Raw genomic sequence first — 56752 nt, forward strand, 5'->3', positions numbered from 1 at the left:
CGCCCGGGCCTGTGGGGCGTCTGGATCCCGGCGCTGGTGACGATGCTCGCCGCCGCGCTGCGCGTGCCCGGGCTGGCACGTCCGCATGAGCTGATCTTCGACGAGACCTACTACGCCAAGGATGCCTACGCCCTGCTGCAGGCCGGCTACGAGCTCTCCTGGCCGGAGGAGGCCGACGAGGCCTTCCTCGCCGGAGCCCCGGCCCCGGAGGACGAAGCCTCCTTCGTGGTCCACCCGCCGCTGGGCAAGTGGCTCATCGCCCTGGGCATCCGCGCCGTGGGGGCGGATTCCGCCGTGGGATGGCGGATCGCCTCAGTGGTCGCCGGGGTGCTGACCGTGCTGCTGGTCGCCCTGATCGCGCAGCGGATGTTCCGCTCGGTCTTCCTGGGCGGGGTCGCCGGCGTGCTGCTGGCGGTGGAGGGCCACCACCTGGTGATGAGCCGGGCGGCGCTGCTCGACATCTTCCTCTCGCTGTTCGTGCTCGCGGCCTTCGGCGCGCTGCTGGCCGACCGCTGGCAGGGACGACGACGGCTGGCCGAGCTGCTGGCCCGCGCCCCGGAGGCCGGGGGCGGGGACGGCGGCCGTGCCGGAAGCCGGCGCGGTCCGCTGCTGCTCTGGCGCCCGTGGCGGCTGGCCGCCGCCGTGCTGCTGGGCTGCGCGACGTCGGTGAAGCTCTCGGCGCTGGCCTTCGTGGCCGTCTTCGGCGTGCTGGTCGTGCTCTGGGATCTGCAGGCCCGCCGCGCGGCCGGGCTGCGCGGCTGGTCGAGCGCCGGGCTGCGCGACGGGCTGCTGGCCGTGGTCACCGTGCTGCCGCTGGCCGCGGTCACCTATGTGATCACCTGGACCGGATGGCTGGTCACCTCCGGCGGCTGGGGGAGGACCTGGCATCTGACGCATCCGGCCGAGGGCCTCGGGCAGCTGGTGCCCGGGCCGCTGCGGTCGCTGTGGCATTACCACGTCTCCATCCTCGAGTTCCACGAAGGGCTCAGCGACGGGCACGATTACGCCTCCTCGCCCTGGACGTGGCCGTTCATGGGGCGTCCGGTGTCGATGCACTACGAGTCGATCGAGGCGGGGTCGTCGGGCTGCGGGGAGGCGGCGTGCTCGCAGGCGGTGCTCGACCTGGCGAACCCGGTGATCTGGTGGGGCGGGCTGGTCGCCCTGCTGGTCGTCGTCGCCCTGTGGCTGGGGCGTCGGGACTGGCGCCACGGGGCGATCCTCTCCGGGGTCCTCGCCGGATGGGCGGTCTGGCTGTTCTTCCCCGCCCGGACGATGTTCTTCTTCTACACCGTCGCCTACGAGCCCTTCCTGATCCTGGCGCTCGTCGCCGTCGCGGCCCTGGTGATGCGCCGTGGAGCCTCCCGCGCCGGCGGGCGTCGACCGGGGCGCGCGGGGTCGTCTCAGCGTGCGGCGGCGCTCGTGCTGGCCTTCGTGCTGCTGGCGACGGCGGCCTCGATCTTCTTCCATCCGCTCTGGACCGCGGAGCTGATCCCGACGGACCAGTGGCAGTGGCGCATGTGGCTGGAGTCCTGGGTGTGAGTCGCTCGGCCGGTAGAGTGGCGACTGTGACTGCTGACGCCCCGATCACCGAGGCCGCCACCGAACAGGTGGCGCATCCTGACCCGGCGACCAACGTGACCGACGGGGTCCTCGCCCTGTGCGAGAGCGACCCCCGATGCCCCGTCTACGCGGTGCCCAACGGCGTCGGCGGCTGGGTGGACGTGACCATCGACAGCTTCGTGGGACAGGTGCGTCGCACTGCTCGAGGGCTGATCGGCCTCGGCGTGGGCGTCGGCGACCGTGTGGTGGTCATGGCCCCGACCAGCTACTGGTGGGCGGTGATCGATCAGGCGATCTGGTTCGCCGGCGGCGTCTCGGTCCCGATCTACGAGACCAGCTCCCCGCAGCAGGTGGCCGACGTCGTCCGCCATGCGGCGCCGCGGCTGGCGCTGGTCGGCGGCGCGGAGATCGCCGAGACGGTCCGTCGCGGCGTCGAGGCCGCCGCGGAGGGGGTGCGGGTGCTGGCCGTCGACGGCGACGCGGCGCTGCGCGCGATCGCCGCCCACGGCGACGGCGTCGACGAGGCGACGCTGGAGGCGGCCCGCTCGGCGGCGCGCCTGGACGACGTCGCCACGCTGGTCTACACTTCCGGGACCACCGGCCGGCCCAAGGGGGTGCGCATCACCCACCGCAACCTGGCCGAGGGGGCGGCGAACATCGTGCCCTTCGCCCGCGACATCCTCGGCGAGGGGCCCTCGCGCACGCTGATCTTCCTGCCGCTGGCCCATGTGCTGGCCCGGGCGGTGCAGCTGATCTGCCTGCACCACGGCATCCAGGTCGCCCACAGTCCCGGCGCCGCCCGGCTCACCGAGGACCTGGCCAGCTTCCGCCCGGAGTGGATGCTCGCGGTGCCGCGGGTCTATGAGAAGGTCCACCAGTCGCTGCAGGACGCCGCCCGCGACGCCGGCCGCAGGCAGATCGCCGAGTCGGCGCGGCGCACGGCGGTGGAGTACTCGCAGGCCCGGCAGCGGCAGGCCGACGGCGGGGACGGCCCCTCGGCGGCGCTGCGGGCGAAGCGCGCGCTCTACGATCGGCTGGTCTACCGCCGGCTGCGCGACCGGCTCGGCGGGCAGATCCGCTATATGGTCTGCGGCGCCTCCGCACTCAGCCCGGAGATCGCCCACTTCTTCACCGGAGCCGGTCTGCCGGTCCAGGAGGGCTACGGACTGACCGAGTCCACCGCCCCGATCACGTTGAACATCCCCGGGGCCACGCGGCTGGGAACTGTGGGGCTGCCCGTGCCGGGCAGCACTGTGCGCGTGGCCGACGACGGGGAGGTCCTGCTGCGCGGATCGGTGGTCTTCGACGGCTATCACCGCGACGAGCGGGCCACTGCGGAGGCCTTCGACGACGCCGGCTTCTTCCGCACCGGCGACCTGGGCGCCCTGGACGAGGACGGATACCTGGCGATCACCGGCCGGAAGAAGGAGCTGCTGGTCACCGCCGGGGGCAAGAACATCCACCCGGCGCCGTTGGAGGAGCGGATCCGGCTGTGCCCGCTGGTGGCGCATGCGGTCGTCGTCGGCGACGATCGGCCGTTCGTGGCCGCGCTGATCACCCTCGACGCCGAGGCGGTGGCCTCCTGGAGCGCCGCGGCCGGCCACGAGGAGATGAGTCTGGGCGAGGCCGCCGAGCATCCCGCAGTGCGCGAGCAGGTGCAGCAGGCCGTGGACGCGGCCAACGAAGCGGTCTCTCGGGCGGAGTCGGTGCGGACCTTCCGGATCCTGCCGCTGGAGTTCAGCGAGGAGACCGGGCACGTGACGCCCTCGCAGAAGCTGCAGCGGCACCGGGTGATCGCCGACTGCGCCGAGGAGATCGAGGGGATCTACTCCCGCTGAGCTCGCCGGGCGCCGACTGTGCGGCGGGCAGATCCCGTCTGTCCCCGTCCAGTTGGGCGGGGCCACCATCCGTCCCCGTCGTGTTCCGATGTCCTGGTCCACCTGGACGAGGTCCGGCGAACAGCACGGGGCGGATCGGTCGGGAGGAACAGCACGGGCGGATCGGCCAGAACCGAGCGGTGGTCCGGGGCCAGTCGCTCGGCGCCCCGGGGAACCGGATCCGACGTCGTTGGCCGGGCCGGCGGCGACGGCGGCTAAGCTGGGGTGCTGTGAGTGATGAAGCTGCGAGCGAGCCCGCTGTCCGCGAACCGCATCCCGTCGTGCCCGGCGAGACCCCGCCGGTCTACCGGCCCCAGGAAGCCTCGGCCCCCGAGGACGAGTCGCCCCGGCGCGATCCGGCCGAGGAGAACTCCGGCCGCCGTCGGCGTCTGGAGTACCCGCCGGCGCCCGAGCCGCTGGCAGTGCCGGTGATCGACAACCACGCTCATCTGGACTTCCGCGACGGTCAGGCGGCGGTGAGCGTCTCCGAGGCGCTGGACGCCGCCGCGTCGGTCGGCGTCGCCGGGGCGATCAACGTCGGCTACGACGTCGGCTCCAGCGAGTTCTCCGTCCGCGCCGCCCGCCAGGACCGTCGGCTCAAGGCCGCCGTCGCGCTGCACCCCAACGACGCCCCGGAGCTGGCGGCCGCCGGGACGTACGACGACGCACTGGCCCGCATCGCCGAGCTGGCCGGCGACGAGGAGGTCGTCGCAGTCGGCGAGACCGGCCTGGACTACTTCCGCACCGGCGAGGAGGGGCGTGCCGCCCAGCGCCGGAGCTTCGCCGATCATCTGCAGCTGGCCGCCGAACGGGGCCTGCCGGTGCAGATCCACGATCGCGACGCCCACGGCGACGTCGTCGCAGTGCTGCGGGACGCCCCGCGGCTGCCCGAGGTGGTCGTCTTCCACTGCTTCTCCGGCGACGCCGAGCTCGCCCGCATCTGCACGGAGAACGGCTGGTACATGTCCTTCGCCGGCACGGTGACCTTCAAGAATGCCGAGTCGCTGCGCGAAGGGCTCGACGTCGCCGATCCCGAGCTGATCCTCGTCGAGACGGACACCCCGTTCCTCACCCCGCACCCGCACCGCGGCCGGCCCAACGCTCCGTATCTCATCCCGCAGACGATGCGGCTGATGGCCGAGCGGCGCGGCGTCGAGCTGGATGCGCTGTGCCGGCAGGTCATGGACAACACCGTCCGGGCCTACGGAGCCTGGCTGTGAGCGGCCCGGGCGACGGCGCCGCGGGCGGCGAGCTGCTCAGCGCGCCGCGGATCCGCGCCCTCGCCGAGGAGCTGGGGGTGCATCCCACCAAGCAGTGGGGACAGAACTTCGTCGTGGACCCGAACACGATCCGGCGGATCGTCAGCCTGGCCGAGCTCGACGGCTCCGAGCATGTGCTCGAGGTCGGCCCCGGGCTGGGGTCGCTGACGCTGGGGCTGCTGGACGAGGCCGCGCAGGTCACCGCCGTGGAGATCGATCCCCGGCTCGCCGCGCGGCTGCCGGAGACGATGGAGCAGATGCGTCCCGCCGGCGCGGGGCGGCTGCGTGTGATCCGCCAGGATGCGATGACGCTGGGGACCGACCGCGCCGACGGGCGGAGGGTCGGCGGGTCCGGCTCCGGCGGGGAGACGCTCGCCGGCGGCGACGACGCCGAGGTGGGCGCCCCGGACGTGCTGGTGGCCAACCTGCCCTACAACGTCGCGGTGCCGGTGGTGCTGCATCTGCTCCAGGTCCTGCCCAGCCTCACCAAGGGGCTGGTCATGGTCCAGGACGAAGTCGCCGACAGGCTCTGCGCGGGGCCGGGGTCGAAGATCTACGGGGTGCCCTCGGTGAAGGCCGCCTGGGACACCTCGATGCGCAAGGCGGGAGTCGTCGGCACGCGGGTCTTCTGGCCCGAGCCGCGGATCTCCTCGGGACTGGTGCGCTTCGACCGGCGCGATCCGGCCTCGGAGACGGTGAGCCGCCAGGAGGTCTTCGCCGTCGTCGACGCCGCCTTCGCCCAGCGCCGCAAGACGCTGCGGGCGGCGCTGTCCTCGCTCGCCGGCTCGGGAGTCGACGCCGAGGAGGTGCTGCGCGCCGCCGGTGTGGATCCTCGGGCGCGCGGCGAGACGCTGGAGGTCGGCGCCTACACGCGGATCGCCGAGGCGCTGCGGGACCGGGGCGACGCCGAGGACGGGTACGGCGCCGATGCCGACGCCGAGCCCGGCCCGGAGACGGGCGCTCCCTGAGATGACCCCGCCGGCGCCGTCGACGCCGCCCCGGCGGGGCCGTGTGTGGTTTCTGCTGGCCGCGGTCTGCGGCACGCTCCACGCCGCGACCAGCCTGGTGTGGGCCGCCGGCGGCGACTGGCTGCTGGCGACCGCCGGCGGGTCGGCGGCCGCACTCGTGGAGGACGCCCCGGGGTCGGCGGCGGCCGCGCTGGGCGCCGTCGGAGCGGCGAAGCTCGCCGCCGCCTGGGCGCCGCTGCTCGTCGAGCGGGCGCCCGGACGACTCCGACGCCTGCTGCGCGCCGCCGAGTGGTGCGCAGCCGTCGTGCTGCTGGCCTACGGCCTCGTCTGGCACATGCTGTTCAGCGGCGCCGGGCTGCTCGGGCTGTTCGGCGCACCGGAGGACCCCGGGGCGCTGACCGGCCACCTGCTGATCTGGGGGCCGCTGTTCTCGCTGTGGGCCGCGGCGCTGCTGGCAGGCCTGGCGCGCTCGAGACTCCCCGGCGGCGATTCCCGGCCCAGTCGGTGACCTGGAACGATTCCTCGAGAGCGGCTGGTGGTGAGCTGGACGTCGGCGCGGACGCCGTCCAGTCGCGCGCGATAGAGTGCCGGATCAGGCATATCGATCTCCCAGGAGGAACTCCCCAGGATGAGGGACAGTGAATTCTTCGGCCATGTCACCGCGGTCGCCCCCGGCAAGGTGAACATGAGTCTGCGCGTGGGGCCGCTCCGCGAGGACGGCTACCACGAGGTCGCGACCCTCTACCTGGCGGTCTCGCTGCAGGAGGAGGTCAGCGTCGTCCCGCGCGACGACGAGGCCATCACGCTGAGCCTCTCCGAACGGTCTGCGTTCACTGCCGCCCCGATCGACGACCCTGACGTGGACGACGCGTCCGCTTCCGGAGTGCCGCTGGACGAGCGGAATCTGGCCCATCGGGCGGCGTCGACGCTGCGCGGTCGTCTGGGGCTTCGCCGCGGAGTGGACATCACCCTGACTAAGAACGTCCCTGTCGCCGGAGGGATGGGCGGCGGCTCGGCGGACGCGGCGGCCACGCTGGTCGCCTGCTCGGCGCTCTGGGAGGCCGGGCTGACCAAGGAGCAGCTGGCCGAGACCGGCGCCGAGCTGGGGGCGGACGTGCCCTTCGCCATCCTCGGCGGAGCCGCCGTCGGACAGGGCGTCGGCGACGAGCTCTCCCCGCTGCTGACCCGCGGCGAGCTGCATCTGGTCATCGTCCCGGCCGCCGCGGGACTGTCGACGCCGCAGGTCTACCGGCGGCTGGACACGATGCGCGCCGAGTCCGCGGTGGAGGCGGAGGCGCCGCGGTTGGACCCCGACCTGGTGCGCGCGCTCTGCACCACCGATGCGGAGCTGATCGCCACGCTGATGGCCAACGATCTGCAGGCTCCGGCGGTCAGCCTGATCCCCTCGCTGGAGGACATGCTCGACGCGGGGCTCGTCGACGGCGCGCTGCAGGGGATCGTCTCCGGGTCGGGGCCGACGCTGGTCTTCCTGGCGCGCGACGCCGAGTCGGCCGGGCAGGTCGCCACGCGGCTGCAGGAGCGCACGTCGGTCTGGGCGATCCCGGTGACCGCTCCGGCGCCGGGGGCGCGGCTGCTGACGACCTGATCCGGCGGAGCGGGCGCGGCGAGTCGCCGTCGCCCCGTCCAGGGCCGCTGATTCTCCCTGAGCCCGCGCGGTTCAATACCCTGGAGCCCATGGCGCATCTCCTCGGAGCCGAAGGGCTCACCCTGACGTTCGGCACCCGCACCATCCTCGACGGACTGACCATCGGCATCGACGCCGGCGACCGCATCGGCATCGTCGGACGCAACGGCGACGGCAAATCGACGCTGATGCGTCTGCTGGCCGGCCGAGCCCAGGCCGACGACGGCCGGGTCACCTGGCGCGGCGGCGTCGACGTGGGCTTTCTGGACCAGTCCGACGTCCTCGACGGCGACGACTCCATCCGGCGGGCGGTGGTCGGCGAGATGGCCGACTACGAGTGGGCTTCCAGCCCGATGCTGCGCGACGTGGCCGACGGTCTGCTCGGCGGCCTCGACTGGGATCAGCCGGTCGGCGCGCTCTCCGGCGGCCAGCGGCGTCGCGTGGCGCTGGCGAAGCTGCTGATGGGCGAGCACGACGTGCTGATGCTCGACGAGCCGACCAACCACCTCGACGTCGAGGGCGTGGCCTGGCTGGCCGACCACCTGAAGAAGCGTTGGAAGGCCGACGAGGGCGCGTTCCTGGTGGTCACCCACGATCGCTGGTTCCTCGACGAGATCTGCACCACCACCTGGGAGGTCCACGATGCGACGGTGGACACCTACGAGGGCGGCTACGCGGCCTACACGCTGGCCCGCGCCGAGCGGGATCGGGCCGCGGCGGTCGAGGAGCAGAAGCGCCAGCAGCTGGTGAAGAAGGAGCTCGCCTGGCTGCGCCGGGGCGCTCCGGCGCGCACCTCGAAGCCCAAGTTCCGCGTGGACGCGGCGACTGCGCTGATCAACGACGTCCCCGAGCCGCGCGACACCGTCTCGCTGCGGCGGATGGCCACCGCCCGGCTGGGCAAGGACGTCCTCGACCTGGAGCACGTCACCCTGCGGCTGCGCGGCGAGGGCGACGAGCCGGCCGTCGCGGACGGTCGGACGCTCTTCGACGACGTCACCTTCCGGCTCGGCCCCGGCGAGCGGGTCGGCGTCGTCGGCGTGAACGGCGCCGGCAAGTCGACGCTGCTGCGCCTGCTGGACGGGCAGGTCACTCCCGACGACGGCCGGATCAAGCGCGGCCGGACCGTCCAGACCGCGATCCTCTCCCAGGAGGTCGAGGAGCTGCGGAAGAAGGCGCATATGCGCGTCCACGAGGTGATGACCGAGGAGAAGAACGTCTTCGTCGTCGGCGGCAAGGAGCTCTCCGGCGCGCAGCTGCTCGAGCAGATCGGATTCAACCGCAAGCGCCAGTGGACCCCGGTGAGCGACCTCTCCGGCGGCGAGCGGCGGAGGCTGCAGCTGCTGAAGCTGATGACCGGCGAGCCGAACGTGCTGATGCTCGACGAGCCGACCAACGATCTCGATACCGACACGCTGGCCTCGATGGAGGATCTGCTCGACGACTGGCCCGGCACGCTGGTGGTCGTCAGCCACGACCGCTATCTGCTCGAGCGCGTCACCGATCACCAGGTCGCGCTGCTCGGCGACGGCTCGGTCCGCCTGCTGCCCGGCGGCGTCGAGCAGTACCTGCGCATCCGGTCGGGCAGGGAGGCGGCCCCCGGCGAGGCGGCCCGCACGTACCGCGGGCAGACCAGCGCCGAGGCCGGCGCGACGGCCTCAGGGCGTGGGTCCGCCGCCGCACCGGCAGGTTCGGGGGAGTCGGCGAGCTCGGCGGCGCCCTCCGACTCCGCGTCCGCGGGCGGAGCCGAGGCCGCCGACGGCGCCTCCGCGGCCGAGAAGCGGCAGGCCCGCAAGCAGATGCAGCGGGTGGAGAAGCAGATGGAGAAGCTCTCCTCCCGGCAGCGCCGGCTGCACGAGGAGATGGCCACCGCCTCCGAGGCCGGCGACGTCGACCGGCTGCGCACGCTGCAGGCCGAGCTCGACGACGTCGACGCCCAGCTCGGCGAGCTCGAGGAGACCTGGCTGGAGGCCGGCGAACTGGCGGAGTGATCTCGCCGCCGCACATTCTGCGGATGATCATGACGCCATGATCCGGCGATTTGTCGACGCTGACCGGAAGGATCCGTCCGCGGCACCCTTCACGCCGATGTATTTCCTCCTGACCTGCGGTTGGTCGGGAATTCACGCCGATGCGACAGCCTCGTGCGGGTCCGATGATCACCCATCGGACCACCGCACACGAAGGGACGCATCCGTGAATCCAACGCGCACTCGAGCACTGCGCACGAGCCTCGGCGCCGCCCTGGCCGGCGTCACGCTCCTCGCCGCACCGGCCGCCGTCGCCGATCCCGGCGGACAGCCGGGCGGCCCCCATCGCGGCGGGGACTGGAACCAGGAGGCCTTCCGCGGCGACGTGGAGGTCGTCCCCGGCGACGACGCTTCGGCCACGACGTTGAGCGGCGTCGTCTTCGACGATGCAGACCGCGACTCCACGCAGGACGCGGGCGAGCGCGGCATCGAGGGAGTGTCGGTCTCGAACGGCCGCGACGTCGTGACGACGGACTCCGAGGGCCGGTACGAGCTGACTGTCGAGCCGGGGATGGACGTCTTCGTCACCCAGCCGCGCGGCTATCAGGTGCCGGTCGACGAGGACAACGTCGCCCAGTTCTCCTACACGCACCTGCCCGAGGGGTCTCCGGACCTGAAGTACGGCGGGATCGAGCCCACCGGCGCGCTGCCGGAGGCGGTGAACTTCCCGCTGGCCTCCAGCAAGGCTGCCAAGCACCCGCTGCAGAACTGCATCATCGGCGGCGACATCCAGCCCTACACTGCCTCCGAGGTCGGCTACGCGGCCGCCGGGGCCTTCACGGATCTGGCCGCCCGTGAGGACTACACCTCCTGCGGGGCGCTGTTCATCGGCGACGTCGTCGGCGACGACTTGTCGCTGTACTCGGGGGTCCGCGAGCAGACCGCCCGGCTCAACGGGCCGGCGCGGTTCCTGCCGGGCAACCACGATCTGGACTTCGACGCCGCGACCCGCGAGCACTCGGTGGACACCTACCGCTCGGAGTTCGGTGCGCAGTACTACTCCTATGACGTCGGGAAGCTGCACGTGGTGGCGCTGAACTCGATCGAGTACCCCGTCGGCGACAGCTACAACGGCTCGTTGGGCGACGAGCAGCTGGAGTGGCTGCGCCGGGACATCGCGCAGACGCCCCAGGACCGCACTGTGGTCGTCGCCTCGCACATCCCGCTGCTCGACTACGCAGACCAGGACAGCACGAAGCACCAGGTCGACGAGGTCGCCGAGATCCACGAGATCCTCTCCGGCCGGGAGGCGATCGCCCTGGGCGGCCACACCCACAGCATCGAGAATCTCCGTGCCGGCGACAGCCTCGCCGGCTGGCGGGAGAACTTCGGAATCGAGGAGCTGCCCTTCACCCACCTGACCGCCGGAGCGATCTCCGGCGACTGGTACTCCGGCGAGCTGCTCGACGCCGGCTACCCGGCGGCCATCCAGCGCGACGGCGGCGTGCCCGGCGTCGTGACGCTCGAGGCGCGCGGGGGACAGATCGCCGAACACTTCACCCAGCGTGGCGACGACGGGTCGAACCAGATGAACATCGGGCTGAACACTCCGTCCTATCGCGACTGGTTCGACACCTACCGCGACAGCGCCGGCGAGGCGCCCGCTCTGGAGACCGCCGGGACGGTGGCTCAGTCCGGCCTCGGCGAGACCTGGCTGAGCACGAACTTCTGGATGGGCGGCTCCGGCTCCGAGGTGCAGGTGAGCATCGACGGCGGCCCGGTCCGCAGCGCCGAGCGCACTCAGGCGATGGACGGCGAGGGCCAGCACGTCGGCGCCGAGTGGTCCGACCCGGAGGCGGTCCAGCAGCAGCTGGTCGACGGCGGCAACGTCGCCGACCGGTCCATGCACCTCTGGCGGCTGCCGATGCCGGAGGGCCTCGCCGCCGGCGCCCACACCGCCGAGGTGACCGCCGTCGGCGTCGACGGACAGGCGACGACCGAGACCTTCGAGTTCGAGGTCACCGAGTGATGCGACGCTCGTGATCCTCCGCGCACGTCCTGCACCCCGGGGGTCCGCGCGACTCTCGGGGTGCAGGACCGCCGCGCCCGACGCCCCGGAATCCCCGAGGTGCCCGGCCGCTGCGCGGATGTGAACTCCCCGCGCCTCTCATGCGAAGATGGACTGCATGCGTGCCCGCGCGTGTGGTCCGCCCTGGTGTAATGGCAGCACGCCAGCCTTTGGAGCTGTGCAGTCTAGGTTCGAGTCCTAGGGGCGGAACGGCCCCGGCCTCGGCCCCGGGCTCCCGGATCGCCGGGTTCCCGATAGGATCGAGGGGTCCTCCGCCCCCGTGTCAAGGAGCATCAGCACGTGCCCACGCTCGAGACTCGCCCCGCCGCCGTGATCGTCCTGGCCGCCGGCGCCGGAACCCGCATGAAGTCGCGGACGCCGAAGATCCTGCATCGCCTCGGGGGAGTGTCCATGATCGGGCACGCGCTCACCGCCGCCGCCGGCCTGCGGCCCGAGCACCTGGTCGCCGTCGTGCGCCACCAGCGCGAGACCGTCGCCGAGCACATCAGCTCCTTCGACCCCTCCGTGGTCCTCGCCGACCAGGACGAGGTCCCCGGCACCGGCCGCGCCGTCGAATGCGGCCTGGAGCAGCTCGCCGCCGACGACGTCGCCGCCGAGTCCGGCACCGTGGTGGTCACCTACGGCGACGTGCCGCTGCTGAGCACCGAGATGCTGACCGAGCTGGTCGCCGCCCATGAGGCCGAGGACAACGCCGTCACCGTGCTGACCACGGTGCTGGACGACGCCGGCGCCTACGGCCGGGTGCTGCGCGCCGAGGACGGCTCGGTCACCGGCATCGTCGAGTACAAGGACGCCACCGAGGAGCAGCGTGCCGTCCGCGAGATCAACTCCGGGATCTACGCCTTCGACGCCGCCGTGCTGGCCCGCGCGCTGGCGCAGGTCTCCACCGACAACGTCCAGGGCGAGAAGTACCTGACCGATGTGCTCTCGCTGGCCCGGGCCGAGGGCGGCCGCGTCGCCGCCGTCGTCACCGAGGACCGCTGGCAGGTCGAGGGCGCCAACGACCGCGTCCAGCTGCAGGCCCTGGGCGCGGAGCTGAACCGCCGCACCGTCGAGGCGCATATGCGCGGCGGCACCACTGTCGTCGACCCGGCGACCACCTGGATCGACGCCACCGTCACCCTGGACGAGGACACCACAGTGCTGCCGGGCACCCAGCTGCACGGCACGACGCACATCGGCCGCGACGCCGTCGTCGGACCGGACACCACGCTGACCGACGTCACCGTCGGCGAGGGCGCGGCGGTCACCCGCACGCACGGCGAGGGCGCGGAGATCGGCGACGGCGCGCGCGTCGGCCCCTTCACCTACCTCCGCCGGGGCACCCGGCTCGGCGAGACCGGCACGATCGGTGCGTTCTACGAGACGAAGAACGTCGAGATCGGCCGCGGCGCGAAGCTCTCCCACCTCGGCTACGCCGGCGACGCGGTCATCGGCGAGCACACCAACATCGGCTGCGGCAACATCACCGCCAACTACGACGGCGAGGCCAAGCACCGCACGGTGATCGGCTCGCATGTGCGCACCAGCTCGAACACGGTGTTCGTCGCGCCGGTCGACGTCGGCGACGGCGCCTACACCGGCGCCGGTGCGGTGGTCCGCAAGGATGTGCCCGCCGGGGCGCTGGCGCTGTCGGTGGCCCCGCAGCGCAACGCCGACGGCTGGGTGGAGCGCAGGCGTCCGGACAGCGGATCGGCCGAGGCGGCCCGTCGTGCGGCGGCGTCCTCGGACGAGCCGACGGATGCGGCGGAGTAGAGTCGAGACAGCAGCCAGGGAAGCGACCGGAGAGAAGGAAGAACAGGCATGGACGAGATCAGGCTGAGCGGGGAGAAGACCCTCGTCGTGGCATCCGGACGGGCGCACCCCGAGCTGGCGGACGAGATCGCCGCCGAGCTGGGGACCGAGCTGCTTCCGATGAGCGCCTACGAGTTCGCCAACGGCGAGCTCTACGTGCGCTCCGCGGAGTCGGTGCGCGGCAAGGACGTGTTCCTGCTGCAGTCGCACCCGTACCCGCTCAACAACTGGCTCATGGAGCAGCTCATCATGATCGACTCCATGAAGCGCGCCTCGGCCAAGCGCATCACCGTGGTCTCGCCGTTCTACCCGTATGCGCGCCAGGACAAGAAGGGGCGCGGGCGTGAGCCGATCTCGGCGCGTCTGGTCTCCGACCTGTACAAGACCTCCGGCGCCGACCGGATCATGTCGGTCGACCTGCACACCGCACAGATCCAGGGCTTCTTCGACGGACCGGTCGACCACCTCTTCGCCGTCCCGCTGCTGGCCGACCACATCAAGGCCCAGGTCGCCGGCGACGCGGTCACCGTGGTCTCGCCGGACACCGGCCGGGTGCGCGTCGCCGAGCAGTGGGCCGAGCGGCTCGGCGGGGCGCCGCTGGCCTTCGTGCACAAGACCCGCGATCTGACCCAGCCGAACATGGCCGAGTCCAAGCAAGTCGTCGGCGAGATCGAGGGCCGGACCTGCGTGCTCATCGACGACATGATCGACACCGGCGGCACGATCTCCGGCGCGGTGAAGGTGCTCAAGGACGCCGGGGCCAAGGACGTCATCATCGCCGCCACCCACGCGGTGCTCTCCGATCCGGCGCCCGAGCGTCTCGAGCAGTCCGGGGCCCGGGAGGTCGTGGTCACCAACACGCTGCCGATCCCGGACGAGAAGCGCTTCAGCAACCTCACGGTGCTCTCCATCGCCCCGATCCTCGCGCGGGCGATCCGCGAAGTCTTCGAGGACGGCTCGGTGACCTCGCTCTTCGAGGGCAACGCCTGAGCTGAGGCTGCAGGCGGCGGCTTCGCACCACCCGAGCCGCGGACATGAGCCGGTGCACAGTGCGGGTCGCCGACTACCTGGTCGGCGGCCCGCCCGGCGTCTGCGACCGGACGGCGCGCTAGCTCGGTAGGAAGCCGCGCAGCAGCTCCGCCGTCTCCGTCGGCTTCTGCGTCGGAATCTGATGGGCGACGCCGGACACCGTCGTCGCTGAGCCGCGAGGAACCCCGGCGGCGATGATCTCGGCCTGCTCCGGCGGGGCCACCGGGTCGTGCTCTCCGGCGACGGCCAGCACCGGCACGCCCACCTCGGAGAGCCGCTCGCGCAGATCGAAGCGACTCTGCACGCTGCACAGCGCGGCGTAGCTGGCATCGTCGGCCGCGCGCAGCGAGTCCAGCACCGCCTCCACCACGTGAGGATCCTCGCGGCGGAAGTCCTCGGTGAACCACTTGTCCGCGCTGCCCTCGGCCAGCGAGGCGGTGCCCGAGGCGCGGATCGTCTCGGCCCGGTCGATCCAGGTCTGCGGGTCGCCGAAGCGCGGCGCCCCGCCGACGACGACCAGGTGGGCGAAGCGGTCGGCGTGGTCGATGCCCAGCTGCAGCATCAGGCCGCCGGCCAGCGACGTGCCGGCGGCCGTCACGGGGACCTCGGCCATCCCCGAATGGCGCGCCTGATGCTCGACCACCGCCTCGACCAGCAGATCGCCCAGATCGGCCATGGTCGGCTCCGCCGGCGCATCCGTCCAGGGGGCGGAGAGGCCGTGGCCGGGCAGATCGACGCCGATCACCTGCGGGCCGGCCGCGGCGCCGCCGTCGACCAGATGCGCGGCGGTGCGCGCCCAGGTGCTCGCCACGTCGGTGCCGAGCCCCGGCACCAGGACGATCAGCGCGGTCGGTTCGGTCGGGGCGTGCAGCGTGGTGGCGCTCAGCGTGGTGTGCTCCATGGGGCCGAGTATCGTCGTCCGCGCCGTCGGCGGGCAAGGTCGGAGCCCGTCGTCGCCGGCCGGGGCGGCCGCCGGGACGTCGTGGGCGCGGCCTGGGCCGTGATAGCATGAGCGACTGTGCCCAGGCGAGGGAGCGCGGACGGCGAGGCCGCCGCGACTCCGTGATCGACGAGGCGAGGCTCGACAGCCCTCCGCATGCCGTGCAGCGTGCGATGGTCCGACGTCTTCCCCCGTCGACCCCTGGACGTCAGGACCGTCGACCAACGAAGGACACAGCATGTCGGACAAGATCATCATTCAGGCCCACCTGCGCGACGACTTCGGCAAGGGCGCCGCCCGCCGGGCCCGCCGCGAGGGGTACATCCCCGCCGTCGTCTACGGCCACGGCGAGGACCCGCAGCACCTGCTGCTGCCGAAGCACGAGACCACCCTGGCGGTCCGCAATCCCAACGCCCTGATCACTCTGGACGTCGAGGGCAAGCAGCAGATGGTGCTGCCGAAGGACATCCAGCGCGACGCCATCTACCGCAGCGTCGACCACCTCGACCTCCTCGTGGTCCGCCGCGGCGAGAAGGTCGTCGTCGACGTCCACGTCGAGGTCATCGGCGAGCCGGCCGTGGGCCTGGCCCACCTGCTGGACCAGCCGACCGTCGCCGTCGAGGCCGAGGCGACCCACCTGCCGGAGTCGGTCAGCATCGACATCACCGAGCGCACCGAGCACGCGCTGCCGGAGCTGCTGCAGCTGCCGAAGGGCACCACGCTGGCGATGTCGGACCTCGAGTCCCCGATCGTGACCATCTACGAGCCCGCCGCGCAGGACCTGGGCGAGGACGAGGAGTCCGACGAGGACGAGGCCGAGGCCGGCGGGGACTCCTCCGCCGAGGAGTCCGGCGAGGGCGAGGGCTCCTCCGAGGAGTGAGCGCTCCGGAGTCGATGCGACCCGCGGCGAGCGGGTCGATAGACTCGACTCCATGAGTTCAGAGAACTGGCTGGTGGCGGGGCTCGGGAATCCCGGGCCCCGCTACTCGCGCACCCGGCACAACGTGGGGCAGATGGTCGTCGACGAGCTCGTCGGCCGCATGGGGGCCGGCCTGGCCCGCACCAAAGTCGGTGCGCGGATGGTCGGCGCCCGGCTGCAGCCCGGCGGGCCCAAGATGCTCTTCGCCGTCTCCGAGGGCTATATGAACACCTCGGGCCAGCCGATCCGCCGGCTGATGGACTACTACGACGTCGACCCGGCGCGACTGATCGTCATCCACGACGAGGTCGACCTGGACTTCGAGCGCATCAAGCTCAAGCGCGGCGGCTCCGAGGGCGGGCACAACGGACTGAAGTCCATCACCCAGCACCTCGGCGGCGACCGCGACTACATCCGCGTGCGGGTGGGGGTCTCGCGTCCGCCGGGGCGCATGGACACCGCCGACTATGTGCTGCAGAACTTCTCCGCCGACGAGCGCAAGGCGCTGCCGCAGGTGCTGCAGCGCGCCGGCGACGCCGTCGAGCACGTCATCGCCGACGGTCTGACCGCCGCGCAGAACCGCGTGCACCAGCTCTGAGGCCGCGGCTCCGCGGAGCCGCTCCATACAGGCGACGCCGGCCCGGGTCCGCGAGGAGCGGAGCCCGGGCCGGCGTCGTCGTGTCGGGGCGGATCAGCCGTTCCGGCTGATCCAGGCGGATACCTCCCGGGCCTGCACCGCCACGAACTTCTTCATGTAGGGCTCGGCCGCCGACGCCAGCTTCTTGCCGATCAGCGGCACCGAGGTGGTCACCTCGCCGCGCACCGTCGCCAGCGTCTCGGAGTCGCCGCGGGCGTGCAGCACCTGCGAGGCCGTGGCCTTCACCGGGGCGGAGTGGATCGCGACGTCCATGTCCGAACGGCGGGAGCCGTCGGCGTCGGGGGCGGACCAGGTCTCGGTCACGGTGACCTGGACCTGACCCTTGATGACCTTCTTGGCGATGTCCGGCAGCTGGTCCACCGGCATCCGCTGCTCGGAGGTGACGGTGACGGCTCCGGCCGGATCGCCGTCGACGCCGAAGCTGATGAGCTCCGAGCCGACGCGCCCGGCCAGGTGCTCGTGGAAGTCGCGGGAGGTGTAGGCCTGCAGGATCTGCTCGGCGCCGTGGGAGATCACGGTCTCGGTCTCGAGGGCCACGGAGGGGTCTCCTTCGCTGGGGGACGTGTCCCGATCATCATAGGCGCCCGGCGGGCCGATCTGCTCTCGGCGGATCCGCCCCGAGCAGGATTCGTCGGCGTCGCGGCGGCCCCGGTCGCAGGGTGGAGTCATGAGCGACGAGACCACAGCCCCCAGATTCTCCGAGTCCGCCCGCGCCGAGATGCTCCACCGCCGCACGCTGGTGCTCGACGGCATCCTCGACGATGACAACGGCACGCTGCTGATGACGCAGCTGGCGCAGCTGGCCGCCGACGACCCCGACAGCGACGTCAGCCTCTGGATCCACTCGCCGGGCGGCTCCGTCCCGGCGATGCTGGCGCTGCGGGACCTCATGCGGACAGTGCCCTGCCCCGTCTCCACGCTCGTGCTGGGGATGGCCTGCAGCGCGGGCCAGTTCCTGCTGTCGGCGGGGACGCCCGGGCGCCGTCGGGCGCTGCCGCACGCCAAAGTGCTGATGCACCAGGGGTCTTCGGGGATCGGCGGCACGGCCGCCGACGTCGAGCTGCAGGCCGAGGACCTCCGGGCCACCCGGGACACCGTCCTCGAGGCGATCGCCCGGGACACCGGCCAGAGCGTGGAGACGGTGCGCGCCGACTCGCAGCGCGACACCTGGTTCACCGCCGAGCAGGCCCGGGCCTACGGGTTCGTCGACGAGGTCGCCGCCGACTTCGCCGTGCTGGCGCCGCAGGCTCGTCGTCGTCCGATCGGCCTGACCTCGACGGTCCTCGACGCTGCGGACCATGGGACAGGCAGTGCAGGAGGCGCGCGATGAGCAGCTACCCGATCCCGAACGTGATCACCCGCGACTCCCGCGGCGAGCGGGTCATGGACGTCTACTCCCAGCTGCTGGCCGAGCGGATCATCTATCTGGGCACCCCGATCGACTCCGGGGTGGCCAACACGATCATCGCCCAGCTGCTCCACCTGGAGTCCAGCGATCCCGAGGCGCCGATCGATCTCTACATCTCCTGCGAGGGCGGAGACCCGTCGGCGACGCTGGCCGTCTACGACACGATGCAGCACGTCCGCGCCGACGTCACCACCACCTGCGTCGGTCAGGCCTTCGCGGCCGGGGCCGTGCTGCTGGCCGGCGGGGCGGCGGGACGCCGTGCGATGCTGCCGCACACTCGGATCGTGCTGCATCAGCCGGCCATCAGCACCGGTCGCCAGGCGATTCCGGACCTCATCCTGCACGCCGACGAGCTGGTCCGCATCCGGGCCGAGATCGAGCAGGTCCTCTCGACGCACACCGGGCGCAGTCCGGAGGAGCTGCGGCGGGACACTGATCGCGACCGCGTCTTCACAGCAGGTGATGCGCTGCGCTACGGGCTGGTCGACGAGATCCTCGACGCCCGGGCCGCACCGGTGGCCGACGTCGCGGCGGAGCGTTCCGGCTGACCCGTCGGCCGGGGCCGTCTCCGGTGCCCGTCAGGCGGCGACGCCGAGCGGCGGCTCGATCAGCACGGCCTCGGCGGGAGAGCGCGGAGCCGCCGGATCGAGCGGGCGGACCGAGTCCGCGCCAGAGTCCGCGGGCGCGTGCACCGCGGAGTCGTCCTCGGCGAGCCGGGCCTCGCGCGCCGCGGAGCTCGGAAGGAAGCCCAGCACGCCCCGGCGGCCCCGCCGCAGCTCGTCGGCGACTTCCGTCGTCAGCTCGAGGAGCCCCAGCCCGAGGGCGCCGGCGACGGCGGCGATCATCTCCGAGGACGGTTCCTTGCGTCCGCGCTCGATCTCCGAGAGGTACTGCGGCGACAGTCCGGCACGGGCGGCGAGCTCGTCCAGGGTCAGCTCCTGCTCACGACGCATGCGGCGCAGCCGGGCTCCGAGAGCTTCCCGCCACAGCGGCTCCGGAGCGGCCGTCCTCGCGACGCCGCGGGCACGCGCCGAGGCCGGCGCTGCCGTGGTTCCGGTGATCGAGTCGCCCATGCGTTCACCGTAGGTCGCCGGGCGCACGGCGGGCCAGAGTCTCTGCCCAGAGCAGACGGGCCTGCCGGGCGTGCCTCAGCACCGTCGGCGAGCCTCACCGCAGACCGAGGCCGTGCGCCCCGCGAGCGAGGGACTCGGAGTCGACGTCGCCGACGACGAGGCGCTGGATGATGAAGCCGGGCATGGTCGCCAGCATCACCTGGGCGGCGGCGTCGACGTCTACGTCTGCCTCGAGCTCGCCCAGATCCCGCCGACGGCGCAGGAACTCCGCGTACTTCTCCCGCAGGCCGGTGATGCGCTCGGCCACCAGGGCACGGACGGTCTCGTCGCGCGCGGCCTCCGCCCAGGCGGCCGTGGCGACCCGGGTGACGTCGACGTCGGCCGCGGCGGCCAGCTCCTCGATCGCGGCGGCGGCCCGGCGCAGGACCTCCGGGATGCTCGGCGGCGGATCGGCGGCGATGGCCTCGTCCAAGGCGGGGGAGACCATCCCGATGCTCCGGTCGGCGAGTGCGGCGATGAGCTCGGCCTTGCCGCGGAAGTAGCCGTAGACCGCGCCCGCCGAGAGGCCGGAGGCGGAGATGACCTCGGCCATCGACGTCTTGTGGAAGCCTTGTCGGGCGACGCAATGCAGCGCGGCGGTGAGGATCTGTTCGCGGCGAGCTTCGCGCTGCTGATCGCTGAGTCGAGGCATGGGGACAACCTATAGCGAACGTTCGTTCTTGACAACGCCGGATCGGTGGATCCACTGTTAAAGAGAATGAACGTTCGATTTATATAGGAGCGAGTGTCATGACCAGCGAGGAGACTGACCGTCAGCGTGGAGGAGCAGGGTCGATCGGCCGGTCCTGGCTCGAGGCGGTCGGGTGCGTCGTGCTGATCGCCGTCGTCGGCGCGGCGGCGCTGCTGGCCTTCGCCGGGCCGGGATTGTCGGGCGGGCCGTGCGACGTCCCGCTGGCCGTCGTCGGTCCCGAGTCCGCCGTCGAGCAGGTCGATGACGAGCTCGCCGACGCGCTCGGGGCGGAGGCGATCGCCGTCGACCGCACCGAGGACGCACAGGCGGCGCGCAGCGCGGTCGAGGACCAGGAGGCTCGCGCGGCGCTGATCCTGGGGCGCGACGGCAATCGCATGCTGGTCGCCTCGGGCGCCGGACCGGCGGTGGCGCAGATCTTCGAGCGCGTCGCCGGCGATCTGCCGGAGCAGGCCGGCGGCCCCGCCGCCGTCGAGGACCTCGCGCCGCTTCCCGACGGCGACGTCCGCGGCGTGATCCCCGGAGCGCTGCTGCTGCCGACGGCGCTGGCCGGCATCGGCGCCGGGATGCTCGCTGCACGGCGGCTGGGCGGACGGGGCCGTGGGGCGGCGGTCGTGCTGGGTGCGGCCGGCGTCGCCGGTGCGACGTATGCCGGCATCCTGCAGGCCGGATTCGACGCGCTGCCGGGACCGGGCTGGGGCGCGGCGGCCGTGCTCGGTCTGGGCATGGCCGCGATCGGCCTGAGCGTGGCCGGCGCCCATCGACTCGGCGGACTGCCGGGCGCGGCGCTGATGATCGCGCTGACGATGCTGCTGGGCAATCCGCTCTCCGGGGCGCAGGCGGCCCCGGAGATGCTTCCCGGCGGCTGGGCCGAGCTCGGCCAGGCTCTGCCGTCCGGATCGATGGTCGCCGCGCTGCGAGCGGTCGCCTTCTTCGACGGGGCCGGCGCCGGCGCGGCGCTGACCGTGCTCGGCGCCTGGGCGACGGCCGGGCTGCTGGCGATGCTGCTGCCGACCCGGCGGCGGATCCGGGACCGGGTGCGTGCCGAATCCTCGACCCGGGACGCCCGGCGCCCCTAAGCTCCGGGGCATGACATCGGCGACGGCGAGCGAGGTGCTCTTCCTGCACGGGATGGGGGACGGTCCGCAGCTCTGGGACGAGCAGCGTGATCTGCTGCCGGCGGGATGGAGCTCGGCCGCTCCGGATCTGATGGCGGGCCCGCGGGCCGACGGCGCGCCGCTGCGCCTGGAGCGGGCAGTCGACGACGTCGTCGACGCTCTGGGGGAGCGGAGTGCTCCTCCCGTCCACCTCTGCGGCCACTCGATGGGTGCGATGATCGCCCTGGCCGCGGCGCTCCGGGCGCCTGAGAGGGTGGCGGGGCTGGTGCTCTGCGGCGGCCAGGTCCGCCCGCCGCCGGCGGCGATGGCGGCGCAGACCTGGCTGCTGCGCGTGCTGCCCGCGTCGACGATCGCCCCGGCCGGGTGGTCGCGCCGCGAGGTGCTCGACGCCCACCGCGAGGTCGCCGCCTTCGACGCCAGGGGCCGGCTCGGCGAGATCGGCAGTCCCGCCCTGGTGCTCTGCGGAGCCGGGGACCGAGCCAACCGCCCCGCCGCCTCGGCGCTGGCCGCCGGGATCCCGGGTGCCCGCCTGCAGATCATCCGCGGCGCGGGCCATCGTGTGCCGGCCGACCGTCCGACGGCCTTCGCTCGCGCGCTGCAGGAGCATCTCGGCGCGGCGTCGGGCTGAGCCGCGGCGTCGCCGGCCGGGACCAGGACGAAGATCAGCAGCGCCCAGCCCAGCACCGGCGTCGGCGCGGATCCAGGCCTGCTGGCTGCAGTCCCGACGTTCCCGCTGAGCGGACATATGTGCCCGCGGCCGGGCGGGGCAGTATCCTGTGGAGGTCCTCCCGACCGGGGCGCGGGATCCGTCCGCCGGCCCGGACGGCACCTGCGAAGGCACCCCCGACGACGGTCCTGTCACGAAGCGAGGCGAGCATCTCCATGGCATTGTCCGGTCTGCGCACGGCCCTGGCGGCGGATTCCTCCTATGCGCGGGTCGCCGCGGCGGCGTCGAAGCCGGCGTCCGAGCGGACCGAGGAGCTGCAGGTCGCCGCGACGTCCGGCATGCGCCCGGCGCTGGTCGCCGAGATCGCCGGGCAGCTGCGCACCGCCTCAGGCTCCGGCGTGCTGCTCACCGTCACCGCCACCGACCGCGAGGCCGAGGAGCTGGCCTCCTCGCTGCAGGCCTACCGGCCCGAGACCCGGGTCGCCCACTTCCCCTCCTGGGAGACGCTGCCGCATGAGCGGCTCTCGCCGCGCTCGGACACCGTCGGCCGCCGGCTGGCGGTGCTGCGCCGACTGGCGCACCCGGAGGAGGCCGGCGCGCTAGACGTCGTCGTCGCCCCGGTGCGTGCGGTGGTCCAGCCGATCGTCGCCGGACTGGGGGAGCTGGCTCCGGTGCGCCTGGCCGTCGGCGAGGAGCACGACTTCGACGCGATCGTCTCCGCGCTGGCCGACGCCGCCTACTCCCGGGTGGACATGGTCACCCGGCGCGGCGAGTTCGCCGTCCGCGGCGGCATCCTGGACGTCTTCCCGCCCACTGAGCCGCATCCGCTGCGCGTGGAGTTCTTCGGCGACGAGGTCGAGCAGATGCGCTGGTTCTCGGTGGCCGACCAGCGCTCCCTCGACGACGAGGCGCCCGCGGTCCTCGACGCCGCTCCCTGCCGCGAGCTGCTGATCACCGACGACGTCGCCGCCCGGGCGAAGGCGCTGCTGCCGCAGATGCCCCACGCCCAGGATCTGCTGGCCAAGATCGCCGAGGGCATGGCCGTCGAGGGCATGGAGTCGCTGGCTCCGGTGCTGGTCGAGCAGATGGTCCCGTTCGTCGCCGAGCTGCCGGAGGGCTCGCTGACGCTGGTCGTCGAGCCGGAGAAGACCCGCACCCGCGCCCACGACCTGAACACCACCAATGAGGAGTTCCTCGCCGCGGCCTGGCAGGCCAGCAGCGACGGCGGCTCCGCCCCGCTGGACCTGACCAGCGCCGAGCGCGACGACCTCGCGGCCGGCTCCTTCGCCAGCCTCGCCGAGACGCGCGAGGCCTCGCTGGAGCACGGCGCCGGCTGGTGGTCGATCACCTCGCTGGGTCTGGACGAGGAGCTCGAGCAGGACGCCGACGTGGCCTCCATCGACTCCCGCGAGCCCTTCGGCTATCGGGGCAGCGTCGACGAGGTGATGAGCTTCCTCGCCGAGCGTGCCCGCGACCGCTGGTCGGTGGTCGTCACCACCGCCGGCGCCGGGTCCGCCCAGCGCGTGGCCGAGCTGCTCACCGAGAACCGGGTGCCGGTCGAGCGGGTGGAGGGACTGACCGAGGCGCCGACGCCGGGCCGGATCACCGTGACCACCGCCGAGGTCTCGGAGGGATTCGGGATCGACGCGCTGCACCTGGCGCTGCTGACCGAGTCGGAGATGCTGGGCCGCTCGATGCGTTCCAGCTCCGGCGAAGGGCGGAAGGTGCCCGCACGGCGCCGGCGGCACGCCGTCGACCCGCTGGCGCTGAGTCCGGGCGACTACGTCGTCCACGAGCAGCACGGCATCGGCCAGTTCGTCGAGCTCGTCCAGCGCAAGGTCGGCTCCGCCCAGGCGGTGAAGTCCGGCACCGCCGGCATCCGCGAATACCTGGTGCTGGAGTACGCGCCCTCGAAGCGCGGCGGGCCCAAGGACCGGCTGATGGTGCCCACCGACCAGCTCGACCAGGTCAGCCAGTACGTCGGCGGGGACGCGCCGAGCCTGTCGAAGATGGGCGGCAGCGACTGGGCGCAGACGAAGAAGAAGGCCCGCAAAGCCGTCCGCGAGATCGCCGGGGAACTGATCCGGCTCTACGCCGCCCGGATGGCCTCCCGCGGCCACGCCTTCGCCCCGGACACTCCCTGGCAGGCCGAGCTGGAGGACGCCTTCCCGCATCCGGAGACCCCGGACCAGCTGACCACCATCGACGACGTCAAGCGCGACATGGAGCGCGAGATCCCGATGGACCGGCTGATCTCCGGCGACGTCGGCTACGGCAAGACCGAGATCGCCGTCCGTGCGGCGTTCAAGGCCGTCCAGGACGGCAAGCAGGTCTCGCTGCTGGTGCCGACGACGCTGCTGGCCTCCCAGCACTATGAGACCTTCACCGAACGCTTCGCCGGCTTCCCGGTCACCGTGCGCGCGCTCTCGCGCTTCCAGACGGCCAAGGAGTCCCGAGAGGTCCTCGAGGGCGTGCACAGCGGCGAGATCGACGTCGTCATCGGCACCCATCGGCTGCTCAGCGGCGAGGTGAAGTTCAAGGACCTCGGGCTGGTGATCATCGACGAGGAGCAGCGCTTCGGCGTCGAGCACAAGGAGGCGCTGAAGAAGCTGCGCACCAACGTCGACGTGCTGGCGATGTCGGCGACGCCGATCCCGCGGACGCTGGAGATGTCGATGGCCGGCATCCGCGAGACCTCCACGCTGGCCACGCCGCCGGAGGAGCGCCACCCGGTGCTGACCTACGTCGGGCCCTTCACCGACAAGCAGGTCTCGGCGGCGATCCGCCGCGAACTGATGCGCGAGGGCCAGGTGTTCTTCGTGCACAACCGGGTCTCGACCATCGACGAGACCGCCGCGAAGGTGCGTGAGCTGGTGCCCGAGGCCCGGGTGGAGGTCGCCCACGGGCAGATGAGCGAGTCCCGGCTGGAGCAGATCATCCAGGACTTCTGGGAGAAGCGCTTCGACGTGCTGGTCTCGACCACGATCATCGAGACCGGCCTGGACATCTCCAACGCCAACACGCTCATCGTCGACCGCGCCTCGACCTACGGGCTCTCGCAGCTGCACCAGCTGCGCGGCCGCGTCGGGCGCTCGCGGGAGCGGGCCTACGCCTACTTCCTCTATCCGGCCGAGAAGCCGCTGGGCGAGGTCGCCCTGGAGCGGCTCAAGGCGGTGGCGGCGAACAACGAGCTCGGCGCCGGGCTGCAGCTGGCGATGAAGGACCTGGAGATCCGCGGCGCCGGCAACCTGCTCGGCGGCGAGCAGTCCGGCCACATCGCCGGCGTGGGCTTCGACCTGTACCTGCGGCTGGTCGGCGAGGCGGTGGCCGACTATCGCGGCGAGGCCGAGGAGCGGACGACCGAGGTCAAGATCGAGCTGCCCATCGACGCGCATCTGCCCGAGGACTACGCTCCCGGCGAGCGGCTGCGCCTGGAGGGCTACCGGAAGCTGGCCGCCGCGGACACCGACGAGGCGATCGAGGAGGTCGTGACCGAATGGCGCGACCGCTACGGCGAGCCGCCGCAGGCGGTGGCGAATCTGGTCGAGGTCGCCCGGCTGCGCAATCGGGCGCGGGCCGTCGGCATCGACGACATCGGCACCCAGGGGAAGTTCATCCGCTTCGCCCCGGTCGCGGAGCTGCCCGAGTCGCGGCAGATGCGGCTGGAGCGGATGTACCCGGGCAGCCAGATCAAATCCTCGCTCAAGGCCGTGCTCATCCCGAAGCCGACCACCGGCGGGATCAGTGGTCGCGAGCTGGCGGATGCGGAGCTGCTGTCCTGGCTGGACCAGGTGCTCACCGCGATCTTCGAGCCCGCGGCGCCGTCGACGAGCTGAGCCGGGGCCGTCAGGCTCGGGCGGGCGACGGCGTCCGCGCCGGCAGCCCGGTCAGGTGCGGCGCGAGCCGGGTCCGGTTGACCAGCACGCCGAGGGCCCAGCACACCAGCAGGGCGATCACGATGCGCAGCGCCTGGCTGTCCACCCCCAGAGCGTGCTGGGCCAGATGCAGGATCACCGGGTGCAGGAAGACCACCAGCGTGGCGACTCGGACCAGCTCGGAGACCACCGTGACCGCCGGTCGCGACCGGCTCAGCAGGTCGTCGACCGGATGGGCGAAGATCAGCACCATCCCGCAGCAGATCAGCACCGCCAGCGCGGGGGAGAGCAGGAAGGTGCCGAAGCCCGACCATTTCATGTTCATCGGCTCGGCCCCCAGGGCGACGGCGCCCAGCCCGACGGCGACGGCGAGCGGCCCGGTCAGCCGCGGCAGCGGCACCCGGTGCCGGATCCGGCGGAACCAGAAGCCGGCGAGCATGAAGCCCAGGCAGGCCGGCACCAGCCCGATGCCCAGCGGGGTGTAGGCCGCCGCGGAGTCGGGCAGCTCGACGAGGACCAGTCCGGCCGCCGAGATCGCCGCTCCGACCCACCAGGGCAGGCCGACCACGGCCCGCATCAGCACCGCGGTGAAGAACAGCACCGAGATGAACCAGATCGCCAGATACGGCATGTCGGTGAAGGCCCCGCCGATCAGCGCGCGGGAGACGACGCCGTCGTCGAAGGGCCAGGGGGTGGCGGCCATCGCCGCCACCGCCGCCGAGACCAGGACGAACCAGACGACGTAGGGCACGCCCAGCGTCCGCCAGCGGGTGCGGATCTCGCCGCCGAGGGTGCGGGCGTCGGAGAAGAAGAAGCCCGCCAGGACGAAGAACAGCGGCATCCGCCAGATCTGCAGGAAGTCGGCGCCGGGCATGCCCGGGGCGGCATGGCCGACGACGACGGCGCTGACCGAGACCACGCGCAGCGCATCGATGCCGACGTTGCGGCGCGTCGTCCCCTGCATGCGCGAAGAGCGCGGTGACCGACGTCCCCGCCGGTCACCGCGCTCTCGGTCCATGCTGTCCAGGCTCAGTGCGCCTTCGGCTCGACGGGCTCCCCGTGCTCGCCGTGGATGTCCTGCTGGGTCAGCGTGTCGCCGCGGCCGAGGAGCTCCTTGGCCACCAGGAAGGCCAGAGTCCACAGCACCATGAAGGCCAGTCCGGGGATCCAGGCGTTCTCCAGCGTCCAGAACGACAGGGCGTAGATCGAGCCGAGCAGCAGCCCGAAGACGAAGATGAAGGCGACGACGTTCCCGACGACGTTGCCCTGGCCGGAGTAGGAAGTGACCTTGCCGTTGCTGATCATGGAGTCGGATCCCCTTGTGAGTGCTGCGTGCGGGTGGTGTCGTCGGTCGCCGTCGTCGTCTCGACGCCGGCCCGGCCGCGGATCAGTAGGAGCCGGCCGCGGAGGAGGCGGACGACGTGTCGTCGCCTGCCAGGATATCAAGCGAGGAGCTGGCCCCGAGCCGGGTCGCCCCGGCGGCGACCATCGCCGCGGCGTCGGCGTAGCTGCGCACGCCGCCGGAGGCCTTGATGCCCAGCCGTCCGCCGACGATGCCGTGCATCAGCGCGATGTCGGCCTCGGTCGCCCCGCCGCCGGCGAAGCCGGTGGAGGTCTTGACGAAGTCGGCCCCGGCCTCGGCCGCGGCGCGGCAGACGAGCCCCTTGGCCTCCTCGGTCAGCAGCGCGGTCTCCAGGATGACCTTCAGGATGGCCCCGCCCTCGTGCGCGGCGGTGGCCACAGTGCGGATCTGCGAGACGACCTCGAACTCCTCGCCGGCGTTCGCCGCGGCGATGTCGACGACCATGTCGACCTCCGTGGCGCCCCCGGCCGCCGCGTCGTCGGTCTCGGCGACCTTGGTCGCGGTGGTGTTCGCGCCCAGCGGGAAGCCGATCACCGTGCAGGTCGCCGTCGACGAGCCCTGCAGCTCGGCGTGGACCTGCCGGACCCAGCGCGGATTCACGCAGACGGAGGCGAAGCCGTGCTCGCGGGCCTCGGCGGCCACGCGCAGCACAGTGGCCTCATCGGCGTCGGGCTTGAGCATCGTGTGATCGATGAGCCCGGCCATCTGGGCCGGGGCGGGGACGGGGGAGCCGTCGGGGGCGGTGGCGGAGGCGGTGGCCATGGGGCGTCCTCTCCGGATCCCGGTGGGGATCCGCGTCGGGGTGATCGTGGCCCGGGATCTCCGGGCGAGGGTCTGCGGCGGCGAGCGCCTGCGGCGCCCGGCGCGGGGGTCAGCCCAGCAGCCGGCCCATGTCCTCGCGCAGGGCCTCGAGCCGCTCGGCGGCCCGGGCGCGGGCGGCGGCGACCTGCTGGGTCGAGGCGTCGGCGCCGGGGGTGTCGGCGACGGCCTCCAGATAGCACTTGACCTTCGGCTCCGTGCCGGAGGGGCGGACGATGACGCGGTCGCCGGCCTCGGTGAGGTGGATCAGCGCGTCGGTGGTCTTGGCCTCGTCGAAGGTCGCGCCCGGCAGCGGGGCCCGGGCGAGGTCCAGCGACTCGACCACCGGCGAGCCGGCGATCGCCGTCGGCGGCGTCGCCCGCAGGCCCGCGGTGATCTCGCCGAGCTGGGCGAGGTCCTCGACCCGGACGGTCACCTGGCCGGTGACGAAGATGCCGGCCTCGGCGGCGATCGCGTCGAGGGCGTCGAAGACGGTGCGGCCCTGGGCCTTCAGCGTCGCGACCAGCTCGGCGAAGATCAGCGCGGCCGAGACGCCGTCCTTGTCCTTCACGCTCGTCGGGTCGACGTTGAAGCCGATGGCCTCCTCGTAGCCGAAGCTCATCCCCGCCACGCGTGCCAGCCACTTGAATCCGGTCAGGGTGGACTCGTGGCCGACCCCGCGGGCCCGGCACAGCGCGGAGAGCTGGCGGGAGGAGACGACCGAGCTGGCCATCACCGGCTCGGGGTCCTCTTCGCCGCCGGCGCGCAGCGGCCCGCGGTCGAGCAGATGCGCGCCCAGCAGCGCGCCCATCTCGTCGCCGGTGAGCTGGCGCCAGGCCTGCTGGGCGGGGTCGAAGAGCGCCGCCGAGAGCCGGTCGGCGTCGGGGTCGTTGGCCAGCAGCAGATCGGCCTCGTGCTCGGCGGCGGCCTGCAGGCCCAGGTCCAGCGCGCCGGGCTCCTCCGGGTTGGGGAAGTCGGCGGTGGGGAAGTCCGGGTCCGGGTCGAACTGCGCGGACACCGGGACCACGCGCTCGAAGCCGGCCGCGGAGAGCAGGTCGGTGACCAGCTCGCCGCCGACGCCGTGCATCGCGGTGTAGATGATCGTCAGGTCCCGGTGCGGATGCTCGGTCGGGTCGAGCAGCTCGAGGGCGCGCTCGCGGTAGGCGGTGCGCGCGTCGTCGCCGATCATCTCGGCCGTCGCGGGGAACGCCGGGCTCGGGGCCGGCTCCACCGCCGGCGCGGGGGAGCCCGCGGCGAAGTCCTCGGCGACGACCTCGTCGATCGTCGCGGCGATGGCCCGGTCGATCGGCGCGGTGATCTGGGCGCCGGCCCCGCGGCCGTGCGGCTCCAGGTGCTGCGAGAGCCGCCCGCCCAGGTAGACCTTGTAGCCGTTGTCCTGCGGCGGGTTGTGGCTGGCGGTGACCATCACGCCGACGTCGGCCGAGCGCACCAGCACCTGACGGGCCAGCAGCGGCGTCGGACCCGGACGGTCGAAGAGATGGACCTCCCAGCCGGCGTCGGCGAAGAGCCGGGCCGTCTCGGCGGCGAACGCGTCGGACTGGTGGCGGGCGTCGTAGCCGATCACGATCCGGCCGGAGCCGTCGCCGCCGGCGGCGACCAGCTCGCGGGAGGCGTGCCGGAGCAGTCCGGCGGCGGTCTGCCGGACGACCAGGCGGTTCATCCGCAGGGGGCCCGGACCCAGCTCGGCGCGCAACCCGGCGGTGCCGAAGGCCAGCCGTCCGGCGAAGAGCTGCTCGAGGCTCTGCCGGGCGTCGTCGGCGCCGGCCGCGGCGGATTCGGCGCGGGCCAGCAGCTCGGTCAGCTGCTCACGCGTGGTGGGGTCGGGGTCGAGCTCGATCCACCGGTGGACGGTGGTCAGCAGCTGATCGGCGGAGGCGGTCTCCGGCACGTCGCTCATCTCCTCTGCGGCGGCTGTGTCAGGGGTCTGGGGTCTCGGAAGGGGCTCGCGGCGTCCCGACGGGCTCGTCGCGGGCGCGGTGGTCGGGTCCGTTCAGTCCTGCAGCGAGCGGGTGATCACCCGGGCCAGCAGATCGGAGATCCGCGGGGCGGCCTCGCGCCCGGCGTCGACGACCTCCTGGTGGCTCAGCGGCTCCGGCGAGATGCCGGCGGCCTGGTTGGTCACCAGCGAGATGCCGAAGACCTCCATGCCCGCCGCGCGGGCGGCGATCGCCTCCAGCGCAGTGGACATCCCGACCAGATCGGCGCCGATGATGCCGGCGTGGCGGACCTCGGCCGGCGTCTCGTAGTGCGGGCCGGGCATCTGCGCGTAGACGCCCTCGGGCAGCGCCGGATCGATCTGCCGGGCGATGTCCCGCATCCGCAGCGAGTACAGGTCGGTCAGGTCGACGAAGTGCGCTCCGCGCAGCGGCGAGACCCCGGTGAGGTTGATGTGGTCGCGGATCAGCACCGCCGTGCCGGGCGCCCAGTCGGCGTTCAGTCCGCCGCAGCCGTTGGTCAGCACCATCGTCCGCGCGCCGGCGGCCGCGGCAGTGCGCACCCCGTGGGCGACGGCGTCGACGCCGCGGCCCTCGTAGTAATGGGTGCGGGCGCCGACGACGAGCACATGCGCGCCGGACTCGGTGCGGATGACCGTCAGTCGCCCGGAGTGGCCGGCGACGCCGGAGACGTGGAAGCCGGGCACCTCATCGGCGTCGACGACGGTGACGACCTCGCCGAGCTGGCCGGCGGCCTCGCCCCATCCGGAGCCGAGCGTGCAGGCCAGATCCACGGCGTCGATGCCCGCGCGGTCCAGCAGGACGGCGGCGGCCTCCTCGGCCAGCCGGTTGGCGGGCGCGGCGGGGTCGTCGGTCGGGGTCAGATCCTGGGGCGCGGCCGTCTGCGGCGCGCCGTCGGCGTCGGTGCGGACTGTGTTCTCACTCATCGCTCTCCAATCTACCGGCTGTCGGCCCCCGATGCTCCCTCCGCAGGCCGGGGCGGCGTCGGCGGCCCGTCATCGGCCGGCCGGACGCGGCGCCGTGCCCGGGCGGACCTGACAAGACGCGCCCGACTGGGCAGAATGGCCCCTGTGACTTCTGAGACTCCGAACAGCCTTTTCGCCCCTGCACGCGTCGCGATCCTCGGAGGCGGCCCCGGCGGCTACGAGGCCGCGCTGGTCGCCGCCCACGCCGGGGCGGAGGTCACCATCGTGGAGGAGAAGGGCGTCGGCGGCTCGGCGGTGCTCACCGACGTCGTCCCGTCGAAGACGCTCATCGCCACCGCCGACGCGATGCGCCGGGTCAACGCCTCCACGGCGTTCGGCGTCCGCTTCGGCCAGGATGACGACGACTCGCACACCACCGACGCCTGGGCGGACTTCTCGACCGTCAACGAGCGGCTGCTCGAGCTGGCCCATACGCAGTCGGAGGACATCCGGGAGTCGCTGGAGGCCGCCGGGGTCACCGTCATCGACGGCCGCGGGCGGCTGAAGCCGCCGCACAGCATCGAGGCGACCCGCGCCGACGGCTCGGTGGAGCTGGTCGAGGCCGACGCGGTCATCGTCGCCACCGGCGCCCACCCGCGCGAGCTGCCCACGGCGGTGCCCGACGGCGAGCGCATCCTCAACTGGACGCAGGCCTACTCGCTGACCGAGCCTCCCGAGCACATGATCGTCGTCGGCTCGGGCGTCACCGGGGCGGAGTTCGCCTCGGCGTACTGCCGGCTGGGCACCGAGGTCACCCTGGTCTCCTCGCGCGAGCGGGTGCTGCCCGGCGAGGACCCCGACGCCGCCCGCGTGCTGGAGAACTCCTTCGCCCGGGTCGGGGTCAACGTCGCCTCGAAGACCCGCGCGGAGAAGGTCGAGCGCACTGCCGACGGCGTCGCCGTCACGCTCTCCGACGGCCGCGTCATCGAGGGCTCGCACTGCCTGATGGCCGTCGGCGGCGTGCCGAACACCACCGACGTCGGGCTGGAGGAGTGCGGCGTGCAGACGACCGACTCCGGCCACATCATGGTCGACACCGTCTCGCGGACCACGGCGACGAACATCTACGCCGCCGGCGACTGCACCGGTCAGATGCCGCTGGCCTCGGTGGCGGCGATGCAGGGCCGCGTGGCGGTCTCGCACATGCAGGGCGACGCGGTGAAGCCGCTGAAGCTGCACCAGGTCGCCTCGAACGTCTTCACCTCCCCGGAGATCGCCACCGTCGGCGTCAGCCAGGCGCAGGTGGACTCCGGCGCCTATCAGGCCGACGTGGTCAAGCTGGACCTGTCGACGAACCCGCGGGCGAAGATGACCAACATCCACGACGGCTTCGTCAAGATCTTCGCCCGCAAGGGCTCGGGGACGACGATCGGCGCGGTCGTCGTCGCCCCGCGCGCCTCCGAGCTGATCTTCCCGCTGGCGCTGGCGGTGACCCAGAAGATCCACGTCGACGACGTCGCCTCCACCTTCACCGTCTACCCGTCGCTGACCGGCTCGCTCTCCGAGGCCGCCCGCCGACTCCACGTCCACCAGTGAACGGCGCGACGCCGCCCCGGCGGCAGGAGCAGGCGCCGGAGGCGTCCGCGGCCTCGGCGGCGGAGCGGACCCCCACCGCCGTCGACGCCTGCGCCGAGGAGCACTTCGAGCGCTGGCTGGCGCTGCACCCGGACGAGGCGACGATCCTCGGCCGCTCCGGCGTCGAGACCGAGTACGCCGACTATTCGCCCGCCGGCCGGGAGGCCGTCGCGGCGCTGAACCGCGAGACGCTGGCGGCCCTGGAGGAGCTCGAGCCGGCCGACGCCGTCGACGAGGTCACCGTCCATGCGCTGCGCGAGCGGCTGGGCCTGGAGCTCGAGCTGCACGCGACCGGCCGCACCGAGCTGAACAATCTGGCCTCCGTGCCCCAGGAGGTGCGGATGGTCCCGGAGCTGATGCCGCAGTCCAGCCCGCAGGACTTCGCGCACCTCGCCGGCCGGCTGCAGAATCTGCCCGCTGCGCTGGAGGGCTGGTGGGAGTCGCTGCTGGCCTCGCGGGCGGCCGGGCACGTGCCGGCGGCCCGGCAGATCCGTGCGGTCATCGAGCAGTCGCGCAGCTATGCGGCCGCCGACGGCGCGCTGTCCACCTTCGTCGACGCCGCCCGGCAGGCCGGGGTCGACGACGCCGCCGTGACGGCGGTGCGCGCGGGCGCGGCCGCGGCGGCCGCCGGCTATGAGCGGCTCGCCGACCGACTGGCCGAGGACCTGCTGCCGACGGCGCCGCAGGCCGACGCCGTCGGCGTCGAGCACTACCGGCTGGCCTCGCGGGTGTTCACCGGCACCGAGCTCGACCTCGAGGAGACCTACCGATGGGGGCTGGAGGAGCTCGAGTCGATCGTCGCCCGACAGCGGAAGGTCGCCGAGCGGATCCGCCCCGGCGCCGACGTCGCCGAGGCCCGGCGGATCCTCGACGCCGACCCGGCGCGCCGGCTGGAGGGCACCGAGGCGCTGCAGGACTGGATGCAGCGGCGCTCCGACGAGGCCGTCGCCGCGCTGTCCGGCGCCCACTTCGACATCCCCGCCCCGATGGACGTGCTGGAGTGCCGGATCGCCCCGACCCAGGACGGCGGGGTGTACTACACCGGCCCCAGCGACGACTTCTCCCGCCCGGGCCGGATGTGGTGGTCGGTGCCGCCGGAGGACACCAGCTTCACCACCTGGGCGGAGACCACCACGGTCTACCACGAGGGCGTGCCCGGCCATCATCTGCAGATCGGCACCGCCACGCTGGTGAAGGACCGGCTGAACAGCTGGCGGCGGCACGGCTGCCACGTCTCCGGATTCGCCGAGGGCTGGGCGCTCTATGCCGAGCAGCTCATGGACGAGCTGGGCTTCCTCGCCGACGCCGGCGATGAGCTCGGCATGCTGGACATGCAGCGGATGCGTGCGGCCCGCGTGGTCTTCGACATCGGCGTGCACTGCGGCTTCGAGGCTCCCGAGGCCCTCGGCGGCGGCGTGTGGACCCCGGAGCAGGGCCGCGAGTTCCTGCGCGAGCATCTGCCGATCTCCGAGGCCCAGCAGGAGTTCGAGTTCGTCCGTTACCTCGGCTGGCCGGGGCAGGCGCCCTCCTACAAGGTCGGCCAGCGGGTCTTCGAGCAGCTGCGCGCCGAGCGTCGCGCGGCCGAGGGCGAGGCCTTCGACCTGCCAGCCTTCCACACCGAGCTGCTGCAGCTGGGCATGGTCGGCCTCGACACGCTGCGCCTGGCCGTCGGCCCGCGCGACGGAGCGTCCCCGGGAGCGCGATGAGGACGCGGCGTCGGGCGGCCGGCTGGCCGGTGGAGCTCTCCGCGGCGGTCGACGGCGGGCTGCTGAGCCTGCGGCCCTGCGCGCTGCGCGACGAGCACCGCTTCCTGGCGCTGCGGCTGGCCAACGAGGACTGGCTGGCCCCCTGGGACGCCACCGTCCCCGAGGCCCCGCGGGCGCGGATGACTCCGACGGCCTTCCGCACCATGGTCCGTGGGCTGACCCGTGAGGCCCGCGCCGGTGCCCAGCTGCCCTGGTTCCTCTGGTTCGCCGACGCCTCCGGCGCGCCGTCGCTGATCGGGCAGCTGACCGTCGGGCCGATCATCGGCGGCTCGGCGCGCAGCGCCGGGCTCGGCTACTGGATCGACCGCGACCACGCCGGCCGGGGGCTGATGACCGCCGCCGTCGCCGCCGCCGTCGACCACCTCATCCTCGAGCGGCGGCTGCACCGGATCGAGATCGCCGTCCGCCCGGAGAACGCGGCCAGCCTGCGCGTGGTGGAGAAGCTGGGGCTGCGCGAGGAGGGGCTGCGCGAACGCTACCTGCACATCGACGGCGCCTGGGTCGACCACCGCTGCTTCGCGCTCACCGCTGAGGAGCTGGGCCCCGGGCTGCTGCCCCGCGTGCCGGGAGCCGGGCCGCTGCGCACCCGGTACCCGCGTCCGAGCCTGCTCGCCGCGGCCGGAGCGTGACACGCCGCACGCCGCACCGCACGGATCCCCGGGATACGGGAGGATCGTCGGCTAAGGTGGGGGACTGAACTTCATGATCAGCGACACCCTCGGCCGCGGCGCCGGGGAGTGTCCGAAGAAGGGCAGGTGGGCGCACGGTGACGCTGGGCCTCGATCGCCTCGACACGGCGATCATCGACGTGCTCCCCAGCCTGCCCGTCCATTCTTCGGCGCTCTTCGCCGTCGTCGCCGGGCTCTTCCTGGCGGCGCTGATCACGAGGGCCCAGCGGATGCCGAACCGACCATCCGAGAATCCGACGGCGCGACCGACTGTGCGCCGGACCCGACGCGGGCGCGACGCCGCCGGCGCCGGGCCCGCCCCGCCGGCCGGTCGTGCGGAGCATGCAGGACGAAGGGCTTCCATGACTGACGCGACACCCCACGGCGACGCCAGCGCCGCAGCCGCCGACTCCGCCGCCCCGGCCGCCGCGCCGGACAGGACGGACGGGACGGGCTCCGGCGGCGAGTTCACCGTCCACTGGGGCCGCACCGCCGTCGCGCTGATCGTCGCGCTGGCGCTGCTGACCACGCTGATCGCCGGTCTGCTGGTGGGCCTCGGCGTCGCGCCGGGACCGGTGCCGCTGCTCTCCGGCGGCGTCGCGCTGCTGGGCGTGGCCACGCTGCGCACGATGGCGGTGGTCCGCCGGCGTCGGCGGCGGCGCGCCCGGCTGGACGAGGCGCTGCGCGAGGCGATGAACCCCGACGTCGAGGCCTCCGGGCTGCGCCGGCCGAGCGTGCCGACCACCGATCGGGCGGTCGCCGAGGCCCGCACTCCGCCGTTCGACGCGCTGACCCACGACGCGAGCGGCCGCGGCGGGCCCGGCTCGCTGCAGGAGCTCGACGCCGACGGCCTGCCGCTGCAGCTGGGCCGGACCTTCGCCGACGCCCCGCACGAGCAGCCGGTGCCGCCGGCGGCGCATGCGGCCTCCCCGGCCCGCGCCTGGGAGCCGCGCGAGGTCCCCAAGCCGAAGTACCTCGAGGCGCGCGCCGCCGAGCGTCCGGCGCCGGAGCCGCTGGTCCCCGAGGAGCCGCGACCGGAGGGCGAGGTCAAGCTCAAGGACGCCGCCGCGCAGATCCGCGCCGAGCAGCAGGAGGCCGCCGGAGAAGCCCCCGAGGGCGCCGAGGCGGCCGACGAGGTCCGCGAGATGCCGCGGCCGCGTCGGCAGGTCGCCGTCCAGGAGTCGCTGGACCTGGATGCCGTGCTCAAGCGGCGGCGGGCCTGAGGAGACCGGCGACTCGATGGAGCAGCCCCAGGACGCATCCCGCGCCGCGCCGGAGAGCCGCAGCGCCGAGCAGGAAGCTCGGCAGATCGCGTTCCTGGAGTCCTACGACGCCCATTCGCCCATCGCGGCGGCGATCCAGCACACCGGCGTCTATGCGACCTCGGTGCATCTGGAATCCATCCAGCACCGTCCCGGGGCGGGGGTGACCGGCATCTACCGGGTCTCCACCGCCCGGCCGGTGATGGCCCGGTCCTGGCCGGCCGGCTCCTACACCGAGACCTCCGACCACGTCGACGACCTCTACGTCGGCATGACCACCGAGGCGGTGCCCGACCACGGGCCGGGGGTGATCTACTCGCACAGTCCCCACGGGCGGCTGGCGATCTGGCAGCATCCGCTGGACCCGGCGCTGCCCGGCCTGCCGCTGGCCACCGACCCGGCCTCGGTGGCCGAGACCTGGGGGCGCGGCCGCCGGCTGGTGGGGCTGGAGACGGTCAGCTACCGACCGCTGCGTCGGGCAGTGATCGCCGCGGCCTTCGACGACGGGTCGCGGCTGTATCTGAAGGTGCTGCGCGCCGGCCGCGCCTCTGATCTGCATGCCCGGCACCGGATGCTGCTCGACGCCGGCATCCCGGCCCCGGTGCCGGTGCGCGAGCCCGTCGACGACGTCGTCGCCCTGGAGGCCGGCGCCGGCGAGCCGCTGGCCGAGCAGATCCTCGCCGACGGCGGCGGGGCTCTCGACCCCGCCCAGTTCCTCGGGCTGCTGGAGGCGATGCCGGCGGAGGTGATGACGCTGCCCGCCCGCGACGCCTGGACCGACCGGCTGTCGGCCTACGCCTCGGCGGCGTTCTCCGCGCTGCCGCGGCGCACCGACCGGGTCCGCCGGGTGGAGCGGACGATCCTCGACGGGCTGCCCCACACCGAGCGCGGACCGGTGGTGCCCACCCACGGGGACTTCTACGAGGCCAATGTGCTGATGCGCGGCGACGCGGTCTCCTGCCTGCTCGACGTCGACTCCCTGGGGCCCGGCCACCGGGTGGACGATCTGGCCTGCTTCCTCGGCCATGTGGCCGTGCTGCCTGCCGTCGACGCCCGCTACGTGCACGCCCCCGCCGCGCTGGCTCGCTTCGCCCGCGCCTTCGCCGCCGTCGTGGATCCGGAGGCGCTGCGGCTGCGTTCGGCCTCGGTGGCGCTGTCGCTGGTGGCCGGGGCGCGGGACGCCCACCGGGCCGACTGGCAGCACCAGGCCGAGCACCGGCTGGCCTGCGCGGAGGCGCTGCTGGGGTTCTTCCCCACCGACGACCCGGTGCCGGAGTGGCCGCAGGAGCTGCTGCCGCGGTGACCGGGGGCCGGTGCGCCGGGGCGGGCCGTGGTCAGCTCCGGTGGCGTTTCAGCCGGGTGAGCTCGCGGCGCAGCTCGGCGGCCTCGTCGGCCTTGTCCTGGTGCATCAGCGCCTCGATGCGGGCCTCCAGCGCCTCGAGGAGCAGGTCCTGCTCCGGCTCACGCTCGCCGACGGCCATGCGCAGGATGGCCTCGGCCTCGTCCGGGCGTCCCATCTCCAGCAGCACTTTGCCCGCGAAGACTTCGGCGCCGCCGGCGGCCCGCTCGTCCCCGGCCGCCCCGAAGAGGTCGGCGGCGTCGAGCGCCTTGGCCACCGCCTGGGTGCCCTCGCCCAGGGCGACGTAGCCGCGGGCCAGCGAATCGGTGATGTCGGCGACCTGCCACTCGGTGCCGTGCTCCTGGGCGACGTCGAGGGCGCGCTGCAGGTAGCCGACCCCCTCGGAGTCCTCCGTGCGGGTGAGCAGGTGGCCCAGCGCATGCAGCGCCTGCACCAGTGTCAGCGGGTCCTCGTCCTCCTCGCGCCGGGCCAGCTCGAGCCCCTGCTCGTAGTGCCGCCGCGCCTCGTCGAGACGCTCCAGCGAGGCGGCCAGCGCCCCGGCGGCCAGATGCGCGCGGGCGGCCTCCTCCGGCTCGTCGGAGCGGGCGAAGAGCCGGGCGGCCTCCTCCCAGTGCGCCAGCGCCTCCAGCGGGCGCTGCTGCTGCGTGACGGCGTGGCCGAGCCCCATCAGCGCCCGCGCCCGGGTGGAGAGATCCTCCTCGGAGCTGCCCAGCCGCAGCGAGAGCGCGTCCAGGACGCTCTCCGCCTCGGCATGGTCCTCGAGCTCGAGCAGCTGCTGGCCGAGCGCCAGCGAGAGCATCCGCGCCTCGGGGAACTCGCCGAGCTCCGCCTGCTGGACGGCGATCCGCCAGGCGAGCACCGCGGCCTCGCCCTGGTCCAGGGCCGAGACCATGCCGGCCAGCAGCGCCGCGGCCGAGGCCGCGCCCTTGCGCACGCCGCAGGCCGAGTAGAGCTCGGCGGAGGTGACTGCGCTCTCCACTGCCTCGTCGTGCCGGTCGTCGTGATGGTGGATGGTGGCCTTCAGCATGGCCATCGCCCCGCGCACCGCGCGGTTGGCCGGTCCGTGGAGCACGCTGTCGGCGATCTGCAGGGCCGCCGCCGACTCGCCGGTGAGCAGCAGCGTGTGGGCGAGGAACATCCGTGCCCCGGCCAGCGCCTCCTGGCGGTCGTGCCGCTCGAGGATCCCCACCGCCTCGCGCACCAGCTCCAGCGCGGGCTCGGGGCCCTCGTCGTGCAGCACCCGCACCGCCAGCGAGGAGAGCACGTCGGCCAGCTCCAGGCTGCCGTCCGTGCCGCCTGTCTCGTCCGTGCCGCCCGTGCCGGCGGCGCGGTCCTCGTCGCGCAGCTCCTCGGCGACCCGGGCGAGGATGTCGCCTTCGACCGTGTCCGGCTCGCGCAGCAGCATGCCGCCGAGCTCCTCCTCGATGCGGGCCTGGCGGCTCCGGCCGAGGTCGCGCAGCAGAGCGACCCGCGCGGCGAGATGCGGGGCGGCGGCGGCCGAGTCGCCGTGCATCTCGTGGACGCCGGAGAGGATGCGCAGCAGCATCAGCCGGTTCTCCGGCTCCTGGCCGCCGCGGGACTCGAGGCCGCGGGAGGCGGCGTCGGCGGCCGCGTGGTAGCGCTCGCCGTAGGCGGCCTCATAGGCGAGGTCGAGCCAGCCGCGGGCGGTCCGAGCCTCGGGCTCGCTCGGCTGCGGACCGTGCAGCAGCGCCTGCAGACGCGTGACGAGCCGCGCCGCGCCGGGGAGCTGGACCTGGTCATCAGCCGCATCGGAGGTCATCTGTCCAGCCTAAGACGTCCGCGTGGGAAGCGGAGAACCTTCGTCCGTAGAATGAAGCCCATGACTGACGACGACCGCCTGCCGCGCCCTGTTCCGGGACCCGGTCGGCGGTCGGCGGGACGCAGCGCCGGGCGGGCCCCCGGGCGCGTCCTCGGCATCGGGGGCCTCGCCGCGATCGCGGCGCTGGTGCCGGGCTGCTCGGGCCCGCCCCCGGCGGAGGAGCCGACCGGCGAGGAGGCCGAGGAAGCGCTGACGGTCGCCGTCGCCGACGATCCGCTGGAGCGCACCGTGGCCGGCATCTACTCGCTGGCGATGAACTCCCGGGACGTGCCGGCGGTGGTCGAGGTCCGCGACGCGCAGCCCGGCGAGCTGGTCGCCGGCTTCGCCGAGGACGGGGGAGCGGGCGACGACGGCGGCTCCGACGACGCCCTGGTCGTCGCGGGCACCCTCGATCTGGCCCGGCAGCTCGATCCCGAGGGCTACCAGGAGCAGGCCGCTCCCTCGCCGGAGGCGACCGCCGCGGCCGCAGTCCCCACGCCGACGGCGGAGACCGTGCTGGGGCTGGTCGAGGACGCCGTCGACGGCGCCGAGGTCCTGGAGCCCGCCGCCGCGGTGCTCACCGAGACGCTGGTGGTCACCACGGTCACCGCCGTCGAGCAGGATATCCCGCGCGACTCCGCCGACGCCGGCGACTCCTCCGTCGCCGAGGCCTGCGACCAGCTCACGGTCGGGGTGCGCGAGGATCTGCCGACTCCCGAGGATTCGCTGGCCGCGATCTACGACTGCGAGCCGACCGCGGTGAGCACCGGCGGCGAGGACGAGCTGGTGCGGCGGCTGATCTCCGCCGAGCTCGACGCGGCGGTGATCAGCTCGACCCATCCGGGCATCGAGCAGCACGCGCTGGTCGCCCTCGACGACGCCGACCACGCCTTCCCCCGCGAGCAGCTGGTGCCGGTGGTCGACGACGCCGCGGCCGAGGAGATCCCCGACATCGTCGGCCAGGTCTCCTCACGGCTGGACGCCGAGGCGGTGACCACGCTGCGTCGGCTGCTCTCCGGCGAGCAGGGACTCGCGCCGCACGAGGCCGCCGAGTACTGGCTGGTCGAGGAGGAGCTCATCGCCGCCCCGGAGGACTGGGGGTAGGGCGGAGCGCGTCCCCCGCCACGACGAGGATCGACGGGGCGGCGGCGCGCTGAGCGGCGTCCCGGGACATTCCTCCGCGCCGACCCCTGTGCGGGAGCGCCCCCATGAGGCAGGATTGCTCTATGGAGGAGTTCGAGGAGTTCACCCAGGCGGACAAGCTGCGCGGCGTCCGGTACGACGTCCGCGGCCCCATCGCGACGGAGGCGGCACGCCTGGAGGCGGCCGGCCACCGCATCACGAAGCTCAACATCGGCAATCTCGCGCCCTTCGGCTTCGAGGCCCCGGATTCGATCCTGGTCGACATGATCAAGAATCTGCCGACCGCCCAGGGCTATTCGGACTCGCAGGGGATCTACTCCGCCCGCACCGCGGTCGCGCAGTACTACCAGACCCGCGGGATGAAGGAGGCCGACGTCGACGACGTCATCCTCGGCAACGGGGTCTCCGAACTGATCACCATGGTGCTGCAGACCATGCTGAACCCCGGCGACGAGGTCCTCATCCCCGCCCCGGACTACCCGCTCTGGACGGCGGTGACCACGCTCTGCGGCGGCCGGCCGGTGCACTACATCTGCGATGAGCAGAACAAGTGGTATCCGGACGCCGAGGAGATCGAATCGAAGATCACCGATCGGACCAAGGCGTTGGTGATCATCAACCCGAACAACCCCACCGGCGCGGTCTACCCGCAGGAGGTCCTCGAGGACCTGGTCGACGTCGCCCGGCGGCACAACCTGATGCTGCTCTCCGACGAGATCTACGAGAAGATCACCTACGACGACGCCGAGACGGTCAATGTCTGCACGCTGGCCGAGGACGTCTTCACCATCACCTTCTCCGGACTGTCGAAGACCTGGCGGGTGGCCGGCTTCCGGTCGGGGTGGATCTACATCTCCGGGGCGAAGCATCTGGCGAAGAACTACCTCGAGGGCCTGAACCTGATGTCGAATCTGCGGATGTGCCCGAACGTGCCGGCCCAGCACGCCATCCAGACCGCGCTGGGCGGCTATCAGTCCATCGACGAGTTCATCCAGCCGGGCGGGCGGCTCTATGAACAGCGGAACGTCGCGCACCAGCTGCTCTCGGAGATCGAGGGCGTCGACGTCCATCAGGCCGACGGCGCGCTGTATCTCTTTCCGCGGCTGGATCCGGAGATCTATCCGATCGAGAGCGACGAGGCCTTCGTCATCGAGCTGCTGCGCCAGCAGAAGATCCTGGTCTCGCACGGACGGGCCTTCAACTGGATCGACGACAACCACTTCCGCCTGGTCACCCTGCCCGCCGTGGAGGAGCTGGAGGAGGCCATCGCCGGCATCGCCGACTTCCTCGCCGGCTACCGCGACGCAGTGTCGCCGGGGGCCGTCGGCGTCGACTGATCGGGCCCCGGAGGTGCCGAAGAGTCCTTCATGAGACGGCATGTGGCCGCAGACACCCGGCTCGGTGAGGCAGGATGGGAGGATGGAGGAGTTCGAGGAGTTCACCCAGTCGCCCAAGCTCCGCGACGTCCGCTACGACGTCCGCGGACCGATCGCCCGGGAAGCCACCCGGCTCGAGCGTGAAGGGCACCGCATCACCCGGCTGAACATCGGCAATCCGGCGCCCTTCGGCTTCGAGGCGCCGGACTCGATCCGGATGACGATGATCAGCAACCTGGCCACCGCCCAGGGGTACTCGGACTCGCAGGGCATCTACTCGGCCCGGATCGCCGTCGCGCAGTACTACCAGAGCCGCGGGATGACCGAGACCGACCCGGATGACATCTATCTGGGCAACGGCGTCTCCGAACTGATCTCGATGGTGCTGCAGGCGATGCTCGGCCCCGGCGACGAGGTCCTCATCCCCGCGCCGGACTACCCGCTGTGGACCGGTGCGACGACGCTGGCCGGCGGCACGGCGGTCCACTACATCTGCGACGAGCAGAACAACTGGTGGCCGGATCCCGAGGAGGTCGAGTCGAAGGTCACCGAGCGGACCAAGGCGCTGGTGATCATCAACCCGAACAACCCCACCGGGGCGGTGTACCCCCGCGAGATCCTCGAAGGGCTGGTGGACGTCGCCCGGCGGCACAACCTCATCCTGCTCTCCGACGAGATCTACGAGAACATCACCTTCGACGACGCCGAGATGGTCAACGTCTGCACCCTCTCCGACGACGTCTTCACCATCACCTTCTCCGGGCTGTCGAAGACCTGGCGGGTGGCCGGCTTCCGCTCCGGCTGGATCTACGTCTCCGGGCCGAAGCACCGGGCGAAGAACTACCTCGAGGGCCTGACCCTGCTGATGAACATGCGGATGTGCGCCAATGTGCCGGCCCAGCATGCGATCCAGGCCGCCCTGGGCGGGCACCAGTCCATCGAGGACCTGATCAGTCCCGGCGGGCGGCTGCATGAGCAGCGCACCGTCGCCCACCGGCTGCTCTCGGAGATCGAGGGCGTCGACGTCCACCAGTCCGACGGCGCGCTGTACCTGTTCCCGCGGCTGGATCCGGAGATCTACCCCATCGAGGACGACGAGTCTTTCGTCATCGAGCTGCTGCGCCAGCAGAAGATCCTGGTCTCGCACGGACGGGCGTTCAACTGGATCGACGACAACCACTTCCGGCTGGTCACCCTGCCCGGCGTCGAGGAGCTCGAGGAGGCCATCGCCGGCATCGCCGACTTCCTGCAGAGCTACCGCGACGCGACAGTGCGCGGCTGAGCCCCGCCGCGGGACGTCACGTGGCGGGGCCCTCCGCGGCGCCGGTCTCGGCCTCGTCGGAGGAGTCCGTCGACTCCAGGCTCTCGCGGACCTCCTGCAGCCTGGTGCGGGCGCCGTCGAGCCACCGCTCGCAGCGGTCGGCCAGCGCCTCGCCGCGCTGCCACAGCGCCAGCGACTCCTCCAGCGGGGCGCCGCCGGTCTCCAGCTTGGTCACCACCTGCACCAGCTCGTCGCGGGCCTGCTCATAGCTCATCGACTCGACGTCGTCGAGCTTGGCGGTGCTGAAGGTGTTCTCCGGGGTCTCGCTCATCGAGGCTCCTCCTGGGTGATGTCAGTGTCCTGGGTGTCTCGAGTGGTCCGGGTGTCTCGGGCGGCCTCGTCGGTCTGGCCCTGGTCCTGGCCCTGGTCCTGGCCGTGGTCCCGGCCCTCCGCGCCGCCGCGCCGCTCGCGGACCTCGCGCACGTCGGCGTCGAACTCGCCGGCGGCGACCATCACGCGCACGTCGTCGCCGGGGGAGAGGGTCGCGGCGTCGCGGACGATGCCCTCGCCGTCCTGGACCACCGCATAGCCGCGGTCCAGCGTCGACTGCGGCGAGAGGGCGGTGACCCGCGCCCGGGCCTGGGCTATCCAGTCCTCGGCGCGGGCCGCGGCGGCCTCCATCGACACCAGCGCCCGACGGCGCAGTCCGGCGATCTCCTCGGCGCGGCCGGCGACCATGGTCTCGGGGGCGGCCAGCACCGGGCGGGAGCGCAGCGCGGCCAGCCACTCGACCTCACGGCCGATCATCCGCTCCACGCCCGAGGACATCCGCGACCGCGACTGGGTGATCTGCACCCGCTCGGCGGCCTCGTCGACCACCAGCAGCCGGGCCGATCCCGTCGGCGTCGAGGCGCGGACGTCGGCGACCTCGTCGAGCAGCGGCCGGTCGGCCTCGTGGCCGATGGCCGAGACCACCGGCGTGGAGGCCTCGGAGACGGCACGGATCAGCCGCTCGTCGGAGAAGGGCAGCACGACCTCCTCGAGGGCCCCGCCGCCGCGGGCGATGACGATGACGTCGACGTCGGCGCGGGCGTCCAGCTCGGCCAGCGCCACGGAGACGTCGACCGGGGCGGCCGCGCCCTGGGTGGTGACCTCGCGGATCTCGAACGCCGCGGCGGCCCAGCGGGCGTGGGTGTTGCGCAGGATGTCCTTCTTCGCGTCCGAGTCGCGGCCGGTGATGAGCCCGATGCGCCGCGGCAGCACCGGAAGCGGCTTCTTCCGGGCCGGGTCGAAGAGCCCCTCGGCGCCCAGCTGGCGTTTGAGCTGCTCGACGCGGGCGAGCAGGTCGCCCAGTCCCACCGGCCGCATCTGGTGGGTGACCAGCGACAGCCGGCCGGTCTTGGCATAGAGGTTGGGCTTCACCTGGGCGACCACGCGGGCGCCGGGCTGGACGACGCCGTCGAGCCCGGAGGCCACGTTGCGCCAGGCCACGGCGTTGAAGGAGATCTCCTGCTCCAGATCGCGCAGGGTCATCCAGGCATTGCCGTTGCGCAGGGTGAACTCGACGAGCTGGCCCTCCACCCAGGTCGGGGAGACCTTCTCGATATGGGCCTTGAGCTTGCCGGAGAAGTGGCTCAGCGGCCACGGGGTGTCCGGCGAGGTCTCCTGGCTGGTCGCCGGCAGGGCGGCGGGCCCGGAGGACTGCTCCGCGGAACCGGTCACGTGCGTCTCCTCGCGGTCGTCGGGCGGGGCGAGCTGATCAGGTCGGCTGGTCGGGTCGGCTGGTCGGGTCGGCTGGTCGGGTCGGCCGGTCAGGGCGGCCGGTCCGGCCTCCGGTCAGGATGGGGCAGTACCCTGGCCCTCCGTCGACGGGCCGGCCCGTCGTGCGCCACTCTACCGAGCCGCGGCGTCACGGTCCGCCCCGGTGACCTCGTTGTGGAGAACATCTCCCCGTCCCACGTCAGGAGTCTGTCGATGCGCCATGTCCTCAGCGCGATCTGTCTGATGCTGGCCGGGCTGCTCGCCGCGGCCGCGACGGCCGGCCAGCAGGTCGACCAGCTGCTGCGCGAGCCGGAGCCGATCCGCGAGATCGCCGGACAGCTGCCCGCCGACGAGGCCTTCGCCGAGGCGGTCTCGGAGCGGATCGCCGACGACGCCGCGGAGCAGCTGCCGGCCGGGGTCTCCGGCCTGGTCGGCTCCGGTCTGCAGAACCTGGTCTCCTCGGCGGTGTCGGATCTGCTGGAGGACGAGGACGCCCGGGCCGCCTGGGAGGAGTCGCTGCAGAGCACCCGGACCGACTACGCCGATCAGCTGGAGACGCTCTTCCACGAGGGCGCCTCCGGCGAGGCCGGGGAGCTGGCGGTGCCGCTGGACCTCACTCCGGTGGCCCAGGTGCTGGTCGGCCGGATCCCGATGGTCGGGGAGGAAGCCGCCGACCAGCTCGCCCCGGAGATCGTCGTCGACGTCGACCCGGTCTCGGACTCCGGCGTCGACGCCTACGGAGTCGCCACGCTCGCGCAGGCCTCCTCCCACTGGCCCGTCGGCGCGATCGCCGCGGCGGTGCTGGCCGTGCTGGGCCTGCTGCTCGGCCGCGGGCGCGGCCGCTGGGTGAGCCTGGTCCTCGGAGGGCTGGTCGCCGCCGGGCTGGGGCTGGTCGCCGCGCTGGGCCCGGCGTCGCCGGATCCGACGGCGACGGCGGGGGCGAGCCCGGCCTCTGCGGCCGTGGTCGAGCATGTCGCCGGCGAGTTCGCCGCCTGGGCCCAGCCGACCTGGTGGCTCTTCCTCGGCGGGGCCGGCGTGGTCGTCGTCGCCGGCCTCGTCGGACTGCTGGCCGCCCGCGGACCGCGCGGCGTCGACGGCGACCGGCAGGGGCCGCGAGGAGAGGGTGCGGCGGTCCATCATCCTGATCACAGCGGGGTCTCTCAGGTCTGATCGCCTTGTCCTCGGCCGGTAGACTGGGGGCCATGACTACCAGCACGACCACGGAGGCTCCCGCCCACGGACAGCACATCTCGGTGCCGACGCCGATGGTTCCGCGTCGGCGACGGTCCCCGGAGGACGTCGCCGCCGCCTCCACCTTCGAAGGCGAGCGGCGCGTGCTGCTGGCGGCCCCGCGCGGCTACTGCGCCGGCGTCGACCGCGCCGTCGTCGCGGTGGAGAAGGCCCTGGAGCGCTACGGGCCGCCGGTCTACGTGCGCAAGGAGATCGTGCACAATCGCCACGTGGTCGACACGCTCACCGAGAAGGGCGTGATCTTCGTCGAGGAGGCCGACGAGGTCCCCGAGGAGGCTCTGCTCGTCTTCTCCGCCCACGGGGTCTCGCCGCAGGTGAAGCAGACTGCCGCGGATCGGAATCTGCAGACCATCGACGCGACCTGCCCGCTGGTCACCAAAGTCCATCGCGAAGCCGTGCGCTTCGCCAAGGACGACCGCGAGATCCTGCTCATCGGCCATGACGGCCATGAGGAGGTCGAGGGCACCTACGGCGAGGCGCCGGAGGCGACGACAGTGGTGAACAACCCCGAGGAGGCCCGCACCGTCGAGGTGCAGAACCCGGATCAGCTGGTCTGGCTCTCGCAGACGACGCTCTCGGTGGACGAGACCATGGAGATCGTCCAGATCCTGCGCGAGCGCTTCCCGAATCTGCAGGACCCGCCCAGCGACGACATCTGTTACGCCACCAGCAATCGGCAGGCGGCGATCAAGAAGATCTCGCCGGAGTCCGACCTGGTCATCGTGGTCGGCTCGGCGAACTCGTCGAACTCGGTGCGGCTGAAGGAGGTCGCCCTGGAGCACGGAGCCGCGCGCGCCGAGCGGGTGGACTTCGCCAACCAGATCGACGAGGCCTGGTTCGAGGACGCCCGCACCATCGGCGTGACCTCCGGGGCTTCAGTGCCCGAGGTGCTCGTCGACGAGGTCCTGCGGCTGCTGGCCGACTACGGCTACGGCGAGGCGGCCGAGGTCGTCACCGCCGAGGAGGACATCGTGTTCTCTCTCCCCAAGGAGATCCGCAAGGCGCTGCAGGACGCCGGGCATGAGGACACCGGCCGCGGGGGCCGGACCCGCTGACCCTGCGGTGTCATGGCCTCGACGGCCGCCGGCTCCGGCGCGCCGCCTCATGTCGGCGACGGCTTGGTAGACTCTTGACGCACGCTTGATGAAAACTGAACCTCGGGTGTGCGTCGTTGGTGCGTCCGCCTCCGAGGCGTCGCGGAGCGGCGGCTCGGGGCAGCTCGCACTGAAAGAGGGACGCATGACTGAACATCCTGAAACGCCCCCGGCAGCTCCGGCGAAGAAGGGCCTGGGCATCACGGCGATGGTGCTGGGCATCATCGCCGTCGTGATCGCCTTCATCCCGGTCCTCGGAGTCGGCGGATTCATCCTCGGCCTGGTGGCCGTGGTGCTGGGCATCGTGGCCGTGATCAAGCGCAAGGGTCGCGGTCAGGGGATCGCCGGCATCATCACCGGTGTCCTCAGCCTGATCATCGCCGGCATCGTCACCGCTCTCACGGGTCTGTTCGTGAGCGCCGTCGACGAGGAGATCCAGAATTCCGAGAACGAGCTGGACAGCTCCGTGGAGGAGACCGAGGGGGCCTCCGAGGAGACCGCCGCGGAGGACGACGCCTCGAGCGAGTCCGCCGGCTCGGGCGGTTCGGACGGCTCCGGAGACGCCGGCAGCCGCGAGAACCCGCTCGCCCTGGGTGAGACGGCCTCGGCCGGCGACTGGGAGATCACGATCAATGACGTGATCTTCGACGCCGACGAGCAGATCGCTGCGGAGAACCAGTTCAACGAGGAAGCCCCCGAAGGCAGCTCCTACGCGCTGATCGACACCACGGTCACCTACACCGGCGACGAGTCGGAGTCGATCGTGATGGGTGTCAGCGTCGACTATGTCGCCGACAGCGGCGAGACGCTCTCCTGGACCGACTCGATGGCGACCGCGCCGAACGAGCTCGACATCTCCCAGGAGCTGTACAACGGCGGCAGTGCCCAGGGCAACGTCGTGATCGCCGTGCCGGACGAGGGTGATGGTCTGGTCCGCGCGCGGATCGGCATGATCGACACCACCGACGTCTTCTTCGAGACCGAGTGACGTCCGCCGCCTGAGCACCTGCCGCGCAAGCTCGCGCGGACCGACGGCGTCGAGGGGCGGTCGACCTGCACGGCAGGTCGGCCGCCCCTCGTCCTGTGCGGGCGGAGGGGAGCATGTTGGAGGGCCGGGTCGGGAATCAGGTCCCGGACCACGTCCGGCTTGGTAATGTTCCGGGAACAGGCGTGATGACGCTCGCCCTCCGAGGTGGTGGGACGACGTCGACGTCGACCATCCCGGGTGCGGAGTCCGGGACCGGACGCAGAGAGGGGACTGCTCATGACCGACCAGCCAGGATGGATGCCGCCGCAGCCGCCGCAGCCGCCGCAGCCGTCACATCCGCCGCACGCGCCGCAGCCGCGTCAGCTGTCGCCGGAGACGAAGGGGCTGGGCATCGCCGCGATGGTGCTGGGCATCGTCGGTCTCGTCGTGGCCGTCGTTCCTGTCGTCGGTCTCGTCGGTCTCTTCCTCGGCCTGCTCGCCGTCGTCCTGGGGATCACGGCTGTCGTGCAGCGCAAGGGACGCGGCCAAGGGGTTGCCGGGATCGTCACTGGAGCGGCGGGCGTGGTCGTCGCCGGGCTCGTCACACTCCTGCTGGGACTGTTCGCCTCGGCCGTGGACGATGAGATGCAGTCTCGCGGGGACATCGAGGTCGTCGAGTCTCCCGCCTCGAGCTCGGGGGAGGCCCCGACCTCGGAGCAGACATCAGGATCGCCTGCGGGCTCGGCCTCCGAAAAGACCGCCGAGAAAACGGAGCCCACTGAGAGCGCGGAACCGTCGCGGGAGCCGTCTGAGACCGAATCGTCCGACGAGAGCGCCGGCGGCCAGTCCGATTCCGGGGAGGCCGGAAGCCGTGGGAATCCGCTCGCCCTGGGCGAGACGGCGGTCGTCGACGACTGGGAGGTGACGATCCACGACGTGACCTTCGACGCCGACGAGCAGATCGCCGCGGAGAGCCCGGTCAACGACTCTGCACCGGAAGGCTCCTCCTATGCGCTGATCGACGCGGAGATCACCTATACCGGGGACGGGTCGTCGACCTCGCTGCTGGACGTCGGCATCGCCTATGTCGCCGACAGCGGGGAGACCCACTCATGGACCGACCAGATCGTCCTGACGCCTGATGAGCTCGACCGCAGCCAGGAGCTCTACGCCGGCGGCACCGCGCGGGGCAACGTGGCCATCGCCGTTCCGGAGGATGGTGAGGGTCTGGTCCGCGCACGTGTCGGGCTGTTCAGCACCACCGACGTGTTCTTCGAAGCTGGATGATCACAGAGGGCCGCTTCTGCAGACAGGGCGCGCTCCAGGGGCAGGCTCCGACCGAGCGTCACCGAGGTCATCTGACGACGTGCGGCCCTGGTGCAGCGCTGGGCAACAACAGAAGGAGCTCTCGTCCGGCGCCCGGGCCGAGACGCCCCCGCCCTCGGTCACCGTCGAGGTGCAGGACTCGCCCAAGCGACATCTGCTATGCCACCAGCAATCGGCAGGCGGCGATCAAGAAGATCTCGCCGGAGGCCGACCTGGTCATCGTGGTCGGCTCGGCGAACTCGTCGAACTCGGTGCGGCTGAAGGAGGTCGCCCTGGAGCACGGCGCCGCGCGCGCCGAGCGGGTGGACTTCGCCGACCAGACCGACGAGGCCTGGTTCGAGGACGCCCGCACCATCGGCGTGGCCTCCGGCGAGCACGCCGGCCGCGGGGCCGGACCCGCTGATCCACTCGTCGTCGGCAGATTTCCTCGGACGCTGCGAGTTATTTCTTAGGCGCTTCGTTCCAGAATGAATTGTGCGGCCGCAGAGGCGAATCCGGCGGGCCTGTCGACCTGCCGCGAGTGAATCGGCCTCGCGGTCGACAGGCGGGCAGGACACAGATGGGCCGGGTGAGTCTCGGGCGGAATCCGCCCGGGCCTCACCCGGCCCAGAAGTGCCTGCAGGGCGGCGCCTCAGAGGTGCCGCCTCACAGGTCATGCGTGGGCGATCCTCAGAGGATGCCGCCCAGCAGGCTCAGGACCGTGTTGAGGGTCGAGGCGACAGTGCCACCCAGGGACACGCCCAGGCCGGCCACCAGGTCGGTGATGACGCTCAGGTCCACGCCCAGGAGGTCGGCAGTGGCTTCGAGGTTCGCGTCTGCGCCGGTGTTCATGAGGATCTCCTTTGAATAGGGGATTTTCAGTCGATTCCTCGACTTGATTATCGAGACGTTCCGTTCCGTGGAGTCAGATCGGAACGGGATTCATCGTATCGAGCTGGCTCGGTGATATCACCCCCAGAAAGGGTGTGACGGCGAGAAATTTGCCGAGAGTTTTCCGAGACGATCGGTTACTTGAAAGTAAAGTGTGTGCAGCCTGAATAGCAGCTGGAATTACCGCTGCAGAGTGGTCAGGAAATGCAGGGCTGCAGTTCAGGTGGAGTTCAGGCGGAAGGGGCGTGGCCGAGGTGAACGCGTCGGTGCGCCGGCGTTTAGGATGGCAGGCATGACGATCCTCGGCATGGGGGCGGCCGTCGTCGCCGCCGTGCTGCTCGGCACTGTGCTGCAGCGGGTCTCGGGCACCGGCGTGGGACTGGTGGTCTCGCCGGTGCTGTCCATCCTGCTGGGCCCGGCGCTCGGGGTGCTGATCACCAATATGACCACAGTGGTCTCCGGGGCGCTGATCATGGCCGCGGTCTGGTCGCGGATCAGTTGGCGGCGCTTCGCCGTGATCATGCCGGCCGCGGCGGTCGGCGCGGTGCCGGCGGCCTGGATGGTCGGCGCCGTCGACGCCGGCTGGCTGTCCATCCTCGTCGGAGCGATCGTCGTCTGTGCGCTGCTGGTCGCGGTCACGCTGCCGCGGCTGCCCGAATGGTCCTCGACGAGCTCGCGGCTGACCGCCGGCCTGCTGGGCGGCTTCTTCAACACCGCCTCCGGCGTGGCCGCCCCGGTGATGGTCATCCACGCGAAGCTCTCACGCTGGGATCAGACCAGCTTCGCCGCCACGCTGCAGCCGATCTTCCTCTCCATGGGCCTGATCTCGGTGTTGGTGAAGCTGATGATGGGATCGGTGCCCCTCGACGGCGCCGCCGGGCTCGCCCCGGCGCTGCTGGTCCCGGCGGTGGTGGTCACCGTGCTGGCCGGCGTGCTGATCGGCGGGCGCGCGGCCCGGGCGGTCACGCCGACGACGGCGCGGCGGGTCGCGGTCACGCTGGCCGGCCTCGGCGGGGTCGGCGCGATCCTGCGCGGTGTGCTGGATCTGGCCGGGTGATCGGACGGATCAGGAGCGCGGCGCAGTCGCTGCGCCGTCCGCCCCGGCATCCTCTCCGGCGAGATCGGCGCCCTGGGCCAGCCGGGGACCCAGCTCGTTGACGTCGTGGCCGACTTCGGCGACGCTCAGCGTCTCGCCCAGATCCTCCAGGGCGGCGTCGTCGGCCTCGGCGCTGTCGGCGACCTGCAGCCGGCTGATCGCCTCGACCTTCGGCAGCACCTGCCGCTCGATGTTGCCGATCAGCCCGTTGTAGGCCTGCACCGCCTGGCGCAGCCGGTCACCGGTCCTGCCCAGGTGGTCGCTCATCTTCTGCAGCCGCTTGTAGAGATCGCGGGAGTGGTCGACGATCTCGCGCATGTTCTGCGCCAGCCGCTCATGCCGCCAGGCGGTCTCCACAGCCTTCAGACTGGCCAGCAGCGAAGCCGGCGAGACCAGCGAGACTCCGCGGGTCAGCGCATGGTCGAGCAGCTCCGGATCGGCCTCCAGGGCCGAGGAGAGCAGCGACTCGGCCGGCACGAAGCAGAAGATCACATCCGGGGAGCGGTCGACGGTGGCCGCATAGTCCTTCGAGGCCAGCACGGCCACATGCTGCTTCAGCGCCTTGGCCTGGCCGGCGGCGTCGGTCAGGCTCAGCGGCGCCTTGGCGTCGATGACCAGTTGCCGCTCGCCCGGCAGGTGCACCACCATGTCCGGGCGCAGCGCGGCGCCGTCGCCGTCGGTGCCGCTGTGCTGCTCGACGAAGTCCACATGCGGCAGCATGCCGGCGGCCTCGACGATGCGGCGCAGCTGGACCTCGCCCCAGTAGCCGCGGGCGGAGGTGGAATGCAGGCTGCCCAGCAGCGCCTGGGTGGAGTCGTAGAGACGCTGGTCGTTCTTCGCCGCCTCGCTCAGCTGGGCCTTCAGCTGCGAATGCTGGGCGGCGCGCTCCTTCTCCAGCGTCTGGACCTGCCGGTGCATCTCGGTGACGCCCTGACGGACCGGCTGCAGCATCTCCACCAGCGACTCCCGCTCGCGGGCGGCGTCGGCGTCCTCGGCCCGCTGCTGCTCGACCGCCTCCAGCCGGGAGCGCAGCGAGGCCGCCTGCACCTCGGCGGCGTGGAGCTGCTCGCGGAGGCGTTCGCCGGCCGAGCGGGCCTCGTCGCGCTCGGCGCGAGCCTCGTCCCGCTCGCCGCGCAGCATCTCGACCTCCTGGGAGGCGCCGGCGGCGTCCGGCCTGCCGAGCAGGCGGGCGCCGACGGCGCCGGCGAGCAGGCCGATCACGAGTCCCAGCAGCAGCATCGTCCACATCATGCCCCCAGCATCCCACCTGCCGCCGACACGGCCGGCGACACGGCCGGGGACCGCGGCGGCGACGTGCACCGCCGGCCGCGGAATGGAATCCTGGGACGCCGAGCGCAGGTGTGAGGACACTGGAGGAGGACACCGATGACCAGCAGTCGTGCGGCCGCCGAGGCGCCGTCGGAGCATCCGTCGACGGGCACGGCGACGACGCCTGTCAGCCGTGAGGGCCTGGGCGCTCTGGTGGTCGCGCTGGCGGTGCTCTGGCAGGGGATCGGCACCGGCGTGGTCGGTCACGTCGTCGCCCCGGAGCACTCGGTGCTCACCACGGCGACGGCCTTCCTGGTCGCCGCCGTCGTCGGCGTCGCCGGCTGGCAGCTCGACGGCCTCCGCCGCGGCGGCCGACCGCAGGCGGCTCCGCTGCTGGCCCGCATCGGTCTCCGCGACCTGCTGCTGGTCAACGGGGTCACCGCCGGGGCCTTCGGGCTGTTCTACATCGCTGCGACGCTCATCGCGCCGACGGCGGCCAGCGTGCTGGAGGTCGGCATCGGCCCGGTCGTGGTGCTGCTGGTCACCTGGCGGGCCGTCCGGCACCGGGCCGCGGCCTGGGTGCATCCGCTGCTGGTGCTCGCCCTCTCCGGAACCACGGCGACGATGATCCTGGTCGAGGCCTCGCGCGCCGGCGGCGACGCCGGCCGGCTGCTGCTGGGGACGCTGCTCTGTCTGGCCGCCGGCATCTGCGCGGTCGGGGTGCTGCTGGTCTCGAAGGTGATGGCCTCCCGCGGCATCCTCGCCTGGGAGATCAGCGCCGTGCGCTTCCACCTGGTCTGGGTGCTGGGCCTGGCGCTGACGGTGCCCGGCGCAGTCGAGGCCGGCCTCTCGGCCGGAGAGCTCGCCGGCATCGTGCTGGTCGGCGCGGCGGCGATCGCCGGACCGATCCTGCTGCTGCAGTGGGGCGTGACGCTGGCGAAGACGCTGCACGCCGCGCTGCTGCTGGCCTGCCTGCCGGCCGTCGTGCTGGCCGCCGACCTGGTCCTCGGCGCGTCCTTCCCGCTGCTCGTCGTCGCCGGCGTCGTCGGCATCGTGCTGGTCTCGGTCTTCTCCACGGTGCGCGATCGCCGGCAGGCCGCCGGGTGAGGGCATAGAATCGAAGCCGGTCCACAGACCGTCGACGGCCCCTCACCCCGATCGTCCCGCCACGACCTTCCAGGAGCATCCCCATGATCCGAGTCCTGCTCGTCCGCCACGGAGAGACCCCGTGGAACAAGGACCATCGTCTGCAGGGCCGGTCCGACATCTCGCTGGCCGACTCCGGTCGTGAGCAGGCGACGGTGACCGGCGGCTTCGTCCGCGCGCAGAACCCGCGTCAGGGCCATGCCTCGGCGCTGGTGCGCACGCAGCAGACCTATGCGGCCTTCGGGCTGGATCATCCGCCGCGCATCTGGGACGCGCTGGTCGAGCAGGGCCTCGGGGAGTGGGAGGGCGCCTATGCGGCCTCGGTCAGGGACGCCGAGCCCGAGCAGTTCGCCGGCTGGCGCGCCGGAGCCTACACGCCCGCCGGCGGCGAGACGCAGCAGGACCTCAGCGACCGGATGCTCGCAGCCTTCTGCGAGATCGTCCGGGCGACGGCGGAGGCCGAGCCCACGCCGTCGCCGGATCTGAGCTTCGACGTGCGCACCACAGTGGCCGTCAGCCACGGAGCGGCGCTGCGCGTGCTGCTCGAGCGCCTGCAGCTCATCGATCGGTCGCAGTCGATCCCGCTGACGCCGGCGGCGGTGACCGTCGTCGACGTGCCGCTGACCACCGGCCCGGTGTCCAGCTCGCTGCCGCACGGCGGTCTCGACGACGACGCCGCCCGCCAGGCCCAGCAGATCGCGGGGCTGACCGACGACGAGATCATCGGCCAGTCCCGGCTGCGGGTGCTGAACCTCTCCCCGGAGCTGCTGAACCCGGCGGTCGACTCCGTCTCGGTCTGAGGCGCGGCGCTCAGCCGGACACCCGGTCGTCGTCCAGGGCGGGGACGACCATGACCGGGCTGTGCGCGTGATGGAGCACCCCGCGCGAGGTCGACCCCAGCAGCGTGCCGGCGACGGCGCCGCGCCCGCGGGTGCCGACGACGGTCAGCTGCGCCTGGCGGGAGTGATCGGTCAGCAGCGGGATCGAGCTGCCGATCTCGACCGAGGACCGGATCGTCACCTCCGGGACGTGGTGTGCCAGCCAGGAGGCCTCGGCCTCCAGCGAGGTCTCCAGCTCCTTCTGCTGTGCGGCGAGGGCCTGTTCCTCGACGAGATTCGGGTACCACTGGGCCAGCCCGTCTCGGGACGGGGCGGCCATCACCAGCTGCAGCTCGGCACCGCGCTCAGCGGCGGCGTGGGCGGCCTGCAGCGCGGCGACCCGGCTCTCCGAGGAGCCGTCGACGCCCACCACCACCGGCCCGGCATCGTCGGCGGCATGCGCGGCCGCCGCCTCGTCGGAGGGGACGATGACCGTCGGCGCCTTCGCATGGGACGGCAGCGCCGAGGCGACCGATCCGAGCACGAGCTCCAGGAAGCCGCCGCGGCCGCGGGCGCCGACGACGACCAGCTCGGCGGAGGCGGAGAGCTCGGCCAGCACTCCGGTGGAGTCTCCGCGCTCGGCGCGATAGTCGACGCGTCCCGGATGGTCGGCCAGGAGCTTCCGCGCCGCCTCGAGGACCGCATCGACCTCGCGGCGGCGGACCTCCTCCTCGGGCTCTTCCGGCATGGCGGCCAGCGTCGTGTAGATCGGCGGCGAGGAGTGATACGCGGTGACGACGGTCAGCGGCGACTCGCGGCGCCGAGCAGTCTCGGCGGCGTGGTCGAGCGCGCGCCAGGAGTTCTCGGAGCCGTCGAAGCCGACGACGACGCCGAGCGGCCGCTGAGCGGCGTCGTAGGCGATGGGGGAGCGGGCGGGGGTCGTCTCTCGTGACATGGTGTACCTCCTGTGTCGGAGTCCTGAGCGAGACGACGGCGGAGCGTCGTCGATCCGGCGGACCGCCGTCATGGGCGAGTCTACTCCCTGATTTCTACATCCAGTAGAACTCTCGGCCGTCACAGGGCCCGACAGTCGGGGACCGGCGGCTGCCGGGGCGACCGGACCGTTCGTCGGCCGACTCCGCCTGTGAGCATGCGGACGGCGACGTCCGCAGGGCGGGGCCGACTGACGGCAGCAACTTCCAGTCCAGGCAGCGGTTACTGAACGTGTCTGCGGAGCTGCTCAACCCAACGGTGGACCCTGTCTCGGTCTGAGCAGGAGGTCTGCTCGGAGAGAATGCGTGTCAGCGGTCCTCGCTACCTTGGTCGCGGACCTGCCGCACCTGACGAAAGGGGGACCTGAAGGTGGTTGTACGCCTGGCCGAGGACGAATTTTCCGTCGTGTGCGCGGAACTGCTGAAGACCCGTTGGCGGATCGTTCGCCGTTGGTTCGTCGGAGCGATGGTGATTTCGATCCTGCTCATGGTCTCGTCGATTGCCCTCAGCCAGACTACGTGGCCGGCCCAGATCGTCGCCTCACTGGCTCTGGCTACATTGCTGGCGGCGGTATCCATACTCTTCATGGAGTACCACCCGTATGTACTGATCGGAGACTACTGGCGCTGGCTGGTTCGTCTGGAGCCGTTCGAGCCTCGGACCTTCTGGGGGCAGGTTCTTCAACAGCTGGTGTCCTTCATCGGCGCCTGTGCCGGATTGATCCTGAGCGCTCTCCTGGGGAGTCTCTTTTCCGGCGGAGCAGCCAGACCGGACCGCATGGAGGAGCTCCTCGGCGCAGCTGGGGTCGTCTTCGCAGGAACAGTCATGATCGGAGTCATCTACGGATTCTGGACGAGGACCGTCTTGAGAATCCTGGTCATCCACTTCTGGGCGCTCCGGGACGGTCTCCTGCCACGTCATCCTCTGATCGACCATGATGAACCTGGAGGGGATTCTCCGTTCTTGAACCACGCATGTGCTGCAGCGAAGCTCGTGTTCTCGCACGCGATGCTGTGGACGGGAGGAGTGCTGGTGATCTCGATGGTGGCGGCCCTTGCCTCGTTCTTCCTATTCGGGGGACCCTAACCGATCGAAACTGAGGAGCGTCCAGTAGCGAGTCGGGCTCACAGCCAGCCGTGCTCGGCGGCGATCCGCGCGGCGTCGTGCCGGTTCTGCGCATGCGTCTTGCCGATGATCGCCGAGAGGTGGTTGCGCACTGTGCCGGGGGAGAGGTG

The 56752-nt window shown here is 72.4% G+C and carries 49 protein-coding genes, 1 tRNA gene and 1 pseudogene (2 of these 51 running past the window's edge); 35 read left to right on the forward strand and 16 right to left on the reverse strand.

Annotation, left to right across the window (positions count from 1 at the left end; all coding sequences use genetic code 11):
• From ABD652_RS08405 to ABD652_RS08455, 11 genes are all read left to right on the forward strand, one after another.
• Positions 1 to 1539, forward strand: the 3' portion of a protein-coding gene (locus ABD652_RS08405; protein WP_344720198.1) for a dolichyl-phosphate-mannose--protein mannosyltransferase. 111 nt of this gene lie to the left of the window's left edge; the window shows 1539 of its 1650 coding nt (coding positions 112–1650); the start codon falls outside the window, past its left edge; the stop codon is at positions 1537 to 1539.
• Positions 1540 to 1565: 26 nt separating this feature from the next.
• Complete coding sequence (locus ABD652_RS08410) at positions 1566 to 3398, forward strand: AMP-dependent synthetase/ligase (RefSeq protein WP_344720200.1); 1833 nt, start codon at positions 1566 to 1568, stop codon at positions 3396 to 3398.
• 320 nt (positions 3399 to 3718) lie between these two features.
• Positions 3719 to 4657, forward strand: coding sequence for a TatD family hydrolase (locus ABD652_RS08415; protein ID WP_344720471.1), 939 nt, complete (start codon positions 3719 to 3721; stop codon positions 4655 to 4657).
• A complete protein-coding gene (gene rsmA / locus ABD652_RS08420; protein WP_344720202.1) occupies positions 4654 to 5664 on the forward strand; it encodes a 16S rRNA (adenine(1518)-N(6)/adenine(1519)-N(6))-dimethyltransferase RsmA in 1011 nt (336 codons plus the stop codon). Before ABD652_RS08415 ends, rsmA begins: the two co-directional genes overlap by 4 nt.
• Before the next feature lie 43 nt (positions 5665 to 5707).
• The gene (locus ABD652_RS08425; RefSeq protein ID WP_344720204.1) at positions 5708 to 6172 is read left to right on the forward strand and encodes a DUF3995 domain-containing protein; all 465 of its coding nucleotides are present in this window, start codon (positions 5708 to 5710) and stop codon (positions 6170 to 6172) included.
• A 120-nt stretch (positions 6173 to 6292) separates the two neighbouring features.
• Positions 6293 to 7270, forward strand: a complete 978-nt coding sequence (locus tag ABD652_RS08430; protein WP_344720206.1) for a 4-(cytidine 5'-diphospho)-2-C-methyl-D-erythritol kinase — start codon at positions 6293 to 6295, stop codon at positions 7268 to 7270.
• A gap of 89 nt (positions 7271 to 7359) precedes the next feature.
• Positions 7360 to 9297 (forward strand): ABC-F family ATP-binding cassette domain-containing protein, encoded by a 1938-nt coding sequence (locus ABD652_RS08435; protein WP_344720208.1) that lies wholly within the window; start codon positions 7360 to 7362, stop codon positions 9295 to 9297.
• 205 nt (positions 9298 to 9502) lie between these two features.
• Positions 9503 to 11305 carry a calcineurin-like phosphoesterase C-terminal domain-containing protein gene (locus ABD652_RS08440; RefSeq protein WP_344720209.1) on the forward strand — a complete coding sequence of 601 codons (1803 nt, stop codon included), beginning with the start codon at positions 9503 to 9505 and terminating at the stop codon, positions 11303 to 11305.
• Positions 11306 to 11482: 177 nt separating this feature from the next.
• Positions 11483 to 11554 (forward strand) — tRNA-Gln (locus ABD652_RS08445).
• 90 nt (positions 11555 to 11644) lie between these two features.
• Positions 11645 to 13120 (forward strand): bifunctional UDP-N-acetylglucosamine diphosphorylase/glucosamine-1-phosphate N-acetyltransferase GlmU, encoded by a 1476-nt coding sequence (gene glmU, locus ABD652_RS08450; RefSeq protein WP_344720211.1) that lies wholly within the window; start codon positions 11645 to 11647, stop codon positions 13118 to 13120.
• A gap of 48 nt (positions 13121 to 13168) precedes the next feature.
• The gene (locus ABD652_RS08455; RefSeq protein WP_153143177.1) at positions 13169 to 14149 is read left to right on the forward strand and encodes a ribose-phosphate diphosphokinase; all 981 of its coding nucleotides are present in this window, start codon (positions 13169 to 13171) and stop codon (positions 14147 to 14149) included.
• Between the two features lie 118 nt (positions 14150 to 14267).
• Here the strand turns inward: ABD652_RS08455 and ABD652_RS08460 are convergent, their stop codons facing one another.
• Complete coding sequence (locus ABD652_RS08460; protein WP_344720214.1) at positions 14268 to 15089, reverse strand: alpha/beta fold hydrolase; 822 nt, start codon at positions 15087 to 15089, stop codon at positions 14268 to 14270.
• 277 nt (positions 15090 to 15366) lie between these two features.
• On the opposite strand from ABD652_RS08460, the gene ABD652_RS08465 reads away from it, so the two are divergent.
• Both ABD652_RS08465 and pth read left to right on the forward strand, forming a co-directional pair.
• Positions 15367 to 16008 carry a 50S ribosomal protein L25/general stress protein Ctc gene (locus ABD652_RS08465; protein ID WP_344720216.1) on the forward strand — a complete coding sequence of 214 codons (642 nt, stop codon included), beginning with the start codon at positions 15367 to 15369 and terminating at the stop codon, positions 16006 to 16008.
• Positions 16009 to 16060: 52 nt separating this feature from the next.
• The gene (pth, locus tag ABD652_RS08470) at positions 16061 to 16645 is read left to right on the forward strand and encodes an aminoacyl-tRNA hydrolase (protein WP_344720218.1); all 585 of its coding nucleotides are present in this window, start codon (positions 16061 to 16063) and stop codon (positions 16643 to 16645) included.
• 93 nt (positions 16646 to 16738) lie between these two features.
• Here the strand turns inward: pth and ABD652_RS08475 are convergent, their stop codons facing one another.
• Entirely contained in the window at positions 16739 to 17242 is a 504-nt protein-coding gene (locus tag ABD652_RS08475; RefSeq protein ID WP_170289538.1) for a DUF2505 domain-containing protein, read from the reverse strand.
• A gap of 130 nt (positions 17243 to 17372) precedes the next feature.
• On the opposite strand from ABD652_RS08475, the gene ABD652_RS08480 reads away from it, so the two are divergent.
• Positions 17373 to 18035, forward strand: coding sequence for a ClpP family protease (locus ABD652_RS08480; RefSeq protein WP_344720222.1), 663 nt, complete (start codon positions 17373 to 17375; stop codon positions 18033 to 18035).
• On the forward strand, positions 18032 to 18661 hold the full coding sequence (locus ABD652_RS08485; protein ID WP_344720224.1) for a ClpP family protease: 630 nt from the start codon (positions 18032 to 18034) through the stop codon (positions 18659 to 18661). The genes ABD652_RS08480 and ABD652_RS08485 overlap by 4 nt, the downstream gene beginning before the upstream one ends.
• Before the next feature lie 30 nt (positions 18662 to 18691).
• On the opposite strand, the gene ABD652_RS08490 is transcribed toward ABD652_RS08485, so the two are convergent.
• Together ABD652_RS08490 and ABD652_RS08495 are read right to left on the reverse strand one after the other, a co-directional pair.
• The gene (locus tag ABD652_RS08490; protein WP_344720226.1) at positions 18692 to 19186 is read right to left on the reverse strand and encodes a helix-turn-helix domain-containing protein; all 495 of its coding nucleotides are present in this window, start codon (positions 19184 to 19186) and stop codon (positions 18692 to 18694) included.
• Positions 19187 to 19280: 94 nt separating this feature from the next.
• The gene (locus ABD652_RS08495; protein ID WP_344720228.1) at positions 19281 to 19877 is read right to left on the reverse strand and encodes a TetR/AcrR family transcriptional regulator; all 597 of its coding nucleotides are present in this window, start codon (positions 19875 to 19877) and stop codon (positions 19281 to 19283) included.
• 98 nt (positions 19878 to 19975) lie between these two features.
• On the opposite strand from ABD652_RS08495, the gene ABD652_RS08500 reads away from it, so the two are divergent.
• The 3 genes from ABD652_RS08500 (at position 19976) to mfd (ending at position 25555) form a co-directional block, all read left to right on the forward strand.
• Positions 19976 to 21013 carry an ABC transporter permease gene (locus ABD652_RS08500; RefSeq protein ID WP_344720230.1) on the forward strand — a complete coding sequence of 346 codons (1038 nt, stop codon included), beginning with the start codon at positions 19976 to 19978 and terminating at the stop codon, positions 21011 to 21013.
• Between the two features lie 10 nt (positions 21014 to 21023).
• The gene (locus tag ABD652_RS08505; protein WP_344720232.1) at positions 21024 to 21680 is read left to right on the forward strand and encodes an alpha/beta fold hydrolase; all 657 of its coding nucleotides are present in this window, start codon (positions 21024 to 21026) and stop codon (positions 21678 to 21680) included.
• A 254-nt stretch (positions 21681 to 21934) separates the two neighbouring features.
• The gene (gene mfd / locus ABD652_RS08510; RefSeq protein ID WP_344720234.1) at positions 21935 to 25555 is read left to right on the forward strand and encodes a transcription-repair coupling factor; all 3621 of its coding nucleotides are present in this window, start codon (positions 21935 to 21937) and stop codon (positions 25553 to 25555) included.
• Between the two features lie 10 nt (positions 25556 to 25565).
• Here mfd and ABD652_RS08515 read toward each other — a convergent pair whose 3' ends face one another.
• The 5 genes from ABD652_RS08515 to ABD652_RS08535 all read right to left on the reverse strand — a co-directional run bounded on the left by ABD652_RS08515 (position 25566) and on the right by ABD652_RS08535 (position 30657).
• Complete coding sequence (locus ABD652_RS08515) at positions 25566 to 26558, reverse strand: acyltransferase family protein (RefSeq protein WP_344720236.1); 993 nt, start codon at positions 26556 to 26558, stop codon at positions 25566 to 25568.
• 65 nt (positions 26559 to 26623) lie between these two features.
• Positions 26624 to 26899, reverse strand: coding sequence for a hypothetical protein (locus ABD652_RS08520; protein WP_344720238.1), 276 nt, complete (start codon positions 26897 to 26899; stop codon positions 26624 to 26626).
• 82 nt (positions 26900 to 26981) lie between these two features.
• Positions 26982 to 27719, reverse strand: coding sequence for a deoxyribose-phosphate aldolase (gene deoC / locus ABD652_RS08525; RefSeq protein WP_344720240.1), 738 nt, complete (start codon positions 27717 to 27719; stop codon positions 26982 to 26984).
• A gap of 109 nt (positions 27720 to 27828) precedes the next feature.
• Positions 27829 to 29673, reverse strand: coding sequence for a phospho-sugar mutase (locus ABD652_RS08530; RefSeq protein ID WP_344720242.1), 1845 nt, complete (start codon positions 29671 to 29673; stop codon positions 27829 to 27831).
• Between the two features lie 93 nt (positions 29674 to 29766).
• Entirely contained in the window at positions 29767 to 30657 is an 891-nt protein-coding gene (locus tag ABD652_RS08535) for a purine-nucleoside phosphorylase (protein WP_344720244.1), read from the reverse strand.
• Between the two features lie 135 nt (positions 30658 to 30792).
• Between ABD652_RS08535 and ABD652_RS08540 the strand changes: the two genes are divergently transcribed.
• The 5 genes from ABD652_RS08540 (at position 30793) to ABD652_RS08560 (ending at position 37270) form a co-directional block, all read left to right on the forward strand.
• Positions 30793 to 32232 carry an NAD(P)H-quinone dehydrogenase gene (locus ABD652_RS08540; protein ID WP_344720246.1) on the forward strand — a complete coding sequence of 480 codons (1440 nt, stop codon included), beginning with the start codon at positions 30793 to 30795 and terminating at the stop codon, positions 32230 to 32232.
• On the forward strand, positions 32229 to 33977 hold the full coding sequence (locus ABD652_RS08545) for a DUF885 domain-containing protein (RefSeq protein ID WP_344720248.1): 1749 nt from the start codon (positions 32229 to 32231) through the stop codon (positions 33975 to 33977). The genes ABD652_RS08540 and ABD652_RS08545 overlap by 4 nt, the downstream gene beginning before the upstream one ends.
• The gene (locus tag ABD652_RS08550) at positions 33974 to 34666 is read left to right on the forward strand and encodes a GNAT family N-acetyltransferase (RefSeq protein ID WP_344720250.1); all 693 of its coding nucleotides are present in this window, start codon (positions 33974 to 33976) and stop codon (positions 34664 to 34666) included. Before ABD652_RS08545 ends, ABD652_RS08550 begins: the two co-directional genes overlap by 4 nt.
• A gap of 401 nt (positions 34667 to 35067) precedes the next feature.
• Entirely contained in the window at positions 35068 to 35928 is an 861-nt protein-coding gene (locus tag ABD652_RS08555) for a hypothetical protein (RefSeq protein WP_344720252.1), read from the forward strand.
• Positions 35929 to 35944: 16 nt separating this feature from the next.
• Positions 35945 to 37270 carry an aminoglycoside phosphotransferase/kinase family protein gene (locus ABD652_RS08560; protein ID WP_344720254.1) on the forward strand — a complete coding sequence of 442 codons (1326 nt, stop codon included), beginning with the start codon at positions 35945 to 35947 and terminating at the stop codon, positions 37268 to 37270.
• 31 nt (positions 37271 to 37301) lie between these two features.
• Here ABD652_RS08560 and ABD652_RS08565 read toward each other — a convergent pair whose 3' ends face one another.
• On the reverse strand, positions 37302 to 39107 hold the full coding sequence (locus ABD652_RS08565; RefSeq protein WP_344720256.1) for a tetratricopeptide repeat protein: 1806 nt from the start codon (positions 39105 to 39107) through the stop codon (positions 37302 to 37304).
• 60 nt (positions 39108 to 39167) lie between these two features.
• On the opposite strand from ABD652_RS08565, the gene ABD652_RS08570 reads away from it, so the two are divergent.
• The 3 genes from ABD652_RS08570 to ABD652_RS08580 all read left to right on the forward strand — a co-directional run bounded on the left by ABD652_RS08570 (position 39168) and on the right by ABD652_RS08580 (position 42947).
• Positions 39168 to 40250, forward strand: a complete 1083-nt coding sequence (locus ABD652_RS08570) for a glycine betaine ABC transporter substrate-binding protein (RefSeq protein ID WP_344720258.1) — start codon at positions 39168 to 39170, stop codon at positions 40248 to 40250.
• Positions 40251 to 40372: 122 nt separating this feature from the next.
• Positions 40373 to 41626, forward strand: a complete 1254-nt coding sequence (locus ABD652_RS08575) for a pyridoxal phosphate-dependent aminotransferase (RefSeq protein ID WP_344720260.1) — start codon at positions 40373 to 40375, stop codon at positions 41624 to 41626.
• A gap of 82 nt (positions 41627 to 41708) precedes the next feature.
• Positions 41709 to 42947, forward strand: coding sequence for a pyridoxal phosphate-dependent aminotransferase (locus ABD652_RS08580; RefSeq protein WP_344720262.1), 1239 nt, complete (start codon positions 41709 to 41711; stop codon positions 42945 to 42947).
• 16 nt (positions 42948 to 42963) lie between these two features.
• On the opposite strand, the gene ABD652_RS08585 is transcribed toward ABD652_RS08580, so the two are convergent.
• Complete coding sequence (locus tag ABD652_RS08585; RefSeq protein ID WP_153143197.1) at positions 42964 to 43257, reverse strand: exodeoxyribonuclease VII small subunit; 294 nt, start codon at positions 43255 to 43257, stop codon at positions 42964 to 42966.
• The gene (xseA, locus tag ABD652_RS08590) at positions 43254 to 44648 is read right to left on the reverse strand and encodes an exodeoxyribonuclease VII large subunit (protein WP_344720265.1); all 1395 of its coding nucleotides are present in this window, start codon (positions 44646 to 44648) and stop codon (positions 43254 to 43256) included. The genes ABD652_RS08585 and xseA overlap by 4 nt, the downstream gene beginning before the upstream one ends.
• Before the next feature lie 252 nt (positions 44649 to 44900).
• Between xseA and ABD652_RS08595 the strand changes: the two genes are divergently transcribed.
• The 5 genes and pseudogenes from ABD652_RS08595 to ABD652_RS08615 all read left to right on the forward strand — a co-directional run.
• A complete protein-coding gene (locus ABD652_RS08595; RefSeq protein WP_344720267.1) occupies positions 44901 to 45857 on the forward strand; it encodes a hypothetical protein in 957 nt (318 codons plus the stop codon).
• A 32-nt stretch (positions 45858 to 45889) separates the two neighbouring features.
• Entirely contained in the window at positions 45890 to 46993 is a 1104-nt protein-coding gene (locus ABD652_RS08600) for a 4-hydroxy-3-methylbut-2-enyl diphosphate reductase (protein ID WP_153143200.1), read from the forward strand.
• Between the two features lie 184 nt (positions 46994 to 47177).
• A complete protein-coding gene (locus ABD652_RS08605; RefSeq protein ID WP_344720269.1) occupies positions 47178 to 48020 on the forward strand; it encodes a DUF4190 domain-containing protein in 843 nt (280 codons plus the stop codon).
• Positions 48021 to 48296: 276 nt separating this feature from the next.
• Positions 48297 to 49286, forward strand: a complete 990-nt coding sequence (locus tag ABD652_RS08610; protein WP_344720271.1) for a DUF4190 domain-containing protein — start codon at positions 48297 to 48299, stop codon at positions 49284 to 49286.
• A 143-nt stretch (positions 49287 to 49429) separates the two neighbouring features.
• Positions 49430 to 49696 (forward strand): annotated as a pseudogene (locus tag ABD652_RS08615) (4-hydroxy-3-methylbut-2-enyl diphosphate reductase); the annotation flags it as partial.
• A 298-nt stretch (positions 49697 to 49994) separates the two neighbouring features.
• Here the strand turns inward: ABD652_RS08615 and ABD652_RS08620 are convergent.
• Complete coding sequence (locus ABD652_RS08620) at positions 49995 to 50156, reverse strand: hypothetical protein (protein WP_344720273.1); 162 nt, start codon at positions 50154 to 50156, stop codon at positions 49995 to 49997.
• A gap of 331 nt (positions 50157 to 50487) precedes the next feature.
• Here ABD652_RS08620 and ABD652_RS08625 point away from each other — a divergent pair, with 331 nt between their 5' ends.
• A complete protein-coding gene (locus ABD652_RS08625; RefSeq protein ID WP_344720275.1) occupies positions 50488 to 51252 on the forward strand; it encodes a TSUP family transporter in 765 nt (254 codons plus the stop codon).
• Between the two features lie 9 nt (positions 51253 to 51261).
• Here the strand turns inward: ABD652_RS08625 and ABD652_RS08630 are convergent, their stop codons facing one another.
• Positions 51262 to 52542: a DNA recombination protein RmuC gene (locus ABD652_RS08630; protein ID WP_344720277.1), complete on the reverse strand. Its 1281-nt coding sequence runs from the start codon at positions 52540 to 52542 to the stop codon at positions 51262 to 51264.
• Between the two features lie 135 nt (positions 52543 to 52677).
• Between ABD652_RS08630 and ABD652_RS08635 the strand changes: the two genes are divergently transcribed.
• Entirely contained in the window at positions 52678 to 53667 is a 990-nt protein-coding gene (locus ABD652_RS08635) for a hypothetical protein (RefSeq protein ID WP_344720279.1), read from the forward strand.
• Between the two features lie 83 nt (positions 53668 to 53750).
• Positions 53751 to 54506: a histidine phosphatase family protein gene (locus ABD652_RS08640; protein ID WP_344720281.1), complete on the forward strand. Its 756-nt coding sequence runs from the start codon at positions 53751 to 53753 to the stop codon at positions 54504 to 54506.
• A gap of 10 nt (positions 54507 to 54516) precedes the next feature.
• Here the strand turns inward: ABD652_RS08640 and ABD652_RS08645 are convergent, their stop codons facing one another.
• Entirely contained in the window at positions 54517 to 55479 is a 963-nt protein-coding gene (locus ABD652_RS08645; protein WP_344720283.1) for a universal stress protein, read from the reverse strand.
• Between the two features lie 407 nt (positions 55480 to 55886).
• On the opposite strand from ABD652_RS08645, the gene ABD652_RS08650 reads away from it, so the two are divergent.
• Entirely contained in the window at positions 55887 to 56603 is a 717-nt protein-coding gene (locus ABD652_RS08650; protein ID WP_344720285.1) for a hypothetical protein, read from the forward strand.
• Positions 56604 to 56641: 38 nt separating this feature from the next.
• Here ABD652_RS08650 and ABD652_RS08655 read toward each other — a convergent pair whose 3' ends face one another.
• On the reverse strand, positions 56642 to 56752 hold the final stretch of the coding sequence (locus tag ABD652_RS08655; RefSeq protein ID WP_344720287.1) for a response regulator transcription factor. Its footprint extends 543 nt past the window's final position; 111 of the gene's 654 nt are visible here — the last part of the coding sequence; its start codon lies off the right edge, out of view; it ends in the stop codon at positions 56642 to 56644.

This window comes from Nesterenkonia halobia (assembly GCF_039536005.1).
Classification (GTDB): domain Bacteria; phylum Actinomycetota; class Actinomycetes; order Actinomycetales; family Micrococcaceae; genus Nesterenkonia; species Nesterenkonia halobia.

Bases quoted from the DNA above. Each gene is read 5' to 3' on its own strand.
- ABD652_RS08430 (WP_344720206.1), top strand. From the start codon at position 6,293: ATGAGGGACAGTGAATTCTTCGGCCATGTCACCGCGGTCGCCCCCGGC.
- ABD652_RS08435 (WP_344720208.1), top strand. From the start codon at position 7,360: ATGGCGCATCTCCTCGGAGCCGAAGGGCTCACCCTGACGTTCGGCACC.
- ABD652_RS08455 (WP_153143177.1), top strand. From the start codon at position 13,169: ATGGACGAGATCAGGCTGAGCGGGGAGAAGACCCTCGTCGTGGCATCC.
- ABD652_RS08460 (WP_344720214.1), bottom strand. From the start codon at position 15,089: ATGGAGCACACCACGCTGAGCGCCACCACGCTGCACGCCCCGACCGAA.
- ABD652_RS08465 (WP_344720216.1), top strand. From the start codon at position 15,367: ATGTCGGACAAGATCATCATTCAGGCCCACCTGCGCGACGACTTCGGC.
- pth (WP_344720218.1), top strand. From the start codon at position 16,061: ATGAGTTCAGAGAACTGGCTGGTGGCGGGGCTCGGGAATCCCGGGCCC.
- ABD652_RS08480 (WP_344720222.1), top strand. From the start codon at position 17,373: ATGAGCGACGAGACCACAGCCCCCAGATTCTCCGAGTCCGCCCGCGCC.
- ABD652_RS08485 (WP_344720224.1), top strand. From the start codon at position 18,032: ATGAGCAGCTACCCGATCCCGAACGTGATCACCCGCGACTCCCGCGGC.
- ABD652_RS08490 (WP_344720226.1), bottom strand. From the start codon at position 19,186: ATGGGCGACTCGATCACCGGAACCACGGCAGCGCCGGCCTCGGCGCGT.
- ABD652_RS08495 (WP_344720228.1), bottom strand. From the start codon at position 19,877: ATGCCTCGACTCAGCGATCAGCAGCGCGAAGCTCGCCGCGAACAGATC.
- ABD652_RS08500 (WP_344720230.1), top strand. From the start codon at position 19,976: ATGACCAGCGAGGAGACTGACCGTCAGCGTGGAGGAGCAGGGTCGATC.
- ABD652_RS08505 (WP_344720232.1), top strand. From the start codon at position 21,024: ATGACATCGGCGACGGCGAGCGAGGTGCTCTTCCTGCACGGGATGGGG.
- mfd (WP_344720234.1), top strand. From the start codon at position 21,935: ATGGCATTGTCCGGTCTGCGCACGGCCCTGGCGGCGGATTCCTCCTAT.
- ABD652_RS08515 (WP_344720236.1), bottom strand. From the start codon at position 26,558: ATGCAGGGGACGACGCGCCGCAACGTCGGCATCGATGCGCTGCGCGTG.
- ABD652_RS08520 (WP_344720238.1), bottom strand. From the start codon at position 26,899: ATGATCAGCAACGGCAAGGTCACTTCCTACTCCGGCCAGGGCAACGTC.
- deoC (WP_344720240.1), bottom strand. From the start codon at position 27,719: ATGGCCACCGCCTCCGCCACCGCCCCCGACGGCTCCCCCGTCCCCGCC.
- ABD652_RS08530 (WP_344720242.1), bottom strand. From the start codon at position 29,673: ATGAGCGACGTGCCGGAGACCGCCTCCGCCGATCAGCTGCTGACCACC.
- ABD652_RS08535 (WP_344720244.1), bottom strand. From the start codon at position 30,657: ATGAGTGAGAACACAGTCCGCACCGACGCCGACGGCGCGCCGCAGACG.
- ABD652_RS08540 (WP_344720246.1), top strand. From the start codon at position 30,793: ATGGCCCCTGTGACTTCTGAGACTCCGAACAGCCTTTTCGCCCCTGCA.
- ABD652_RS08550 (WP_344720250.1), top strand. From the start codon at position 33,974: ATGAGGACGCGGCGTCGGGCGGCCGGCTGGCCGGTGGAGCTCTCCGCG.
- ABD652_RS08555 (WP_344720252.1), top strand. From the start codon at position 35,068: ATGACTGACGCGACACCCCACGGCGACGCCAGCGCCGCAGCCGCCGAC.
- ABD652_RS08560 (WP_344720254.1), top strand. From the start codon at position 35,945: ATGGAGCAGCCCCAGGACGCATCCCGCGCCGCGCCGGAGAGCCGCAGC.
- ABD652_RS08565 (WP_344720256.1), bottom strand. From the start codon at position 39,107: ATGACCTCCGATGCGGCTGATGACCAGGTCCAGCTCCCCGGCGCGGCG.
- ABD652_RS08570 (WP_344720258.1), top strand. From the start codon at position 39,168: ATGACTGACGACGACCGCCTGCCGCGCCCTGTTCCGGGACCCGGTCGG.
- ABD652_RS08575 (WP_344720260.1), top strand. From the start codon at position 40,373: ATGGAGGAGTTCGAGGAGTTCACCCAGGCGGACAAGCTGCGCGGCGTC.
- ABD652_RS08580 (WP_344720262.1), top strand. From the start codon at position 41,709: ATGGAGGAGTTCGAGGAGTTCACCCAGTCGCCCAAGCTCCGCGACGTC.
- ABD652_RS08585 (WP_153143197.1), bottom strand. From the start codon at position 43,257: ATGAGCGAGACCCCGGAGAACACCTTCAGCACCGCCAAGCTCGACGAC.
- ABD652_RS08595 (WP_344720267.1), top strand. From the start codon at position 44,901: ATGCGCCATGTCCTCAGCGCGATCTGTCTGATGCTGGCCGGGCTGCTC.
- ABD652_RS08600 (WP_153143200.1), top strand. From the start codon at position 45,890: ATGACTACCAGCACGACCACGGAGGCTCCCGCCCACGGACAGCACATC.
- ABD652_RS08605 (WP_344720269.1), top strand. From the start codon at position 47,178: ATGACTGAACATCCTGAAACGCCCCCGGCAGCTCCGGCGAAGAAGGGC.
- ABD652_RS08610 (WP_344720271.1), top strand. From the start codon at position 48,297: ATGACCGACCAGCCAGGATGGATGCCGCCGCAGCCGCCGCAGCCGCCG.
- ABD652_RS08620 (WP_344720273.1), bottom strand. From the start codon at position 50,156: ATGAACACCGGCGCAGACGCGAACCTCGAAGCCACTGCCGACCTCCTG.
- ABD652_RS08625 (WP_344720275.1), top strand. From the start codon at position 50,488: ATGACGATCCTCGGCATGGGGGCGGCCGTCGTCGCCGCCGTGCTGCTC.
- ABD652_RS08630 (WP_344720277.1), bottom strand. From the start codon at position 52,542: ATGATGTGGACGATGCTGCTGCTGGGACTCGTGATCGGCCTGCTCGCC.
- ABD652_RS08635 (WP_344720279.1), top strand. From the start codon at position 52,678: ATGACCAGCAGTCGTGCGGCCGCCGAGGCGCCGTCGGAGCATCCGTCG.
- ABD652_RS08640 (WP_344720281.1), top strand. From the start codon at position 53,751: ATGATCCGAGTCCTGCTCGTCCGCCACGGAGAGACCCCGTGGAACAAG.
- ABD652_RS08645 (WP_344720283.1), bottom strand. From the start codon at position 55,479: ATGTCACGAGAGACGACCCCCGCCCGCTCCCCCATCGCCTACGACGCC.